Origin of the sequence: Xylophilus sp. ASV27 (assembly GCF_016428875.1) — a bacterium.
Taxonomy (GTDB): Bacteria; Pseudomonadota; Gammaproteobacteria; order Burkholderiales; family Burkholderiaceae_C; genus Xylophilus.
Window position 1 is genome coordinate 1 of record NZ_JAELTO010000026.1, and the last position, 44,612, is coordinate 44,612.

The 44,612-nt window shown below is 63.5% G+C and carries 36 protein-coding genes and 2 tRNA genes; 27 read left to right on the top strand and 11 right to left on the bottom strand.

The window, feature by feature from the left end; all coding sequences use genetic code 11:
* From JHD63_RS07715 to JHD63_RS07795, 17 genes are all read left to right on the top strand, one after another.
* The coding region (locus tag JHD63_RS07715; RefSeq protein ID WP_198970170.1) for an elongation factor Tu at window positions 1-786 on the top strand (786 nt) is incomplete at its 5' end.
* A gap of 18 nt (window positions 787-804) precedes the next feature.
* A tRNA-Trp gene (locus tag JHD63_RS07720) sits at window positions 805-880 on the top strand.
* Window positions 881-968: 88 nt separating this feature from the next.
* Complete coding sequence (gene secE, locus JHD63_RS07725) at window positions 969-1,352, top strand: preprotein translocase subunit SecE (protein ID WP_198970171.1); 384 nt, start codon at window positions 969-971, stop codon at window positions 1,350-1,352.
* Window positions 1,352-1,945 carry a transcription termination/antitermination protein NusG gene (nusG, locus tag JHD63_RS07730; RefSeq protein WP_198970172.1) on the top strand — a complete coding sequence of 198 codons (594 nt, stop codon included), beginning with the start codon at window positions 1,352-1,354 and terminating at the stop codon, window positions 1,943-1,945. The genes secE and nusG overlap by 1 nt, the downstream gene beginning before the upstream one ends.
* A 134-nt stretch (window positions 1,946-2,079) precedes the next feature.
* A complete protein-coding gene (gene rplK / locus JHD63_RS07735; RefSeq protein WP_198970173.1) occupies window positions 2,080-2,511 on the top strand; it encodes a 50S ribosomal protein L11 in 432 nt (143 codons plus the stop codon).
* Window positions 2,512-3,207 (top strand): 50S ribosomal protein L1, encoded by a 696-nt coding sequence (rplA, locus tag JHD63_RS07740; RefSeq protein WP_198970174.1) that lies wholly within the window; start codon window positions 2,512-2,514, stop codon window positions 3,205-3,207.
* A gap of 238 nt (window positions 3,208-3,445) precedes the next feature.
* Window positions 3,446-3,976 carry a 50S ribosomal protein L10 gene (gene rplJ / locus JHD63_RS07745; RefSeq protein ID WP_198970175.1) on the top strand — a complete coding sequence of 177 codons (531 nt, stop codon included), beginning with the start codon at window positions 3,446-3,448 and terminating at the stop codon, window positions 3,974-3,976.
* A gap of 27 nt (window positions 3,977-4,003) precedes the next feature.
* Complete coding sequence (rplL, locus tag JHD63_RS07750; RefSeq protein WP_198970176.1) at window positions 4,004-4,378, top strand: 50S ribosomal protein L7/L12; 375 nt, start codon at window positions 4,004-4,006, stop codon at window positions 4,376-4,378.
* Window positions 4,379-4,664: 286 nt separating this feature from the next.
* Window positions 4,665-8,777 carry a DNA-directed RNA polymerase subunit beta gene (rpoB, locus tag JHD63_RS07755; RefSeq protein ID WP_198970177.1) on the top strand — a complete coding sequence of 1,371 codons (4,113 nt, stop codon included), beginning with the start codon at window positions 4,665-4,667 and terminating at the stop codon, window positions 8,775-8,777.
* A 20-nt stretch (window positions 8,778-8,797) separates the two neighbouring features.
* A complete protein-coding gene (gene rpoC / locus JHD63_RS07760) occupies window positions 8,798-13,039 on the top strand; it encodes a DNA-directed RNA polymerase subunit beta' (protein WP_198970178.1) in 4,242 nt (1,413 codons plus the stop codon).
* Window positions 13,040-13,150: 111 nt separating this feature from the next.
* Entirely contained in the window at window positions 13,151-13,723 is a 573-nt protein-coding gene (locus tag JHD63_RS07765; protein WP_198970179.1) for a LemA family protein, read from the top strand.
* Window positions 13,720-15,123, top strand: coding sequence for a 16S rRNA (cytosine(967)-C(5))-methyltransferase RsmB (gene rsmB, locus JHD63_RS07770; RefSeq protein ID WP_198970180.1), 1,404 nt, complete (start codon window positions 13,720-13,722; stop codon window positions 15,121-15,123). The genes JHD63_RS07765 and rsmB overlap by 4 nt, the downstream gene beginning before the upstream one ends.
* Window position 15,124: 1 nt before the next feature.
* Entirely contained in the window at window positions 15,125-15,733 is a 609-nt protein-coding gene (locus JHD63_RS07775) for a DUF4390 domain-containing protein (protein ID WP_370590423.1), read from the top strand.
* Complete coding sequence (locus JHD63_RS07780; RefSeq protein ID WP_370590424.1) at window positions 15,730-17,994, top strand: sensor histidine kinase; 2,265 nt, start codon at window positions 15,730-15,732, stop codon at window positions 17,992-17,994. The genes JHD63_RS07775 and JHD63_RS07780 overlap by 4 nt, the downstream gene beginning before the upstream one ends.
* 58 nt (window positions 17,995-18,052) lie before the next feature.
* Window positions 18,053-18,739, top strand: coding sequence for a response regulator (locus JHD63_RS07785; protein WP_198970182.1), 687 nt, complete (start codon window positions 18,053-18,055; stop codon window positions 18,737-18,739).
* 47 nt (window positions 18,740-18,786) lie between these two features.
* A tRNA-Phe gene (locus JHD63_RS07790) sits at window positions 18,787-18,862 on the top strand.
* 171 nt (window positions 18,863-19,033) lie between these two features.
* A complete protein-coding gene (locus JHD63_RS07795) occupies window positions 19,034-20,389 on the top strand; it encodes a tyrosine-type recombinase/integrase (RefSeq protein ID WP_198970183.1) in 1,356 nt (451 codons plus the stop codon).
* On the opposite strand, the gene JHD63_RS07800 is transcribed toward JHD63_RS07795, so the two are convergent.
* A complete protein-coding gene (locus tag JHD63_RS07800) occupies window positions 20,373-20,615 on the bottom strand; it encodes a helix-turn-helix transcriptional regulator (RefSeq protein WP_198970184.1) in 243 nt (80 codons plus the stop codon). The two genes, JHD63_RS07795 and JHD63_RS07800, sit on opposite strands and share 17 nt — an antisense overlap.
* 298 nt (window positions 20,616-20,913) lie before the next feature.
* On the opposite strand from JHD63_RS07800, the gene JHD63_RS07805 reads away from it, so the two are divergent.
* The 4 genes from JHD63_RS07805 to JHD63_RS07820 all read left to right on the top strand — a co-directional run bounded on the left by JHD63_RS07805 (window position 20,914) and on the right by JHD63_RS07820 (window position 26,242).
* The gene (locus tag JHD63_RS07805) at window positions 20,914-21,303 is read left to right on the top strand and encodes a helix-turn-helix domain-containing protein (protein WP_370590425.1); all 390 of its coding nucleotides are present in this window, start codon (window positions 20,914-20,916) and stop codon (window positions 21,301-21,303) included.
* Between the two features lie 48 nt (window positions 21,304-21,351).
* Window positions 21,352-22,323 (top strand): AAA family ATPase, encoded by a 972-nt coding sequence (locus tag JHD63_RS07810; protein ID WP_198970185.1) that lies wholly within the window; start codon window positions 21,352-21,354, stop codon window positions 22,321-22,323.
* Between the two features lie 165 nt (window positions 22,324-22,488).
* A complete protein-coding gene (locus JHD63_RS07815; protein WP_198970186.1) occupies window positions 22,489-24,945 on the top strand; it encodes a S8 family peptidase in 2,457 nt (818 codons plus the stop codon).
* A gap of 79 nt (window positions 24,946-25,024) precedes the next feature.
* On the top strand, window positions 25,025-26,242 hold the full coding sequence (locus JHD63_RS07820; RefSeq protein ID WP_198970187.1) for a toll/interleukin-1 receptor domain-containing protein: 1,218 nt from the start codon (window positions 25,025-25,027) through the stop codon (window positions 26,240-26,242).
* A 54-nt stretch (window positions 26,243-26,296) separates the two neighbouring features.
* Here JHD63_RS07820 and JHD63_RS07825 read toward each other — a convergent pair whose 3' ends face one another.
* The 4 genes from JHD63_RS07825 to JHD63_RS07840 form a co-directional block, all read right to left on the bottom strand.
* The gene (locus JHD63_RS07825; RefSeq protein WP_198970188.1) at window positions 26,297-26,830 is read right to left on the bottom strand and encodes an ATP-binding protein; all 534 of its coding nucleotides are present in this window, start codon (window positions 26,828-26,830) and stop codon (window positions 26,297-26,299) included.
* Entirely contained in the window at window positions 26,827-27,294 is a 468-nt protein-coding gene (locus JHD63_RS24550; protein WP_198970189.1) for an ASCH domain-containing protein, read from the bottom strand. The genes JHD63_RS07825 and JHD63_RS24550 overlap by 4 nt, the downstream gene beginning before the upstream one ends.
* Window positions 27,254-28,726 carry a GNAT family N-acetyltransferase gene (locus JHD63_RS07835; protein ID WP_198970190.1) on the bottom strand — a complete coding sequence of 491 codons (1,473 nt, stop codon included), beginning with the start codon at window positions 28,724-28,726 and terminating at the stop codon, window positions 27,254-27,256. The genes JHD63_RS24550 and JHD63_RS07835 overlap by 41 nt, the downstream gene beginning before the upstream one ends.
* A 94-nt stretch (window positions 28,727-28,820) precedes the next feature.
* Window positions 28,821-29,540, bottom strand: a complete 720-nt coding sequence (locus tag JHD63_RS07840) for a DUF6088 family protein (protein ID WP_233167774.1) — start codon at window positions 29,538-29,540, stop codon at window positions 28,821-28,823.
* A gap of 658 nt (window positions 29,541-30,198) precedes the next feature.
* Between JHD63_RS07840 and radC the strand changes: the two genes are divergently transcribed.
* Entirely contained in the window at window positions 30,199-30,735 is a 537-nt protein-coding gene (radC, locus tag JHD63_RS07845) for a RadC family protein (protein ID WP_198970191.1), read from the top strand.
* 475 nt (window positions 30,736-31,210) lie between these two features.
* On the opposite strand, the gene JHD63_RS07850 is transcribed toward radC, so the two are convergent.
* Both JHD63_RS07850 and JHD63_RS07855 read right to left on the bottom strand, forming a co-directional pair.
* Window positions 31,211-32,254 carry an MDR family NADP-dependent oxidoreductase gene (locus tag JHD63_RS07850; RefSeq protein WP_198970192.1) on the bottom strand — a complete coding sequence of 348 codons (1,044 nt, stop codon included), beginning with the start codon at window positions 32,252-32,254 and terminating at the stop codon, window positions 31,211-31,213.
* 66 nt (window positions 32,255-32,320) lie between these two features.
* Complete coding sequence (locus tag JHD63_RS07855; RefSeq protein ID WP_198970193.1) at window positions 32,321-32,830, bottom strand: DinB family protein; 510 nt, start codon at window positions 32,828-32,830, stop codon at window positions 32,321-32,323.
* A 100-nt stretch (window positions 32,831-32,930) separates the two neighbouring features.
* On the opposite strand from JHD63_RS07855, the gene JHD63_RS07860 reads away from it, so the two are divergent.
* Both JHD63_RS07860 and JHD63_RS07865 read left to right on the top strand, forming a co-directional pair.
* Window positions 32,931-33,524, top strand: a complete 594-nt coding sequence (locus JHD63_RS07860; protein ID WP_198970194.1) for a TetR/AcrR family transcriptional regulator — start codon at window positions 32,931-32,933, stop codon at window positions 33,522-33,524.
* 772 nt (window positions 33,525-34,296) lie between these two features.
* The gene (locus JHD63_RS07865) at window positions 34,297-36,342 is read left to right on the top strand and encodes a ParB/RepB/Spo0J family partition protein (RefSeq protein WP_198970195.1); all 2,046 of its coding nucleotides are present in this window, start codon (window positions 34,297-34,299) and stop codon (window positions 36,340-36,342) included.
* Between the two features lie 149 nt (window positions 36,343-36,491).
* Here the strand turns inward: JHD63_RS07865 and JHD63_RS07870 are convergent, their stop codons facing one another.
* The 3 genes from JHD63_RS07870 to JHD63_RS07880 are packed head-to-tail and all read right to left on the bottom strand — an operon-like array spanning window position 36,492 to window position 40,807.
* Window positions 36,492-37,712 (bottom strand): MFS transporter, encoded by a 1,221-nt coding sequence (locus JHD63_RS07870; RefSeq protein ID WP_233167776.1) that lies wholly within the window; start codon window positions 37,710-37,712, stop codon window positions 36,492-36,494.
* Between the two features lie 10 nt (window positions 37,713-37,722).
* Window positions 37,723-38,823 (bottom strand): class I SAM-dependent methyltransferase, encoded by a 1,101-nt coding sequence (locus tag JHD63_RS07875; RefSeq protein ID WP_198970197.1) that lies wholly within the window; start codon window positions 38,821-38,823, stop codon window positions 37,723-37,725.
* A 13-nt stretch (window positions 38,824-38,836) separates the two neighbouring features.
* Window positions 38,837-40,807 (bottom strand): TonB-dependent receptor, encoded by a 1,971-nt coding sequence (locus JHD63_RS07880; protein ID WP_370590426.1) that lies wholly within the window; start codon window positions 40,805-40,807, stop codon window positions 38,837-38,839.
* Window positions 40,808-41,000: 193 nt separating this feature from the next.
* Here JHD63_RS07880 and JHD63_RS07885 point away from each other — a divergent pair, with 193 nt between their 5' ends.
* The 3 genes from JHD63_RS07885 to JHD63_RS07895 all read left to right on the top strand — a co-directional run bounded on the left by JHD63_RS07885 (window position 41,001) and on the right by JHD63_RS07895 (window position 43,823).
* On the top strand, window positions 41,001-41,957 hold the full coding sequence (locus tag JHD63_RS07885; protein WP_198970198.1) for a helix-turn-helix transcriptional regulator: 957 nt from the start codon (window positions 41,001-41,003) through the stop codon (window positions 41,955-41,957).
* A 672-nt stretch (window positions 41,958-42,629) separates the two neighbouring features.
* Window positions 42,630-42,938 (top strand): DUF736 domain-containing protein, encoded by a 309-nt coding sequence (locus JHD63_RS07890; RefSeq protein ID WP_198970199.1) that lies wholly within the window; start codon window positions 42,630-42,632, stop codon window positions 42,936-42,938.
* A gap of 537 nt (window positions 42,939-43,475) precedes the next feature.
* A complete protein-coding gene (locus JHD63_RS07895; protein WP_198970200.1) occupies window positions 43,476-43,823 on the top strand; it encodes a DUF2958 domain-containing protein in 348 nt (115 codons plus the stop codon).
* 33 nt (window positions 43,824-43,856) lie between these two features.
* Here JHD63_RS07895 and JHD63_RS07900 read toward each other — a convergent pair whose 3' ends face one another.
* Window positions 43,857-44,165, bottom strand: a complete 309-nt coding sequence (locus tag JHD63_RS07900) for a helix-turn-helix domain-containing protein (RefSeq protein WP_198970201.1) — start codon at window positions 44,163-44,165, stop codon at window positions 43,857-43,859.
* Window positions 44,166-44,612: the final 447 nt, after the last annotated feature.

Below are 44,612 nucleotides of genomic sequence, written 5' to 3' on the forward strand. Positions count from 1 at the left end.
AACAAGTGCGACATGGTCGACGACGCCGAACTGCTCGAACTCGTCGAAATGGAAGTCCGCGAACTCCTCGACAAGTACGAATTCCCCGGCGACGACACCCCCATCATCCACGGCTCGGCCAAGATGGCCCTCGAAGGCGACACCGGCAAGCTCGGCGAAGAAGCCATCATGAAGCTCGCCGACGCCCTCGACAGCTACATCCCCACCCCGGAGCGCGCCATCGACGGCGCCTTCCTCATGCCCGTCGAAGACGTCTTCTCCATCTCCGGCCGCGGCACCGTCGTCACCGGCCGTATCGAGCGCGGCGTCATCAAGGTCGGCGAGGAAATCGAAATCGTCGGCATCCGCGACACGCAAAAGACCACCTGCACCGGCGTCGAAATGTTTCGCAAGCTGCTCGACCAGGGCCAGGCCGGTGACAACGTCGGCCTGCTGCTGCGCGGCACCAAGCGCGAAGACGTCGAACGCGGCCAAGTGCTGTGCAAGCCCGGCTCCATCAAGCCGCACACCCACTTCACCGCAGAAGTCTACGTACTGAGCAAGGACGAAGGCGGCCGCCACACCCCCTTCTTCAACAACTACCGCCCGCAGTTCTACTTCCGCACCACCGACGTCACCGGCGCCATCGAACTGCCGGCCGACAAGGAAATGGTCATGCCCGGCGACAACGTGTCGATCACCGTCAAGCTGATCGCCCCCATCGCCATGGAAGAAGGCCTGCGCTTCGCCATCCGTGAAGGCGGCCGTACCGTCGGCGCCGGCGTCGTGGCCAAGATCCTGGCGTAACAGCCCACAGTTTTGCGAAGGGGTATAGCTCAATTGGCAGAGCGTCGGTCTCCAAAACCGAAGGTTGTAGGTTCGATTCCTACTGCCCCTGCCACCTGAGGTGGCGTACCAAGCCCGTCATGTCCTGACGGGCTTCCGTGTCTTCTAGGGACGCGTTTTCTATCACGAGGAATTCAGGCTGCATGGCTACGTCGCAAGTTGAAACCGTCAGCACCGCTGCGGACAAGGCCAAACTGGGCTTGGCCATCGCGCTCGTGCTCGCTGCGCTAGCGGGCTTCTATCTCCTGACGCGCCAGGGTGCGCTCGTCCAGTGGGCGACGCTGCTCGTGGGCCTGGCGGCGGCTGCCGGTGTTTTTCTGTTCTCCGAACATGGCCGGCAACTGATCGCTTTCAGCCGTGATGCCGTGCGCGAAGTCAAGAAGGTCGTCTGGCCCACACGCAAGGAAGCGATCCAGATCACCGCCTATGTCTTCGCGTTCGTGCTGGTCATGGCCTTGTTCCTGTGGCTGACCGACAAGACGCTCGAATGGGTCTTCTACGACCTCATTCTGGGCTGGAGGAAATGATGACGGACGCCGTTGACAATCCCGCAGGCGAAGAGGCTTTCGTCGCTGCGTCTTCGAATCCCGATATGCGCTGGTATATCGTGCATGCCTACTCCGGCATGGAGAAGGCGGTGGAGCGCAACATCGTCGAGCGCATCAACCGCGCCGGCATGGAAGCCAAGTTCGGCCGCATCCTCGTGCCGACCGAAGAAGTCGTCGAGATGAAGAACGGCCAGCGCAAGACCACCGAGCGGCGTCTTTTCCCGGGCTACGTGTTCGTCGAGATGGTTATGGACGACGAGTCATGGCACCTGGTCAAGCACACCAACAAGGTCACCGGCTTCGTGGGCGGTGCCAAGAACCGGCCGGCACCGATCTCCGAGGACGAAGTCCAGAAGATCGTGAGCCAGATGCAGGAAGGCACGGACAAGCCCCGCCACAAGATCGAGTTCATGGTCGGCGAGCTGGTGCGCGTCAAGGAAGGCCCGTTCACCGATTTCAACGGGTCGGTGGAAGAGGTCAACTACGAGAAGAGCCGTGTGCGCGTGTCGGTCACGATCTTCGGCCGGGCCACCCCGGTGGAACTGGAATTCGGGCAGGTCGAGAAAACCTGATCCCTCCGTCTGTTTGTGTATTTCGCGCTTTCCGGCTCGGCGCGAATGTTCTCTCAAGAGCCCTCAACCCCGGGGAGCCGGGTGCTTGCAATTGAAGCATCCACCTGGCGTCATCACCCGCAAGGAGTAAAACCATGGCGAAGAAAATCGTCGGTTTTGTCAAGCTGCAAGTTCCAGCTGGCAAGGCCAATCCGTCGCCCCCGATCGGCCCTGCGCTCGGTCAACGTGGCCTCAACATCATGGAGTTCTGCAAGGCGTTCAACGCGCAGACCCAGGGTGTCGAGCCGGGCCTGCCGCTGCCGGTGGTCATCACCGCGTTCGCGGACAAGAGCTTCACCTTCATCATCAAGACGCCGCCTGCGACGACGCTGATCAAGAAGGCCATCAAGCTCGACAAGGGTTCGGCCAAGCCGCACACCGACAAGGTCGGCAAGATCACGCGCGCACAGCTCGAAGAGATCGCCAAGACCAAGATGAAGGACATGAACGCCGCGAGCGTGGACGCCGCCGTTCGCACGCTGGCCGGCTCGGCCCGTTCCATGGGCGTGAACGTGGAGGGTCTGTAAATGAGCAAGCTCACCAAGAAGCAAAAGGCCCTGCAGGGCAAGGTCGAGTCGACCAAGCTGTACGCTCTGGCCGATGCCCTGGCCATCGTCAAGGAGGCTGCTACCGCCAAGTTCGATGAGTCCATCGACGTGGCCGTGCAGCTCGGCATCGATGCGAAGAAGTCCGACCAGGTCGTGCGTGGCGCCGTCGTGCTGCCCAACGGCACCGGCAAGACCAAGCGCGTCGCCGTGTTCGCCCAGGGCGCCAAGGCCGAAGAAGCCAAGGCCGCTGGTGCCGACGTGGTCGGCATGGACGACCTGGCCGCCCAGGTGAAGGCGGGCGACATGCCCTTCGACATCGTGATCGCGGCCCCCGACGCCATGCGCGTGGTCGGTACCCTGGGCCAGATCCTGGGTCCGCGCGGCCTGATGCCCAACCCCAAGGTCGGCACTGTCACGCCCGACGTTGCCACGGCCGTGAGGAACGCCAAGGCCGGTCAGGTGCAGTTCCGCGTCGACAAGGCCGGTATCGTTCACAGCACCATCGGCCGCCGCTCGTTCGACTCCGACAAGCTGCAGGGCAACCTGGCAGCGCTGATCGAAGCGCTGAACAAGTCCAAGCCCGCCACCAGCAAGGGCGTCTACCTGCGCAAGGTTGCGGTGTCCTCGACGATGGGTGTGGGCGTGCGCGTCGATACCCAGACCATCTCGGCGTGATGGCATGAAATTCGGGCGGCCGCAGGGCTGCCCGGTGGTGGGTCGGAGCCAGGCGCAAGCCTTGGCTCCGAGCCATCCAAGACCGCTGGTGTGCAGGAAGGCTGCACTTAATCGCCAAGGCGGCCAGCGCAGATGGCGATCCCGCTGCAGATGGAAGTTCTTTCCCGAAACAGTTGGTCGCTGCAACGAGAGCGTGCCGGAGGGCGCAAGCCCGAAGGCACATTTTAAGGAGTAGACCTTGAGTCTTAATCGCAGTGAGAAAGAAGCGGTCATCAGTGATGTGACCAGCCTCGCCGCTAAAGCTCAAACGCTCGTGATCGCGGAGTACCGTGGCATCACGGTTGCCGACATGACGAAACTGCGCAACGAAGCGCGCAGCAAGGGTGTGAGCCTGAGTGTTCTGAAGAACACGCTGGCCCGCCGTGCTGTCGCCGGCAGCGCATTCGACGTGGTGGCGGACCAGATGACCGGTCCTCTGATCTACGGCTTCTCCGAAGACGCTGTGGCCGCCGCCAAGGTGGTGGCCGATTTCGCGAAGACCAACGACAAGCTGGTCATTCGCGGTGGCGCATTCGGTGGCAAGGCCCTGGACGTGAACGGCGTGAAGCAACTGGCCAACATCCCTTCCAAGGAAGTGCTGCTGGCCCAGCTGCTGGGCTTGATGCAATCCCCGATCTCGCGTACGGCCCGTGTGCTGGCCGCGCTGGCGGAAAAACGTGGCGAAGGCCAGGCTGCACCTGCAGTCGAGCCCGAAGTCGCCGCGGCGTGAACCAAACTTGTTTTAGGAAATCAAAAAATGGCATTCGATAAAGACGCATTCCTGACCGCGCTCGACAGCATGACGGTCCTCGAACTCAACGACCTGGTCAAGGCTATCGAAGAGAAGTTCGGCGTGTCCGCAGCCGCCATGGCAGCTCCCGCTACAGGCGGCGGCGCTGCTGCCCCGGCTGCTGAGGAAAAGACCGAATTCAACGTGGTTCTGACCGAAGCCGGCGCCAACAAGGTGTCCGTCATCAAGGCCGTGCGCGAAATCACCGGCCTGGGCCTCAAGGAGGCCAAGGACCTGGTCGACGGCGCTCCCAAGGCTGTCAAGGAAGGCATCTCCAAGGCCGACGCAGATGCGGCCAAGAAGAAGCTCGAAGACGCAGGCGCCAAGGTCGAACTCAAGTAATTCGACGCTTGTGCCGAGGCTGGGGTGTCCGCAAGGCCCCCAGCCTTTTGCCGCTTCTAGGGAAGCGGCACAGAGCGCACCAGAAAGCTGCATCGATGCAGCTTTCTAGTGTCTTCTGGACCCCCCGACAACAGAAGACGCCTTGGTTCGGGCGATGTGCAACGCATCGCCGTCCGCCATGGTTGGTAGTGGCCAACCGCCAAGCCTGTCGCGTGCGCCGCGCAGCAGGTCCGGAGGGCGCAAGCCCTCAGTCGTCGAAGGACTCATGTCTTTGCCCGGAGATCTCATGGCCTATTCTTACACCGAACGCAAGCGCATCCGCAAAAGCTTCGGCAGCCGCGACAGCGTGCTGGAAGTTCCCTACCTGCTGCAGATGCAGAAGGACGCGTACACCGCCTTCCTGCAGGCCGACGTTGCCCCCCGCAAGCGCACCGTCGAAGGCTTGCAAGCTGCGTTCGACGCCGCTTTCCCGATCGTGTCCCACAACGGCTTCGTGGAGATGAAGTTCGTTGAGTACAACCTTGCCAAGCCCGCATTCGACGTGCGCGAGTGCCAGACGCGCGGCCTGACCTTTGCCTCGGCCGTGCGGGCCAAGGTGCAGCTGATCATTTATGACCGTGAATCCTCCACCTCGCAGTCGAAGGTGGTCAAGGAAGTGAAGGAGCAAGAGGTCTACATGGGCGAAGTGCCGCTCATGACGGACAAGGGTTCGTTCATCATCAACGGCACCGAGCGCGTGATCGTCTCGCAGCTGCACCGTTCGCCGGGCGTGTTCTTCGAGCACGACAAGGGCAAGACCCACAGCTCGGGCAAGCTGCTGTTCTCCGCGCGCGTGATTCCCTATCGCGGCTCCTGGCTCGACTTCGAGTTCGACCCGAAGGACATCCTGTACTTCCGCGTCGACCGCCGCCGCAAGATGCCGGTCACGATCCTGCTCAAGGCCATCGGCCTGAATCCGGAATCGATCCTGGCGAACTTCTTCGTCAACGACAACTTCCGCCTGATGGACAGCGGCGCGCAGATGGAGTTCGTGCCCGAGCGCCTGCGCGGCGAAGTGGCGCGCTTCGACATCACCGACAAGTCCGGCAAGGTCATCGTCGCCAAGGACAAGCGCGTCACCGCGCGCCATACCCGTGAACTGGAGCAGAGCGGCACCACGCACGTCAGCGTGCCGGAAGACTTCCTGATCGGCCGCGTGGTGGCGAGGAACATCGTCGACGGCGACACCGGCGAGATCATCGCCAAGGCCAACGACGAACTGACCGAAGTGCTGCTGAAGAAGCTGCGCAGCGCCGGGGTGCAGGATCTGCAGGTCATCTACACGAACGAGCTCGACCAGGGCGCGTACATCTCGCAGACCCTGCGCATCGACGAAACGGTGGACGAGTTCGCCGCGCGCGTGGCCATCTATCGCATGATGCGCCCCGGCGAGCCGCCGACGGAAGACGCGGTGCAGGCCCTGTTCCAGCGCCTTTTCTACAACCCGGACACCTACGACCTGTCGCGCGTGGGCCGCATGAAGTTCAACGCCAAGATCGGCCGCGACGAATCCACCGGCCCGATGGTGCTGACCAACGAGGACATTCTGGCCGTGGTCAAGATCCTCGTGGACCTGCGCAACGGCAACGGCGAAGTCGATGACATCGACCACCTGGGCAACCGCCGCGTGCGCTGCGTCGGCGAACTGGCCGAGAACCAGTACCGCACTGGCCTGGCACGTATCGAGAAGGCCGTGAAGGAGCGCCTGGGCCAGGCCGAACAAGAGCCTCTGATGCCGCACGACCTGATCAACTCCAAGCCGATCTCTGCGGCGCTCAAGGAGTTCTTCGGTGCGTCGCAGCTCTCGCAGTTCATGGACCAGACCAACCCGCTGGCCGAAATCACCCACAAGCGCCGCGTGTCGGCCCTGGGCCCAGGTGGCTTGACCCGCGAGCGTGCCGGCTTCGAAGTGCGCGACGTGCACGTGACCCACTATGGCCGCGTCTGCCCGATCGAGACGCCCGAAGGGCCGAACATCGGCCTGATCAATTCGCTGGCCCTTTACGCCCGCCTCAACGAATACGGCTTCATCGAGACGCCCTACCGCCGTGTGGTGGACGGCAAGGTGACCGACCAGATCGACTATCTGTCGGCCATCGAGGAAGGCAAGTACGTGATCGCGCAGGCCAACGCCGTGCTCGACAAGGAAGGCCGCCTGACCGGTGAGCTGGTGTCGGCGCGCGAAAGCGGCGAATCGGTGCTGGTCGGCGCGGACCGCATTCAGTACATGGACGTGTCGCCCGCGCAGATCGTCTCCGTGGCGGCCTCGCTGGTGCCGTTCCTCGAGCACGATGACGCGAACCGCGCGCTGATGGGCGCCAACATGTCGCGCCAGGCCGTGCCTGTGCTGCGTCCCGAGAAGCCCATGGTCGGCACCGGCATCGAGCGCGTCGCCGCGGTCGACTCCGGCACGGTCGTGACCGCCAACCGCGGCGGCGTGGTGGACTATGTCGATGCCACCCGCATCGTGATCCGCGTCAACGATGCGGAGGCGGTTGCTGGTGAAGTCGGCGTGGACATCTACAACCTGATCAAGTACCAGCGTTCCAACCAGAACACCAACATCCACCAGCGTCCCATCGTGCAGAAGGGCGACAAGCTGGAAAAGGGTGACGTGATCGCCGACGGCGCTTCGACCGACCTGGGCGAGATCGCCATCGGCCAGAACATGCTGATCGCGTTCATGCCCTGGAACGGCTACAACTTCGAGGACTCGATCCTGATCTCCGAACGCGTCGTGGCTGAAGACCGCTATACCTCGATCCACATCGAGGAACTGGTGGTGATGGCGCGCGACACCAAGCTCGGTGCCGAAGAAATCACACGCGACATCCCGAACCTCTCGGAGCAGCAGCTCAATCGCCTGGACGAGTCCGGCATCATCTACGTGGGCGCGGAAGTCATGCCGGGCGACACGCTGGTGGGCAAGGTCACGCCCAAGGGCGAGACCACGCTGACGCCGGAAGAAAAGCTGCTGCGCGCCATCTTTGGCGAGAAGGCGTCCGACGTGAAGGACACCTCGCTGCGCGTGGATCAGGGCTCGCAAGGCACCGTGATCGACGTGCAGGTGTTCACCCGCGAAGGCATCACCCGCGACAAGCGCGCCCAGCAGATCATCGACGATGAACTCAAGCGCTTCCGCCTCGACCTGAACGACCAGCTGCGCATCGTCGAGGCCGACGCCTTCGACCGTATCGAGAAGCTCCTCACCGGCAAGCTGGCCAACGGCGGCCCCAACAGGCTGGCCAAGGGCACCAGGCTGGACAAGTCCTACCTGTCCTCGGTCGAGAAGTTCCACTGGTTCGACATCCGCCCGGCGGAAGACGAAGTGGCCTCGCAGCTCGAGTCGATCAAGAACTCGCTGGAGCAGACGCGCCACAGCTTCGACCTCGCGTTCGAAGAGAAGCGCAAGAAGCTCACGCAGGGCGACGAACTGCCGGCCGGCGTGCTGAAGATGGTCAAGGTCTACCTGGCCGTCAAGCGCCGCCTGCAGCCTGGCGACAAGATGGCCGGCCGCCATGGCAACAAGGGCGTGGTGTCCAAGATCGTTCCGGTCGAAGACATGCCCTACATGGCCGACGGCACGCCGTGCGATATCTGCCTGAACCCGCTGGGCGTGCCTTCGCGGATGAACGTGGGCCAGGTGCTCGAAGTGCATCTGGGCTGGGCCGGCAAGGGCATTGGCCAGCGCATCGGCGACATGCTGCAGCGTGAGGCCAAGGTGGCCGAACTGCGCAAGTTCCTGGAGCAGCTCTACAACACCTCGGGCCGTTCGGAAGACCTGTCCAAGCTCAGCGACGACGAGGTGCTGACCATGGCGGGCAACCTGACCAAGGGTGCGACCTTCGCCACGCCGGTGTTCGATGGTGCTTCGGAAGAGGACATCCGAACCATGCTCAAGCTGGCCTATCCGGATGAGATCGCCCAGGCCAAGGGCCTGACCGACACGCGCACCCAGGCCTACCTGATCGACGGACGCACCGGCGAGCGGTTCGACCGTCCGACCACCATCGGCTACATGCACTTCCTGAAGCTGCACCACTTGGTGGACGACAAGATGCACGCCCGCTCGACCGGCCCTTACTCGCTCGTCACCCAGCAGCCGCTGGGCGGCAAGGCGCAGTTCGGTGGCCAGCGTTTCGGGGAGATGGAAGTGTGGGCGCTCGAGGCCTACGGCGCCGCCTACGTGCTGCAGGAAATGCTCACCGTGAAGTCCGACGACGTGCAAGGCCGCACCAAGGTGTACGAAAGCATCGTCAAGGGCGAACACGCGATCGAGGCCGGCATGCCGGAGTCGTTCAATGTGCTGGTCAAGGAAATCCGTTCCCTGGGCCTGGACATCGAACTGGAACGTTCTTAAGTTGAAAGGGAAAGAGTCACATGAAATCGCTACTCGACCTGTTCAAGCAATTCACCCCGGATGAGCATTTCGATGCTATCCGGATCGGCATGGCATCGCCCGAGAAGATCCGTTCGTGGTCCTTCGGTGAAGTCAAGAAGCCGGAGACCATCAACTACCGTACTTTCAAGCCTGAACGCGACGGCTTGTTCTGCGCCAAGATCTTCGGCCCGATCAAGGACTACGAGTGCCTGTGCGGCAAGTACAAGCGCCTCAAGCACCGCGGCGTGATCTGCGAGAAGTGCGGCGTCGAAGTCACGCAGACCAAGGTGCGCCGCGAGCGCATGGGCCACATCGACCTGGCCGCGCCCTGCGCCCACATCTGGTTCCTGAAGTCGCTGCCCTCGCGCCTGGGCCTGGTGCTCGACATGACGCTGCGCGACATCGAGCGCGTGCTGTACTTCGAAGCCTACGTGGTGACCGACCCCGGCATGACGCCGCTGAAGAAGTTCAGCATCATGTCCGAGGACGACTACGACGCCAAGCGCAAGGAATACGGCGACGAATTCATCGCCAAGATGGGCGCCGAAGGCATCAAGGACCTGCTGGAAGCCATCGACATCGACCAGTCGATCGAGCGCCTGCGCGGCGACCTCACCGGCTCCGAAGTCAAGGTCAAGAAGAACGCCAAGCGCCTGAAAGTGCTGGAAGCCTTCAAGAAGTCCGGCATCAAGCCCGAGTGGATGGTGCTCGAAGTGCTGCCCGTGCTGCCGCCGGACCTGCGTCCGCTGGTGCCGCTGGACGGTGGCCGCTTCGCGACCTCCGACCTGAACGACCTGTACCGCCGCGTCATCAACCGCAATAGCCGTCTGCGACGCCTGCTGGAGCTGAAGGCTCCGGAAATCATCGCGCGCAACGAAAAGCGGATGCTGCAGGAGGCTGTGGACTCGCTGCTGGACAACGGCCGCCGCGGCAAGGCCATGACCGGCGCCAACAAGCGCGCCCTCAAGTCCCTGGCCGACATGATCAAGGGCAAGTCGGGCCGCTTCCGCCAAAACCTGCTGGGCAAGCGCGTCGACTACTCCGGCCGTTCGGTGATCACGGTGGGCCCGACGCTCAAGCTGCACCAGTGCGGCCTGCCGAAGCTGATGGCGCTGGAACTGTTCAAGCCCTTCATCTTCTCGCGCCTCGAAGCCATGGGCATCGCGACGACGATCAAGGCGGCCAAGAAGGAAGTCGAGTCGGGCACGCCGGTGGTCTGGGACATCCTGGAAGAGGTCATCAAGGAGCATCCGGTCATGCTGAACCGGGCTCCCACGTTGCACCGCCTAGGCATTCAGGCCTTCGAGCCGATCCTGATCGAAGGCAAGGCCATCCAACTGCACCCGCTGGTCTGCGCCGCCTTCAACGCCGACTTCGACGGCGACCAGATGGCAGTGCACGTGCCGCTGTCGGTGGAGGCGCAGATGGAAGCCCGCACGCTGATGCTGGCCTCCAACAACGTGCTGTTCCCGGCCTCGGGCGAGCCGTCGATCGTGCCTTCGCAGGACGTGGTGCTGGGTCTGTACTACACGACCCGCGACCGCATCAACGGCAAGGGCGAAGGCCTGGTCTTCGCGGACACCGGCGAGGTACAGCGCGCGTTCGACGCGGGCGAGGTCGAGCTGACCTCCAAGATCAGCGTGCGCCTGACCGAGTGGACCAAGGACAAGGCCACGGGCGAGTTCGTGCCGGAAACCAAGCTCGTGGACACCACGGCGGGCCGAGCACTGCTGTCCGAGATCCTGCCCAAGGGTCTGCCGTTCTCGAACATCAACAAGGCGCTGAAGAAGAAGGAAATCTCCAAGCTCATCAACGTGAGCTTCCGCAAGTGCGGCCTGAAGGAGACGGTGGTGTTCGCCGACAAGCTGTTGCAAAACGGCTTCCGCCTGGCGACCAAGGCGGGCATCTCCATCGCCATCGACGACATGCTGGTGCCGCCCGAGAAGGCCAGCATCATCGAGCGTGCCGAGAACGAGGTGAAGGAAATCGCGCAGCAATACGCCTCCGGTCTCGTGACCGCGGGCGAGCGCTACAACAAGGTGGTGGATATCTGGGGCAAGGCCGGCGACGAAGTGTCCAAGGTCATGATGGCCAAGCTGTCCAAGCAGAAGGTCATCGACCGCCACGGCAAGGAAGTCGAGCAGGAGTCGTTCAACTCGATCTACATGATGGCCGACTCGGGCGCGCGGGGTTCCGCCGCCCAGATCCGCCAGGTGGCCGGCATGCGGGGCCTGATGGCCAAGCCTGACGGCTCCATCATCGAGACGCCGATTACCGCGAACTTCCGCGAAGGCCTGAACGTGCTGGAGTACTTCATCTCCACCCACGGCGCCCGCAAGGGCCTGGCCGACACGGCCCTGAAGACGGCCAACTCGGGTTACCTGACCCGCCGTCTGGTGGACGTGACGCAGGATCTGGTGGTGACCGAGGACGACTGCGGTACGCACCAGGGTTCCGTGATGCGCGCCATCGTAGAGGGCGGCGAGGTCATCGAATCGCTGCGCGACCGCATCCTGGGCCGTACCGCGGCCGACGACGTGCTGCACCCCGAGAACCGCTCGGTGCTCGCCGCGGCCGGCACGCTGCTGGAAGAAGACCTGATCGAGGAGCTGGAGGCGGCTGGCGTCGACGAGGTCAAGGTCCGCACCGCGCTGACCTGCGAGACCCGCTACGGCATCTGCGCCAAGTGCTATGGCCGCGACCTGGGCCGCGGCGGCCTGATCAACCTCGGCGAAGCGGTGGGCGTGATCGCGGCGCAGTCGATCGGCGAGCCCGGCACGCAGCTCACCATGCGCACCTTCCACATCGGGGGCGCGGCATCGCGTGCGGCGGTGGCGTCGAGCGTGGAGGCCAAGTCCAACGGCATCATCGGCTTCAACGCCACGATGCGCTACGTGAGCAACACCAAGGGCGACCTGGTGGTGATCGCCCGTTCCGGCGAGATCATCATCCACGACGAACATGGCCGCGAGCGCGAGCGCCACAAGGTGCCGTACGGCGCCACGCTAGCGGTCAAGGCCGACCAGCAGATCAAGGCCGGCGCCATCCTCGCCACCTGGGACCCGCTGACCCGCCCGATCATCACGGAATTCGCCGGCCAGGTGAAGTTCGAGAACGTCGAGGAAGGCCTCACGGTTGCCAAGCAGGTCGACGAAGTGACCGGCCTGTCCACGCTGGTCGTGATCGATCCGAAGCGCCGTGGCGCAGCCAAGGTGGTGCGTCCGCAGGTCAAGCTGATCGACGCGCAGGGCCAGGAGGTCAAGATCCCCGGCACCGACCACTCGGTGACGATCGGCTTCCAGGTCGGCGCGCTGATCCAGGTGCGCGACGGACAGGACGTGGGCCCCGGCGAAGTGCTGGCCCGCATCCCGGTCGAAGGCCAGAAGACCCGCGACATCACCGGCGGTCTGCCGCGTGTGGCCGAGCTGTTCGAAGCCCGCTCGCCCAAGGACAAGGGCATGCTCGCCGAAATGACCGGTACCGTCTCCTTCGGCAAGGAAACCAAGGGCAAGGTGCGGCTGCAGATCACCGATCCGGACGGCAAGGTCTGGGATGAACTGATCCCCAAGGAGAAGAACATCCTGGTGCACGAAGGCCAGGTCGTGAACAAGGGCGAATCGGTGGTGGACGGCCCGGCCGATCCGCAGGACATCCTGCGCCTGCTGGGCATCGAGGAGCTGTCGCGCTACATCGTCGACGAAGTGCAGGACGTCTACCGCCTGCAAGGCGTGAAGATCAACGACAAGCACATCGAGGTGATCGTGCGCCAGATGCTGCGCCGTGTCGTGGTCGAGGCGCCGGGCGATTCCGGCTACATCGGCGGCGAGCAGGTCGAGCGTTCGGAAATGCTCAACACCAACGACCGGCTGCGTGGCGAGGGCAAGATTCCTGCGACCTACAGCAACCTGCTGCTGGGGATCACCAAGGCCTCGCTGTCGACCGATTCGTTCATCTCCGCGGCTTCCTTCCAGGAAACCACGCGCGTGTTGACCGAGGCGGCCATCATGGGCAAGCGAGACGAACTGCGTGGCCTGAAGGAGAACGTCATCGTCGGCCGCCTGATCCCGGCCGGCACCGGCCTGGCCTACCACCAGGCACGCAAGGCCAAGGACCAGATGGACGAGGCCGAGCGCCGCGCCATCGCCGAGGCCGAGGAGGCCGAGTTGGCCGCCGCGCATGCCGGCGACGGCGCTGCGGCCGACACGGTCGAAACCAGCGCAGGAACCGCAGCGGCCGAATAAGCCCGGGTTCCTCGTCCAGCCCGCGCGGCTGTGACCACGCCCCATGTCCGCCCCAGCGGGCCTGGGGCGTTTTCGTTGTTTCTGGGGGCACCTTTTGGCGATACTCTGCGCATGTTTCCAAGTCTGTGGTGGTGGATGGTTCCGGCAGTCCTGCTGTCCTGGGCCGTGGGGGCGCACAACCGGCTGGTGCGACTGCGCGGCGCGGTGTTGCAGGCCTTCGCCACGCTCGACACGCAGATGCAGCGCTGGATCGCGCTCGCGGAGTCGCCTTCCGTGCCCCTGCCCACCGCCGACCACTCGGCGGCTGAGGCTGCAGCCGGCCAGGCCGTGCCTGCCACTGCCCAGGCGCTCTGGGCCGGCGTGCATGCGGCTGCGCTGCAACTCGGGGCCTCACTCGCCGCCACCCGCGCGCGGCCGCTGGACCAGGGGGGGCTGGCGGCCCTGAGCGCCGCGCGTGAGGTGCTGCGCTCGGCCTGGCGCCGCCTGCTGCAGGACTCGCCGGCCTTTGCCGGCAGCGTCCAGGCCGGCGGCATCCATGTGCTCTGGGACCAGCAGGACACGCAGGTCCAACTGGCATGCGATCAATTCAACCTTGCCGTGGAACGCTACAACGCAGCCCTCGGCGCATTTCCCGCCGTGCTGCTGGCGTGGATCTTCCGCTTCATACCAGCGCGACCCCTATGACGTCTTCCTCCGAGCGCGACCCTGTGCGCGCCCCTGCCTCCGCCAAGACCTCCCCCGCCACCCATGGGGATATTGCACTCTGGCAACAGCTTCAGTCGGCGGCGCAGACGCTGGCGGCCATTCGTGCCGGCCAGTCGGCGACGGCGGCCCTGCTGCAGGTGCCGGATGAACTGCGCCCCGGCGTTCGGGCGCTGGTGTTCCATGTGATGCGCTGGCTCGGCCAGGCCGAGGCCCTGCGCCGCAAACTGGCGCCGCGCACCCCGCCGCCGCTGCCCGATGCCTTGCTGTGTACTGCGCTGGCCCTGGCCTGGCGCGAGTCGGACGCTCCCTACGAGTCCTTCACCCTGGTGGATCAGGCCGTCGAAGCCGCCAAGCGCTCGCCGGGCATGCGAGCGCAGTCGGGCTTCATCAATGCCTGCCTGCGGCGCTTCCTGCGTGAACGCGATGCGCTGGTGGCTGCCACGGCCCAGGAGCCGCTGGCCATGTGGAACCATCCGCGCTGGTGGGTGGACCGCCTCAAGCGCGACCACCCGCGCCAGTGGCAGGACATTCTGCGCACCAACAACTCCCACGCACCGATGGTGCTGCGGGTCAATAGGCAAAAAACAACGGTAGCCCAGGTACTGCGTGCATTTGATGCTATTGATTTGGAAGCGGAGGCCGTGGGCGAGTGCGGCGTGATGCTGCAGCGTGCGCTGCCGGTGGAGCAGATACCGGGCTTCGCCCAGGGGCTGGTGTCGGTGCAGGATGCCGGGGCGCAGCTCGCCGCGCCGCTGCTGCTGCGGGGTCTGGACCTGTCGCGTACGCTGCGCGTGCTCGACGCCTGCGCCGCGCCCGGAGGCAAGACGGCTCACCTGCGGGAGTTCGCCGGGGTGGACTCGCCCATGGTGCTGACCGCGCTCGACATCGATGCCCGGCGCTGCGAACGCATCCATGAGAACCTGCAGCGTCTGGACCTGCAGGCCCAGGTGCTGGTGGCCGATGCGCAGGAGCCGGCGCAATGGTGGCCCCGGCACTGCGGCAGCCAGCCCTTCGATGCCATCCTGCTGGACGCGCCCTGCACCGCCTCGGGCATCGTGCGCCGCCATCCCGACGTGCGCTGGCTGCGCCGCGAGAGTGACGTGGAGCAGCTTGCCATCGTCCAGGCCGGCCTGCTGACCACGCTCTGGCGGCTGCTGGCCGCTGGCGGGCGTTTGCTGTATTGCACCTGTTCGGTGTTCCGGGCGGAGGGCGAGCATCAGATAGAAGCGTTTCTTGCACACAACAGGGATGCGGTTTTGCTGCCATCTCCCGGCCATTTGCTGCCCCGCAATGGGGCGCAGCTGCATCGTGTCCCGGACAATCTTCCGTGTGACCACGACGGCTTCTTCTACGCTCTGCTGCAAAAGCGCGCCTCCTGACGTGCGTGTCTGGCCTGCGCGCCTGCTGTGCGCGATGCTGCTGGCGCTGTGCGGATTTTTCTCCTCGATGGCGCCGGCCGATGCGCACGGCGTGGACGTTCCGCAATTGCGGCTGGAGCGTGACGAAGACGGCCTGTACCTGTCGGCCACGCTGGGCTTCGAGCTGCCGCCATTGGTGGAAGACGCGCTCTACCGGGGCATTCCGCTGTTCTTCGTGGTCGAGGCCCATGTCATGCGCGATCGCTGGTACTGGCGCGACGAGCGCATGGCCCACGCGGAGCGCTACATACGGCTGGCCTACCAGCCCTTGACGCGGCGCTGGCGGCTCATCGTGTCGCCCAGCCCCATCGGCAACGCGGGCCTCGGGGTGGCCCTGAGCCAGAATTTCGACGAACTGGCCGACGCCATGGCCTCGATACGGCGCATTGCGCGATGGCGCATTGCCGATCTGAGCGATGTCGAGGGCGGTGGCCGCTACAGCGTGGAGTTCCGCTTCCGGCTCGACACCTCGCAGCTCCCGCGGCCCTTGCAGATGGGCGTGATCGGGCAGTCCGACTGGAGCCTGTCGGCCGAGCGCAAGCTGCGCCTCGACCAGGACGGCGTGCGGTGACCGCGCCACGGGATCGCTACTCGCTGCTGCGCTCGCGCGCCGTTCGCTGGGCCGTGGGCATTGGCGCGGCCACCATGGTGTCCATCGGACTGGTGCTGATGTTCCTGCTCACCCAGGCCACCAACAACCGCGCGCTGTACGAGCGCAACTACGGCCGGCTGTTCGGCGTGAACGTGGTGGTCGCGGTGCTGCTGCTCGCCGTCATCGCCTGGATCGCGGTGCGCCTGTACGGGCGCCTGCGGCGCGGGCGCTTCGGCAGCCGGCTCCTGATGAAGCTGGCCATCATCTTCGCCGTGCTGGGCTTTCTGCCGGGCATGCTGATCTACACCGTGTCCTACCAGTTCGTCTCGCGCTCCATCGAAAGCTGGTTCGACGTCAAGGTCGAGGGCGCCCTGGACGCGGGCCTGAGCCTGGGCCGCACCACGCTGGACGCCCTGGCCAATGACCTGGCCTCGAAGACGCGCGCGGCCGGTGCGCAGATTGCCAGCCTGCCGGACGCCGCGGCGGGCCTGGCGCTGGAGCGCATCCGCGACCAGCTCGGCGCCAGCGACGTGGTGCTGTGGAACGCGCAGGGACACCTGATCGCCAGTGCCGGCCAGTCGCGCTTCCAGCTCAATCCCGAGCGGCCCAGCACCCAGCTGCTGCGCAACGCGCGCAGCCAGCGCGCCGTGGCCCAGATCGAAGGCCTGGACGATCTTTCGCCCAACGCCGACGTCTCGCGCGCCCGGGTGCGCGCCATGGTGCTGGTGTCCGGCAGCGGCATGGAACTGGCCACCGATACCCGCTATCTGCAGGCCACGCAGCCGCTGCCGCCCGCCCTGGTTGCCAATGCCATAGCGGTGCAGGAGGCCTATCGCGAATACCAGGAGCGCGCGTTGGCCCGCGAGGGCCTGCGGCGCATGTACATCGGCACGCTGACCCTGAGCCTGTTCCTGGCGGTCTTCGGCGCGGTGCTGCTGGCCATCCTGCTCGGCAACCAGCTCGCGCGGCCGCTGCTGGTGCTGGCCGAAGGCGTGCGCGAGGTCGCCGCCGGCGACCTGAGCCCGAAGGCGGTGCTGCAGGGCAGGGACGAACTCGGCGGCCTGACCCGCGCCTTTGCCGACATGACGCAGCAACTGGCCGATGCGCGCTCCGCTGTCGACAAGAGCATGCTGCAGGTCAGCACCGCGCGCGCCAATCTGCAGACCATCCTCGACAATCTGACGGCCGGCGTCATCGTCCTCGACGGCAACGGCCGCATCATGTCGTCCAACCCCGGGGCCACCCGGGTGTTGCGTGCCCCGCTGGCGGCGTCGGAGGGGCAGCGGCTGGCCGACATCGCAGGCCTGGAAGAGTTCGGCCGCGGCGTGCAGGCGCAGTTCGACGCCTTCCTGAGCGAACGGGAACAACATGGCGTGGACCACTGGCAACATTCGTTCGAGCTGCACGCGGGAGCCTCCGGCCCGCAGCAGGACGTGACCACCGTCGTCGCGCGCGGTGCCGAACTGCCGGGTGCCGCGCGCCTGCTGGTGTTCGACGACATCTCTGAAATCGTCTCTGCTCAGCGCGCCCGGGCCTGGGGCGAGGTGGCCCGCCGCCTTGCGCACGAGATCAAGAACCCGCTCACGCCGATCCAGCTCTCGGCCGAGCGCTTGCAGATGAAGCTCGACGGCAAGCTCGCCGCCCCGGAGCAGGCGCTGCTGGACAAATCGGTGCGGACCATCGTCGAGCAGGTCGACGCCATGAAGCGCCTGGTCAACGAGTTCCGCGACTATGCGCGCCTGCCCGCGGCCGAACTCAATCCCGTGGACCTCAATGCGCTGGTGGCCGACGTGCTGCACCTTTATGAGCACGAGCATGCCGGCAGCGTTGCGGTGCGGGGCGAATTCGATCCACGCTGCCCGCCGGTACGCGGCGACGCCCAGCAATTGCGGCAGATCGTGCACAACCTGGTGCAGAACGCCCAAGACGCAACCGAGGCCGCTCGGCGCGATCCGGTGCCGCCGGTCCTGATCCGCACCCGGTACAGCGAGGCCTCGGGCCGCGTGCGGCTGACCGTCATCGACGGAGGTACCGGTTTCGCCGAGAGCATCCTCAAGCGCGCCTTCGAGCCTTACGTCACCACCAAGTCCAAAGGCACCGGACTCGGTCTGGCCGTGGTGCGCAAGATTGCCGACGAGCACGGCGCACGCATCGACATCGCCAATCGTGTGGAAAATGGCGAGACCTTGGGGGCGCAAGTGTCGCTATCATTGCCCCTCGCCTCGTCTGCCGCCGGCTAGCCGGCTGGCGGGCGTTTACTTACGAAGCATCGCTGGCACGGTCCACGCGCATTCCGCTATGGCAAACATCTTGGTGGTCGACGACGAGCTGGGCATCCGCGATTTGCTCTCGGAAATCCTCAACGACGAAGGCCACACCGTCGAACTCGCCGAGAACGCGGCGCAGGCACGCGCGGCCCGCACCCGCGGTGCCTACGACCTGGTGCTGCTGGACATCTGGATGCCCGACACCGACGGCGTCTCCCTGCTGAAGGAGTGGGCCGCTGCGGGCACCCTCTCCATGCCGGTCATCATGATGAGCGGGCACGCCACCATCGACACCGCCGTCGAGGCCACGCGCATCGGCGCGCACGCCTTCCTCGAGAAGCCCATCACTCTGCAGAAGCTGCTCAAGGCGGTAGAGCAGGGCCTGTCGCGCGGCGAGAGCCGCAAGGCCGCCGCAGCCGCGCCGGCCGCACCTTCACCAGTCGTGGTCCAGGCGATGCCCGCCGCCAACGCCATCGCCGCCGACGGCGCCCAGGCACTGGAATCCGTCGCACGCAACCGCCAGACCTTCGACCTGGATCGCCCTCTGCGCGAGGCCCGCGACGGTTTCGAGAAGGCGTATTTCGAGTTCCACCTGGCGCAGGAGGGCGGCTCCATGACGCGCGTGGCCGAAAAGACCGGCCTGGAACGTACACACCTGTACCGCAAGCTGCGTCAATTGGGCGTGGACCTGTCCCGCAGCAGACGTTCGGCGGGTTGATCCGGGGGGCAGAACGCTGCAAAGTTCGTGCTATAATTGCAGGCTTAGGCCCGGTAGCTCAGTTGGTAGAGCAGCGGATTGAAAATCCGCGTGTCGGTGGTTCGATTCCGCCCCAGGCCACCATCTTTCTTTCTCAGTAGATCCCAAGTCAGCTCAGAAGTCCTTGCAAATCAAGGACTTAGCCCGAAAGGGCGGCTCAAGCGGTATCTCTGAATCCCATAACGTCCCGTTCTTGCGTGTACCCAACGGTGTACCCCAGACTGCTTTTCAACCGCAGTCATTTTTGGGTACACCATGGGTCAACTCAACGAGCTTCAGATCAAGGCGGCAGCGCCGCGTGACAAGGAATATTTGCTGGCGGATGGCGAGGGTCTTTACCTTCGCGTGCGTCCGACCGGCAAAGTGTGGGTCTATCGCTACAAGCAACTCGGCAAAGAAGCCAAGCTGAGCCTCGGGCACTACCCGGTGGTGACGCTTGCGGCCGCACGCAAGAAGTCACGTGCAGAGGCAGAGAAGCGCGCCGATGGCGTCGATCCCAGGGAGGCACGACGCGTGGAAGAGGAACGTGGCCGCGTGGCTCGCCTCAACACGTTTGAACTGACCGCCCGCGCTTGGCACGCCCAGGCGCACAAGGATCGCGAGTGGTCGGCCAGCTACGCCGAGAAGGTGATGCGCCATCTGGAGCTGCACATCTTTCCTTGGATCGGTGCTCTGGCCATGGACACCATCGCGCCCACGGAAATCGTACGTTGCCTGCACCGTATCAAGGAGCGTGGTCACCTGGAGACGGCGCAACGCGTGCGCGAGGCCGTACAGCATGTCTACCAGTACTCGGTCGATGTGGGGACACTGGAGCCGACCCGGAATTTCGTGAGTAATCGCACTGGCGGTCTGCCGGCGCCGAGAGCCCGGCACTACGCTGCCATAACCGATCCGCAAAAACTTGGGCAGTTGTTGCGTGACATCCGCGCCTACAAAGGCAATGTCATCACGCGCGCGGCCTTGCAGCTGTCGCCACTACTCTTCCAACGGCCTGGTCAGCTGCGGCTGGCCCATTGGGAAGACGTTGACCTTGATGAGGCGCTGTGGCGTTGCCCGCCCGAGAAGATGAAGCTGCGTGAATGGAAGAAACGCGATCTCCGCACGCCCGCGCACCTTGTACCGCTGCCGACGCAGGCCGTTGAGATCCTGCGCGACATCCTTCCGCTGACGGGGCCTACAGGGCCGATCTTCCGAAGCATGGCGAAGCGCTCGGAAAAGACGCGCTACATGAGCGACAACACGGTCAACAGCGCGCTACGCACGCTTGGCTACGACACCAAGGAGCAGATCACAGGGCACGGTTTCAGAGCCACGGCGCGTACGCTGATCCGGGAACTGCTGGGATGGGATCGGGAGGTCATCGAGCGGCATCTCGCCCATGTATCCGATGAGGAGTTGGGCGGCAGCTATGACCGCACCACGCATTTCGACCAGCGCTGTCGAATGATTCAACTGTGGGCTGATCTACTGGACGATCTGGCTGCTGGCAAAGTTGTCGCGTCGGCGAATGACATGCGACGTTCGGGTGCCATGCCGCCGCAGTCATGGACGGGCGGCAGCCCCGTCGCAAGTGTCGGCAGCGAAGAGGGATTCATGGTTGCGGCATAGCCCTACGGTAGCCCTCCGGATCGTCGATCCAGGCCTGAAGCGCAGCGCTCGGCCAAGCAGAGGCTCTGCCTCCCAAGCGGACAGGCTCTGGAAAGCGACCTTCCGCAATGCGCCGGTAAACGGTTGAACGGCTAAGTGCGGTAATGCGCAGCACGTCGCGCAACCGATAGAACGCAGGCGGTGCCTTGGATGGATTTGGCTTGGGCAGAGACTGGTAGAAGAGCATGCAGTTCCTTTTGAGCAACGTCGAAAGGATGCGTCTTAAGGTGTCCCAAGCAAACCCAGAAGGGCGTAAGCCAGCGTTCCGGATAGATGCCCAACGCGGCTAGCGTCGGTATCGAGTGCTGATGGGCGCACGTGGAACGCATGGGTTGTTCACGGATGCCCAGGTGCCGGGGGCGGGGCATTTGGTGGGCAACCGACGCGCCGCCGATCCATTGCGGCATGTGGTCAGGTGAGTGCGTTTGATACCTATATGGATATACTCTTCTGATTGCCGTACTGCCACGAAAGCCGCGATATCAATGAGCCGTCATCTGCAAGCAAAGGAAAGCCAAGATGTGGTGGGCACGCACCGGAAGGTCGTGGCCGGTTCGATGCTGCGGGACGTCGAAGCGGCCCGTCAAGTCTCAACCGGGCGCGTTGCACCTGACGTGATGCATGACGGTTCAGCAAAGGCTACGTTGGCGTGCAAGCTCAACGAGTTGCTCGATGCGAACGGGCTGAGTCAGAGCGCCGCGTCACAGCTTTTGGGCATGCCTCAACCAAAGGTGTCGGCGATTCGGAACTACAAGCTCCGCGGCATTTCACTGGAGCGTTTGATGCAAGCTCTGCTCGCGTTGAACCAGCAGGTCGAGATCATCGTCAAACCTGGCCGCAAGGCTGGCAGTGGATCGATCCGAGTTGCGGGCTGAGAAGATGTTGGAAGCACACATGGATTTGATGTTGCGAGAGGGGAAGATATGTCACGAGCAGACCTCATAGTCAGTCTCGTCAAGGCGGGGAGCCAGGGTGATCAGCAGTTGCTTCGAACCACGGTGGAGGCGATGGCGGCGGAAGAGCGCGCCAAGCATCATCATCAGCTCGCGGACAAGCTCGAAGAAAACCTGCGAGCCAATGGGCGGACGCGTTCAGCAGAAGTGGTTCGCTCCTTTGATGGCGGCCACGGCGGCTTGCTGTATGAGATCGAGCCGCGTCGCGCGCTCGATGCGTTGTTCCTGGACGCCACATCGCTGGCCGCATGCCGTGAGTTGGTTGAAGAGCAGCATCGCAAGGACATCCTTCGCTCTTATGGACTCGAACCCAGGAACCGAGTCCTGCTGTCCGGTCCGCCGGGCAACGGCAAGACTTCGCTTGCCGAAGCCATCGCTGCGCAGTTGTTGGTCCCTCTGTTTGTCGTGCGCTATGAGGCCGTCATCGGCAGCTTTTTGGGCGAGACCAGCGGCCGTCTGAAGAAGTTGTTCGACTTCGTTCGCACACATCAGTGCGTGCTGTTTTTTGACGAGTTCGACACGCTTGGCAAAGAACGTGGCGACGTGCATGAAACCGGTGAGATCAAGCGCGTTGTCAGCTCGCTGCTGCTACAGATCGATGCTCTGCCCAGTCATGTCGTGGTCGTGACTGCGACCAACCATGCCGAACTGTTGGACCGTGCTGTTTGGCGCCGGTTTCAGTTGCGCCTTTCGCTTCCTGCGCCGACGCTCGCACAGAAAGAGGAGTGGTTCACGCGATTCCAGGCCCGCCTGGAGGGGCCGCTGGGCTTCTCACCGAAGACGCTGGCCACCAAGATTCAAGCCACCAGCTTTTCGGACCTTGAGCAGTTTTGCGAGGACGTTCAGCGGCGCTATGTGCTGTCGCTCCCCGACGCGAATCTGAAGCGTATCGTGGCTGAAAGGCTCAAACAGTGGCAGGCTCGATTCACCATCGGCCAATAAGACAAAACGACGGGAGACGGTCAACGGATGGCAACAGGAAATTTCCCTCTTCTATTTTTCCCCGAACCTACACTTGCTGATCGAAACTCGCTGGGAGGAGGCGGAGGCTCTGTCCGCATTCCGGATATCGCACGTCAACGCGCCCGCATCGCACCGCAACTGACGGTGCTGCAGCAAGCCTTCGAAGCCCAGCGCCTGAAGCTGCAGCAGACAGCACCGATGGAGAACCCTGAACTGATTCTGGTTCTTGAGGTGGCTGGCACCGTTGAAGACTTTGCCAAAGCGGTCGTCAAGGTACCTGGACTGGAATGGCTTGTTGAATGGGCCGAGGATCAGATTGCGCCCGATGAAGATTTCTTTATCCAGGGTAAGGCCGACAAGGCGTTGCAGGGTCGTCTGTTCTTGCTGGCCAGCAACCAGGAGGCACTCACCCAATTGTTGGCACTTTGGAACCGCTACCAGAACGATCCCGCTGCGCAATTCGATCGTGGACTGAACAAGTTCCGCAATCTGTTCGGGCAGTTGCGCAACATCCGTCACTGGAGCGTCGCTGACCGCATCGATACCGACGTTCGCCAGTATTGGCAGAACTGTATCGACGATGGTCTGCAGGCCATCCGGTTCGAGATTGAGGCATGGCACTTTGTCTCACAGCAGAAGAACACGAAGGCCCGTGAAGACATTGAGGCCCTTGTCCAAGGACTTGGCGGGCAGGTCCTTCGCAGTGCACTCATTGGCGAGATCGCCTACCACGGGTTTCTGGTGGAGTTGCCTGCACAGGCCGTTGCTGGCGTGCTGGCCGGACAGACACCCGAACTGGTGCTGTCTGACCGCATCATGTTTTTCCGGCCGAAGGCGCAATCAATCACGGACGGCGTGAACGAGGCCGACGTGCAGCCGCAAGCCACCGCCGCCGGGTCGTCGGATCGACCACCCATCGTTGCGTTGCTCGATGGCCTGCCGTTGCAAAACCATGCCCAGCTCCAGGGCCGTTTGCTAGTGGACGATCCCGATGGCTGGGAAGGCGGCTACGCGGCCAAGGACAGGGTTCACGGCACCGCCATGGCTTCGCTGATCTTGCACGGAGAACTCGATAGTGGGGATGAGCCGTCGCGCCGCCGCTTGTATGTTCGTCCCGTGCTGCGCCCCGATCCCAATGACAACTTCAACACCCGCCGGCGCGAACATACGCCTGACGATGTTTTGCTGATCGACTTGGTCCACCGTGCGGTCAAGCGAATCTGCGAAGGGGAAGGGCAGGAGCCTGCGGCCGCGCCGACGGTGCGTGTCATCAATCTGTCGATCGGAGACGAAGCGCGTCTGTTTGATCGTCAGATGTCGCCGTGGGCGCGCCTTCTGGATTGGCTGGCATTCAGATACTCCATTCTGTTCATCGTGAGCGCGGGCAATGACATGCGCACACTCAGCCTGAACACGCCGAGCCACACGCTGGATGGCTTGACGCCGGCACAACGGTCAGCATTGGCATTCACGGCGATGACCACTGAACACGTCGAGCGGCGCCTCCTCGCTCCAGCGGAGGCACTCAATGTATTGACTGTCGGTGCCTTGCACGCCGACCAGGCCAATGCGCCTGTCGTGCCGGGGCGATACGACCTCTTTGCTGCCGGCGGGCTCAGCCCTTTGTCGCGTATCGGGCATGGTTTCAGACGTGCGATCAAGCCCGACATCCTGATGCCGGGCGGTCGCGTTCTTTATCGCGCAAGGATGCAGCCTGATCCAGCCGTCAGCGTACTGGACGTGGTAACGGCAGGGGTGGCGCCAGGCCATCGTGTGGCGGTGCCGCCGCTGCCGGGGGAAACGCTGGCTGCGACCGCATATACCCGAGGCACAAGCAACGCCGCTGCGCTTGCCAGCCGTGCTGCAGCGCAAGCCTACGACATGGTCGAACTGCTGCGTGCCGACGGGGATGGTGCGCCTGATCCGATCTATGACGCCGTGCTACTCAAGGCACTGTTAGTTCACGGCGCACAGTGGGGCGATTGGCCGGCGCAACTCCTGGCGGAGCACCCTGAAATCGAAGCAATTGTTGGAGCGGCAAAGCACGCAGCGCAGAAGGACCTGGTCACTCGTTGGCTTGGATATGGCCCAGTAGACGTCGAGCGCGCAATCACCTGTGCCTCCGAGCGCGCCACGCTGCTCGGTGTGGGCGAGTTGGGTGCGGATGAAGCGTTTGTGTTTTCGGCGCCACTGCCCCCGACATTGGCCGGCAAGATCGCCTGGCGCCGTTTGACAGTCACGCTGGCCTGGATGGCACCCATCAATTGTGCGCATCAAGGGTACCGCCGCGCCAAGCTCTGGATGACGCCGCCGCAGGATCAACTTCGGATCAAGAGAGCCAATAGCGTGCATGACAAGGCGGCGCTGCGCGGTTCGGTGCAGCACGAGATTCTTGAAGGCGATGACGCAGTCGCCTTCGTCGATGGGAACAGGTTCGAGTGCAAAGTGAACTGCTCTGCAGACGCCGGTGAACTGGTTGGAAAAGTGCGTTTTGCGGTTTGCGTTTCCCTGGAGGTCGCGGTCGGCTCCGGCATTCCGGTGTACCAGGAAATACGCGACAGAATCAGGCCACCAGTCTTCGTTCAGCCGGTTCCCGTCTAACTTCGGCGTGGATCATGTCGCTGCTAATTAAGTCAGAGACTAGTGCTCGTCCGTGATAACTCAAAACTAGTCATTGACCATGATCAAGTTGGAATTCAACGGAAAGCCATTCAATCCTCGAAACTTCGAGGACGCAATCATGAAGGCCGCAATGGACGCGGCTGCAGAACAGCTGCGCGGGAGAATTGGCTCGATCCGCCACCCGGAGACGGGAGAATTTCCGACGATCGTCGTTTCTGGAACATCATTGAGTGACATGAAACTTCGCATCGAAGGATCTCCAGATTTACTGGCGTTGGTTAAGCAGAAGACCGGGCTTGGTGCCGAAGATGCGGGAGGCGATGCCAACACGGATGGAAGTCCGGCGCCGAAAGTCTTCCTTAGCTACGCATGGGAAGACAGAGTGGCAGCGGAGAAGATTGCCAATGCGCTGCAGGCCAATGGCATCGACACTTGGTGGGCCGAGTGGTGCATGTCGGCCGGTGATAGCCTGAGGCAGAAGATTGACGCAGGACTGAGCGATTGCACGCATTTCGTTGTGCTGCTCACGCCTGTGTCTTTGACCAAGCCCTGGGTAAATCAAGAGATGGATGCAGGGCTCATGCTCAAGCTCCAACAGCAAGTCAAGTTCATTCCGCTTCGCCATCGACTTCCAGCGGAGCAACTGCCACCACTGTTGCGGGGTACATTGTCGCCCTCTGTGGAAGATCCTGGCTATGACATTGGGCAACTGATCAATGACATTCATGGTGTGCTGAAGAAGCCACTGCTTGGGAAAGCCCCTGTCTCTGTGCAGGAGGTTGAACGTGCCTCCACTGGATATTCGGCAGCCGCGACAGCGGTAGCCAAGGTGTTCGTCGAGTCGACCAAACACGCCCGCAAATTCGATCCAATGTGCTCGATTGAAGAGTTGGTAACGCAGACTGGTTTGTCTGAAGAGGATGTTGCGGATGCCATTCACGAGATGAGCGGACTGGTTGTTGCCAGTCCGCGCAAGCCGGTCTATCCCGAGGATGAACTCTTCGTCACATTCGACCGCTTCTGGATGGCGTGGGATCCTGCAGATGATGCACTGAAGCTCGCCAGCGACATGTTGAACGATGCCGCTTTTCCCACGGAACCGGCTGAGATCGGAAAGCGTTTCGCTTGGGAGGCTCGACGCTTGAATCCGGCCATGGCTTATTTGGTGAATCGCAAACTGGTGCGATTTCTCAAGGCGATGAATGGGGGGCCTTGGCTTGTCGTGGTGATTCAGAAAACAGATGACACACGACGGTTCGTGAAAAGCCGGTCTTAGGCACCTCGCCGAATCAAGCTGAAGGCCATCACCGAGCCAGACCGGCTGGGTGAATCATTTATCCAAGGCCAGCAGGTGCCGCAGCGTCGAATCGAACTCGTCGTCTGTCGGTGCATTCAAGATGCTCAATGGGATATGTAGTGCACTGGCGACCATTTCTGCATGCTCGTGCTCTGCGTTGGCGAAGTGACCTATTTCGAGTTCACTCCATGACACATCGCCTCTTGCCGAAAGCCGCTTCAGAACGGTGGGTACAGGACATGTGAGCAAAATAATCGCGTTGCAGCCAAGATCTCGAAAAACCACATCTGGCAATCGCTCATGTTCGCCGACGGCTTTTCTAAGAACAAGATGTCCATCCAGCAGCAAGGTTTGTCCGCTGGCATTGATTCTCGCGACTGCCTTTATAAGGGCCGATTGGTTGTCTGCAACTTCATCGACTTTCTTGGCAGCGTCCCAGGATGCATGACCGCGTTCCTCGCGGATCAAGTGACTGGCTGTGGCGTATCTCAGTCCCACACGATCTGCTGCCGGCTTTGCTAGGTAGGTCTTACCGACACCATGGATGCCGGCGATGAAAATCGTCATATCAAGACCTTGTCGGTTGCCGCTTTCTTCTCGATCTTTCCAAGCTCGCCCAGCGTAAGGTATCGGAACGACTGTGGTGGCGCGAAGGCCTTGAACAGCGATTTGGGATCAAGTGGCTTTTGCAGCGTCCGCACGGCACCTAGCAAGATGGCGCACCCTTGTTTCTTGCCGTCAAAGTATTCGAAGAGTTCGCGACGCGTCAGTGCACCACCCCTGCTGGTGCAGTGGGTCCAAAGCGTAGTGGGTGACCCCTGCACTACGTCTTCAATTTCCACGAGAGCAACTATTCTTTGGACAGGAGAGCTTGCATAGATGGCAATGAGGCTCACCTCATCGGCGGCCCATGTTCGCCGGAATTCGACGCGCTTGCTACCGGACAGAATGAGGTCCGCGTATTTGGGTTTGACAGATAGCAGGATTGCTCTACCGCCCGGCGGCAGCGAGCACTCTGGAAAAAGCGACATCAGAAACTTTGCGAATGGATTGAATAGGGCCGGTAACAACGTGCTCACGAGTGAGGCGGTCGTAGGGCACGGAATGCGGTAGGTGTTCCACGAGCCGAAAGAGGATCACCTTGGTTTTTCGCTTGGCCATTTCCTCGATCTGATCGAGTGCGTACACAGTTCTGCGACTGACCAAACTTGCGATCTTCGCTGCGTCTTCCAGAATTTCGAACCTATCTACTACCCCGATCGATGTGACAGCTTTCTCGTCTTCCGTGCGATAGAAGAGAACAATATCGCCGGGATGGATTGCGTTGGTCGGGGCATGACACAGGTATGCGAGCTTGATCGCGTTGCCCACGTTTCCGATTGCACCGAAAAGTCGCTGCTGTTGAGGGCTGTAGTCTGGAAAGAGGGTCTCGTGGAAGGCTGGTTGGATTGGGATCAAGAACTTCTGAATCTGGGCATCCTGCCGAAAATGCGGAAAGAATCGACGGGTGTAGTCAAGGGGCGACGCCGCATTATCCAAGGGCGCTATTTTCGGGTGCGGTTTCACCAGTACGAGATCGCCGGCGTACATGCCGCGCGCTTCAAAGCCAAAGTCTTGGAGAAGTCTGATCAGGTAGTCATGCCGATCAGGATCGGCATGGATGAACACATGTTCACAGGCATTCTCCGTTGCATAACGGAAAGCCGCTTTGAGAAATAGCTCGCCAATTTTTCGCCCTCTGACCGTCTCGCCCACCTTGAAGGTGCACAGCTTCAAGGCTTGACCTGCAAGCTGCTCACCTGAGTCGTTGATCTTTTGATCGGCTTGCGAGGCGTAGATGCATATTGCGGCCAGGGTGTCATTTTCATCCCGGTAGACCCATGCCATGCGGTTCTCTCGTGCTTTGCTTCGAAACCAGGTATCGAAGCCATCGTAGCCTTCGCGAAGACTGTCAAAGAACGCGGATGCCAGCAGGGGTGTCAGGCTATGAAGCGGTACATCATGGATGTTTGGCAGGAAGACTTGCCGAGGTTCGTGCAAACGGCGAAGCCAATCTTCAGCCGTCTGGATTGTGTAGATCCGGTCGCCGAGCCCATGAATGCGTGCTTTGGCGTGGAGGCGCCGATCCTCAGTAACAAGCGCATGCACCGCATCGCATTCGAGCGCATAGAGGATTTCGTTGTCACATGCGTCATTTGCGCTGGTGGCTGATGTATTCCAGGGGCACGGCGCCACGTTTTCTAAGGCCGGATACTGCTTTACGCGCTGCAAACTTCGTTCCCGTCGTTGTGCATCGCCGTCACGTCCGAAATCCGTAATCGTCGCTGGGTGATACAACAACGAGTGGCCGCCGACATTCGCCAGGCGGACGAAGTTCGCGAGGTTTTTCTCCAGGACCTGAAATGAATCCTGGAGCGGTATCAACACATTGGTGTCGAGCAGAAAGCGCAGTCGCTGCGTCAAAACGCACGCCTTTCCGAGCGCACCGCTGCTGCGGTGGGGCGTTCAGTAAGTTCATGGCACGGCCTTGACGCGCGACCGGTCTGGAAATCGGCTTTCAAGCAGTTTCCCCGTTCGAGCTCTTCGAGCGGGGCCGTTTCGCGATCCTGCTGGCCTTGGGTTGTTTCAGGACGATGGCTGTAGCGGTCTTGGGATCGCATCCCGGCAGTTCGCGTACGGAGTTTTGCATCCAGGTCGGCAACGTGCTGAAGCCTTCCAGCAGGTCTTTGCGTATGGCATCGCCGTGCACCGGATCTGCCAGCAGCTTGCTCAGCTTGCTCAGAACTCGTGGCCGGTCCGTGGCCAGGGTGTCTTTCAACCAGTGCAGGGCCTGCACGACACGCATCGCTGGCCGGCCGGCCCAGTACAGGCGGCTGGGCGCCGTCTGCTTGAACTCGATGACGAGGTTGTCCAGCTTTACGGACCGGCGCCTGGCGTCGGTGTGGATCGTGACGCGGGCGGGCACCGCGTCGGTCAGGCCAAGATCGTTCGCCGCGGTCATGCCGTCGACCAGGAGCCGAAGCTGATCCCGACGGGCGATGGCGTCTACGACGGCGCGATAGTCGGGGCTGGTGGGGCGTTTCGTGAGGCTGTTGATCGTCGGCCTGTCGTACAACCCTCTGTCGATGCGCCGCAGTTCGCCGTCACGGACCAAGCGTTGCAGCGTCTTGTCGACGGCGTCGCGGTTACCGAAGGCCGCAAAGTCCGTCGGCACCCAGACGTGGCTGACCCCGTCGGTTTTGACAAGGGACAGGACAGCGGATTTAAGGTCGGACATGGTTGTCCGATGTTTGTAGTTGTTTTGCGGACTTTTCGCAAGTTTTTGTCCGAAATATGCAGTCTATTTCGGACGAATAAGTATTCATTGCATGTGCTGAGGTCCGAAATTTGTAGTTTTTATCGGACTAAGGCGATCCTCAAGGGTACATCTGAGGGGATTGAGTGGCAACGCAATGCAGCGTATTCCAGTGGCCGTGGTGGTAATAAGAGCGCAACAGCCAGCACCGAAACGCCAGCGCTTGCTGCATGAGACCTCTTATTGCCCAAGGGTGGCAGGACTCCGAAGTTTGGGCCGCGGTTTCTGGTTTCGGCAGGGGCCATGGGGCGCGCAACTGCGATGTGCATCTCCCGGTGAACCGGGCCGCGCTGTGCGTGCTGCGCATCGAGCCGCCTGCGTCGCCTCACCCCTTCGGCTCCCATCGCTGATGCCTTCGCGGCGGTGCCGCTGCGCGCTGCGCTTGCCAGTGCGATGCGGGCGCGCTGTGGGTGGGGGCTGGCTTGCTGTTCCCTTCATCCTTGCACACCGTTCTCGCGGTCAAGGTCTTCGCGTGCTGCGCACGCTGGCGTCCTGTCGGCCGTCTTCGAACCTGTGACAGCTGCGCTGCGGTGTGCCGGTTCCGGTCTCGGGCAATCCCGCCCGATCACTGGAGTTCGCCATGTCGCAAGGTCTGTTCTCTTCCCTCGATTCCTTCGTTGCAGTTTCCTCTGCCGCTTCTTCACTGCTCGTTCGCGATGTCGGCGGCGAGTACCGTCCTGCCGATGCTGACGAGGTGCTGCAGGCCGCGCAACGGGTGCTAGCGGCGCGGGTGCGTGGGACCGATGTGCTGACGTCGCCGGCCGTGGTCAAGGACTTCCTGCGGGCACGGCTGGGGAATCTGCCGCATGAAATCTTCGCTGTGGTGCACCTGGATGCGCAGCACCGGGTGCTCGACTACGTGGAGATGTTCCGGGGCACGGTGAGCCAGACGTCGGTGTATCCGCGGGAAGTGGTCAAGGATGCGCTGGGCCGGAATTCAAGCGCTCTTCTGCTCGTGCACAACCATCCGAGCGGATCGCCGGAGCCGTCGCGGGCGGACGAACTTCTGACGCAGACATTGAAGTCGGCTGCCGCGCTGGTCGACGTGCGGGTGCTGGACCACCTGATCGTGGCTGGCAACGAGCTGATGAGTTTTGCCGAGCGTGGGCTTCTATGAAGCAAAGGGCTGACGGCCCTTTGCTTTTCTTTCTGGTCGCGCACGCCGTGTGCGAACACTGTGGTCCTCGCGACCTATACCCGCCACGCCACGCATCGCTGTGACGTATCACGGTGCGTGACCTTGGCACCACGATGCGCCAAGCAAGATCACTCCCAGCGTCAGCAGAAGACATCCGGCCAGGCGCCACCGCCCCAACGGTTCGTGCAGCACCACAATCCCCAGCAAGGCGCTGATCCATCATCGACATCTCGCGGGCAGGCGCGACCAGGCTCAGTGGCGCGCCGCTGCTCAACGCCCGGAGCACGAGCATGTACGACGGCGACGCCAGCGCGCCAACAGCCAGGGCGAGATGCCAGCGGCCTCGCATTACGCGCATCGCCTGCGCGCGGCCGGGAAGCATCCTGGGCCGCAGCATGCCGAGCCGCACGCAAAATGCAGGTGCGGGCGTCGCCCTGTGACGTACTCTCGCTGATCAGCATGACTCCAGTTCGGCCATCACGACCCCTTTGAGGTGGCCGGCACAGGCCTGCTCCAAGGCAAGCGGCGCTGCACCGAGACCTTTGCACATGGTTCGGGACAAATGAATACGCCCCTCTCGCTGCCATGTTGCTGCCTGGCCAATCCACGCATCAAACAATTCCGGCGCATGCTCGTCGGCGCTGAAGCCGCGAATCGTGACACCGCGCAGAATGAGCTGGAACGTGTCCAGTTCAACCGGCGCTCTCAAGGTAGCGTTGCTCGGATTCAATTCCGCGGAAACGGCGCCCAGCAGCACGCATCGCGCGCCATGCCGGCTGATTTCGAGTGCCGCAGCCAGTTGATCACCACCGACCATGTCCACGATGACGTCAATGCCATCGGGGGCTGCCTCGGTCAGTTGCTCACAGATCGGCGCGCCGTCACGGGTCACGACCGCGTCATAACCCAGTTCCTGTTGCATCCAGCGCGCCTTCTCCGCACTGCTGGTGCTGCCGATGATCCGTGTTGCCCCCAGCAGTCGTGCGATCTGCCCGGCCATCGAGCCGATGGCACCCGCTCCGCTGGAGACGAATACCGTATCGCCCGAACGCACCTGAATCCCGCCGACCAATGCGGCATAGGCAGTCCAGCCATGGCCGAGCCACGCAGCAGGGTCAACATTCGGTCCTTCAATGAGCTTGCACTGTGTCGCCGGTACCAGCGCATATTCACGCCAGCCCAACGGATGCAGCACCAGGTTGCCCACCTCTAGACTGGTACCGGGCCCAACCTGCACCACTTCGCCGATCGCACCGTCAGCGAGGGTATCGCCGGGCTTGAGTGGGGGGAACGGAATGCCCTTGACCGTCACAGCACCCGCCTCGGCCATCAAGCGTGTAGAAATGGAGATGCGAAACCAGCGGTTACGCACCAGCACCTGGCCAAGCCCAGGGGATGGCACGGGGGTCTCAATGACTTCGAAGTGCTCGGCCTTCAACGGCCCTGATTGGTAGCCAAGCAGTCTCACTTCTCTAGCAGTGAGTGGGATGTCTGTCATGGTCGTACTCCTGGAAGACGTTTGATCTGATCCGCACTTCGGCGGACGAATGGCAACGCAGGGGTGCTACGCAATGAATCGGCGTGATGGCTCGGTTTGGTGCAGGTAAACCGCAAACGTATCCCACGCCAAGCTGAGAGAGCGCCGCGACATGATGCGTCCGACTTCGCCGCGGTGGTAACCGCTGTGAACGATGAGATGGGTCAGCATCTCCTCTCTCGACATACACCCCTTGTCGCCATCCGTGAACACGAACGGCACGTGCGCCGCCAACTCTTCCGGTGTCACCGTTTCCAGGTAGTCCCGGTACCACTGATCGGATGTCGTCAACGCGCCGCGCAACGCCTCCAAGGACGGCGTCTCGGCCGTGTTGTCCGAAGTGAATTCGTGTGCGGCGCCGACAAGGTGCGCTGCGAAGATCCGATCGACGACGTGGGTGTGATTCAACAACCGCAGAGCGGCCTCTCTATCCTGGGCGTGCAGTTCGGTGTCGAAGCCCTTCATCTTCTCCAGGAGTTCGGCGTTGGCCCAGGCGCGGTAACCGAACAGGGTGCGCAGCAGTGCAAGGGAGCTCATCTTCCGAAGTCCTTTTCTGTTCAAGAATGTGAGTACGATGTACATATTCTTGTGAGGACGGTTCCACGTGTCTACTCGCGTTCCAGTGCCCCGCCCATCGATGCGCAAAGAGCCGCGCCAGGCGCGTTCCCGGGCGACCGTCGAGGTCATCGTTCGCGCCGGGGCTCGCGTTCTGGGCGACCGGGGCTGGGCTGGTTTCACGACCAATGAGGTCGCCGAGGTCGCGGGCGTGAGCATCGGGTCTGTCTACCAATACTTCCCCGACAAGCTGGCGCTGGTCGACGCGATTCGTCGGCGCCACCTCGACGACGTGCTGACCGTCATGCGAGGCCTTGGCCATGAGGGCCAAACGCAGAACCAACTCGTCGATGAGCTGGTTCACGGGATGATCGCGGCTCACAGCATTCAACCTGCTCTTCATCGCGTGCTGCTCGACGAGGTGCCGGCCGATGCAGGAACACGGTCGGCGCATCGTGCGTTCGAGGCCGAGTATCTGGAGCGGTATCGCGCAGTCGTTGCGGTATCGGATCGCCGAGACGATCCGGCCGTGGAGATGGTGGTGCAGGTGCTTTCCGCGGCGGTGGAAGGCGTGATCCACAAGGCCGCCCGGAGCAGGACATTGAAATCGCCAGAACTGAGGCAGGAACTCGTGGCGATGATTCACTCGTACCTGCTTCGAGCTCGTTGCGGGTGAAACGGGATGAATGGCCCCTTGGGGCGCCGGACCGGGATCTATGGCAGTTCGTCGCGCCCTCGAGTCCATGCCGCTGAACAGGGCGTCACCGGCGGAGCCGATCGCGCTGTCGTGCTCACGCATCGAGCCTGGCTGTACCAGTCTCGCCCCCTGCGGGCTTCCATCGTTCCCTCCCTGCGGTCGGCTGACGCCTGCGCGCTGCGCTTGCCCTCCAGGGGATCGGCTGGTCAGCCCATCCCCGTCGCACTGCGTTTGGCGCCCCTGCCATGCCGCCGAACAGGCTGCGCCTGATCGGCTGAAACCCATCTGATCAGGCGTGCATTAGCACGCAGGGGCGCTCGCCGCGCAGCGTGGGTCTCGGCGCATTCCCTGGCCCGTCGGCCGCTGATCGTCTTCCCCCAAGTCCATCGCTTTCTCCCGCGACCGTAGCCCGCGATGCCTGGCCGTCAAGGCGCGCAGGGCCGTGTCCTCGCCTTCGGCTGCGGGCCGCACCACTCCCTGCGCTTCTTCCTTGACGGCCCGTCCCCGCGGTCCCGGTTCCTCGCGGGCGATGAACTCGGGAAAGACGGCGGCGAACAGGCACCGGCCCGGGTCTCTGCGTCGAACCAACGAAAGCCACAACGGGCTCCGAATCTGGGAATCCGGTGAGCTTTCAAACATCACAGGAGCGTGCCTATGCGAAGACCCAAGCCATGAACCGACAGCGGAGATTTTCTTTCTTCCCTTTTCTTCATTGTTTTGAGCGTCCCCGAGCGGGACAAGGAGTTTCACCATGAACACCGTTACCCATTCCGAAGTCCATGCCCTGCGTGCCGTGGCTGCTGCTGCAGCTGTCGCCGCTGGCGGCACCAGTGCCGCAGACGAAACGATCACCGTTGCGGCGATTGTTCCCTACGAACTACACCTGATCGCGCTGTCAAAGCTGCGGCCGTCGAATCGCAACGTGCGCAAGAGCGGCGGCACCGCCATTCCCGAACTGGCAGCTTCCATCGTTCGGGTCGGCCTGCTGCAGAACCTCACCGTGATCGTATCGCCGGATGGCGAGCATTTCGAGGTGGTCGCGGGCAAGCGGCGGCTCGCTGCATTGAAGCTGCTGGCGAAGCGCCGCAAGCTGGACAAGAATCATCCTGTGCCCTGCCTGCTGGTACCCGATGCGTCGGCACGCACCGTGAGCCTGACCGAGAACGTGCACCGGGAAACCATGTCGCCGGTCGATGAACTGTTTGCCTGGAAGGCGCTTGCGGCCGAGGGTCGTTCGCTCGAAGACATTGCGGCCGATTTCGGGGTGACGCCACTGGTGGTCAAGCGCCGGCTGAAACTCGCCAATGTCTCGCCCCGGTTGCTGGCTGACTACCAAGCCGATTCCGTCTCGCTGGAGCAGTTGATGGCGCTGGCCATCACCGACGACCACGCGGCGCAGGAGGCCGCATGGTACGAATCCCCGCAGTGGCAGCGCAGCCCGGAGTCGCTGCGCGATCACCTGACGCACGAAGAAATCGACGCCAGCCGCGATGCGGTGGCGCGCTTCGTCGGGGTGGAGGCCTACGAGGCAGCGGGCGGTGGTATCCGGCGCGATCTGTTTTCGGACGAGCAAAGCGGGGTATTCCTCACCGATGCGGGATTGCTGGACGCGCTGGCGCGCGACAAGCTCACCGCCGCTGCTGAATCGGCGCAGTTGGAAGGCTGGGGCTGGGTGGAAGTTGCCCCACGTGCCACGGCATCCGAACTGCATGTATTCCAGCGGGCACGTCGCACGCGCCGGGAACCAAACAGGACCGAGGCCAAACGCATCGCCAAGCTGGGGGCCGAGCAAGCCAAACTTCAGGACATGCTGGACGACGAAGATGCCGACCTGACCGATGACGGCATGCAGGCCCTGCATGAAGAACTCGACCGGCTCGGCAACGAGCTGGAAGCCATCGAACAGACCTTGATGGTCTACGCGCCGGGCGTGATGCCGATGGCCGGGGCCGTGGTGTCGGTCGATCACATGGGCGGTGTGGTCGTGCATCGCGGGCTGCTGCGGAAGGAACAGGCCAAGGCCCTCCGGGCGCAGGAGCGGCAGGAGGCCGGGGAAGCAACCAGCAGCGGCGCGGATACCGAGGATGCCGAACCGGCCAAGCCCGGTATCTCGGAGAAATTGGCGAAGCGCCTGAGCGCGCATCGCACTGCGGCGTTGCAGGCAGAGGTCGCCCGGCACCCGCATGTGGCGCTGGTGGCCGTGGTGCATCAACTGGCGCACCGGGTCATCCTCGACGGCTATGGCAGCACGCCTCTCAACATCACGGCGTTCCCGCAGGACAGGCTGACGCACCATGCGCCGGACGTGGATGAGGCCCCAGCTACCGTGGGCATGCGCGAGGTGCGGGAGGCCTGGGCGGCACGCCTGCCCAGTGACGCGGACGCGCTGTTCGCCGAACTGCTGGCGATGCCGCAATCCGAATTGCTGTCGCTGCTGGCGGTGTGCGTGGGCTACACCGTCTCGGCCATCGCATCGCAGGAGAGCGAGATTCCCGCTGCCGCGCTCGCGCAGGCCGTGGGCCTGGACATGCATGACTGGTGGACGCCGACCGCTGCAGGCTACTTCGATCACGTGTCCAAGGCCAAGACGCTGGAAGCGGTGCAGGTGTTCGCGCCGGGTGACGTGAACCGGCTGGCGAAGCTCAAGAAAGCGCAGATCGCCAGCGAAGCCGAGCGGCTGGCGGTGGGAACGGGGTGGATACCTGCGATGCTCCTGCACCAAGGTGTTGGCAGTGTGGTACCCCAGAAAGTCTTGCAGACTGCCGATGAGTGTGTTGCAAGCGCACAAGCAGAGTGAACGGGCTCGCCCAGCATCCTCGGCACACCCGGACGCTGGGCGAGGCGAATGCAGCAACTGCACCCGGCTCCTGATGTTGAGGCCTCTCATTGCCTCGATGGGCCTCACCGCTGTCCGAGTTCAGGTGGCGGTGGGGCAGGCTGGGCGCTTCAGGGACGGACAGTCGTGGCAGGCAGATCCTTCGCCTGCCATAGACACAACATGCACACACCCAGCATCGCGACGGCAAGAGTGGTCAGCAGTCCGGCATGGCCTATCTGGTCCAGCAGCACGCCGCCCAGCGCGGGCACGAGCAGTCGGCTGAGCGAAAACAGACTCGATTGCAGGCCGTAGTCCGTTGCTGCCGAACGCTGCCGCGCGAAATGCATGGTCAGCCCGAATGCCAGTGCAGCGATGTAGCCCATGGCTACGGCGACACTCGCGGCGGCAGCCAGGATGGCGGTGGTAGGCAATCGAAAGGCAGCAACGAGCGCCAGGGCGCTCAAGGCAGCGAACCCCAGCCAGGCGCCCGCTGGCACTGCGCGCCGCAGGCCAATGCGGCGGGCCAGAGATGCGGCGGCGATGCTGGAAACCGCTGCGATCGCACCACCGCCCAGGCCAATGATCTGTGCGACGCGCGAGGCTTCGAAACCCAGGTCCAGCATCAGCGGCTTGAGGTAGAACCACGCAGTTCCTACGAACGGGAAGTACAGCATCAGCAGCAGGGTCCACGTCCGGGCACCTGGTTGCGCCAGGTAGTTCTGGAAGTCCTCCAGCAGAGACGTGGAGGCGCGCACCGAGGCGGGCGGGGCCGCCGATGTGGGCTCGTCGCCTGTGTGCACCAGCACCAGCAGTGCCAGAGCGCCGAACGTGAGCAAGCCGGCCAGCACCCAGAACGGCGCATGCCAGCCCCAGCGCAGTTGCACCATGAGCATCGCCCCCCCGCCCACGATGGCCCCCAGCGACAGCGCCGCCGAACGCAGCCCACCGGCCCGAAGTTGTTCGCCGGCTGGCAGGTAGCGGATTGCCAGGGCATTGACGGGTATGTCGGCCCAGGTGGCCAGCCAGGCGGCGGCAAATGCCAACGCGAACAGGCTTATCGGGCTGCCGAGAAGGTCGCTCCAGCCCAGCAGCAGCAGGCTGCCCGCCAGCGCCAGGCACAGGGCCACGGCCCAGACCCGGTAGCGCCGCAGCGGCAGCCGGGCGCTCTCCATGGGCCGGGCCAGCAGGAACTTGAAGACTGCCGGCAGCCCGGCGAGTTGGAACAGACCGATGTCCACGCCTGACCAGCCGTGCTGGCGCATCAGCAGCGGCAGGCCCAGCCACAGGTAGACGCTGGGCGCGGTCAGTGCGAGGTTCATCCAGGCAAACAGGGCCTGCAGGCCGGCCATGCGTGCGCGCTCAGTCATGCGCAGCCATCGGATCGCCCGGAGCCTTGGGCTTGCGGGCGACCGCCACTCGCACCGGCGACATCGGGAAGCGGCCCGAGCCGAACTGCAGGATCTCCACGAAGCCGGCTTCTGCCAGCGCTGCGGCCGTACCGCCTTCGGGCAGCACGTGGCGCCCCACCATGCGCATGGGCAGGTAGAAAGGCATCACCTGCGCTGCCTCCTCGGCCGTGGCTGGCAGCTCCGCATGCACGCAGACGAACAGTCCGCCCGGCGCCATCGCCGCCATGACCTTGGCGAGCACGGCGGCGATGTCGGGCACGAAATGCAGCACCGATGAGCACCACACCAGGTCGAAGCCTTCTCCTGCTCCCTTACCTTCTCCATCAACCAGCGCATCCGAGGCGACGTCGCCGCCCTGCGCGCGCAGGCGTTCGGCAAGGCCGGAGGCCTCGATGTTCTCCTGCGCCACCGCTGCCGTCTCCGGCCAATCGAACACCACGCCCCGCAGACCCGGGAACCGCCGGGCCAGTTCAATGGCGATCCAGCCGGGACCGCCGCCCAGGTCCAGCAGGCGCCTGGCCTGCTGGACCTGGGGCAGCCGGTCCATGATGTCCAGGGCCGCCGCTGCACTGACGGCACGTTGTTCCTGCCCGATCTGCGCGCGTGCCGCCGCGGCCCAGCCAGCGCCGGTGGCCGACTGGAAGGTGTTCTCGGGCAGTTGAGGTCCTTGTTCGACATGGGCGCGAAGCCGGCCCGCGAGGCCACGCAGTGAGGTCAGCCGGTAGCGCCACGCATCGCCGCAAAAGCCTGGCGCATTCCGCACCAGGCATTCGCGGGCCACGGGGGCGAGTGCGTACCGGTCTGGCACCTGCTCGGTGGCCTGCTCGGTGCGTTCCCGCTGCAGCAGCCCCAGGGTCCAGAGCAGTTCCAGCAGGTGAGCGGTGTTGGCCGCATGCAGGCCTTGGCTGTGGGCCAGCTCGGCGGCCGTCATCGGTTCCACCAAGGCATCGAACAGGTTCAGTGCCAAGGCCGTGTCCAGGGCTTCGGCGCGGATGGCAGAGGCTGCCAGGTCCCAGCAGCCGTGCAAGGGATGAAGAGGAAGGGTGTTCATGCTGATGCCTTCCTCACATCCGCCAGGTCAGCCGGACGCCGACTTCGCGCGGCGGGCTGTAGACAGTGACGATGCCGTTCTGAAAACCCACGGCGTCGTAGCTCTTGTTGGCCGCGTTGCGCACGTAGGCGCTCAGCTCGAAGGCGCCGAAGCTGCGTCCCGCCTGAAGGTTGATCAGTCCGTAGCCATTGCGGCTGTAGCGGTTGGCTGCGTCCAGATAGACCTTACCCGCACCGTACACCTGGGCTTGGGCATGCCAGCCGGCGGGGGCGTCGTAGCGAAGGCTCACGTGGCCCGACACATCGGGCGCGAAGGGGTTGCGGTGACCGTCGTAGGTGTTGGCGCCATCCTGGAAGCGGTCGAAACGCGTGCGGTTGAGCGCCAGGCCGGATTGCAGCTGCCAGCCCTGGCCCAGCAGCCAGTCCAGCTCGAATTCAGCACCCGTTGAATGGCCGGACGCGGCGTTGGTGATGTAGACCATGCCCGGCACGGGCATCTGCTGCACCTGCATGTCGCGCATCTGCATGCGGTAGAGCGCGGCTGAGTAGCGCAACCGCTCGCCGGCCAGCGTGCCCTTGATGCCGATCTCCAGGGAGCGCAGCTTCTCGGGCGTGTAGGCCGCGTAGTTGGCCGCAGGCACGAAGACGTTGAAGCCTCCGGCTCGCATGCCCTGGCTCACGCTGGCATAGGCCTGGGCAGAGGGGTCGAGCTGGTATTGCAGCGCGAGCTTGGGCGAGACGTTCGTGTCGCTGGCGGACTGCGTGGCACGTCCTGCCGGCGTGAAATCGACTTGATTGCGTTCAATCCGCGCACCGGCCTCCAGCGTCCAACGCGGGGCCAGGGGGACGGTCCAGTTCGTGAATAGCGCGACGTTGTTGCCTCCCAGCGCAGCGGCCGATTGGCTTTGCGTTGCCGGCAGCTTCTGCGTGTTTAGCAGGTCGTGGTCGTCGCGGTCGGCGTACAGCCCGACGAGCCATCGGGATGCACCAGCCTGGCCTTCGAGCCGCAGCTCCTGCGACAGGTTGCGGAAGCGGTGGTCGCGGGCAATATGCAGCAGGTCTGCTGGCTGGAAGTCTGTGTCCTGCTGAATCCGGTCGCGGTAGGTGTTGTAGGCCGTGATGGAGCGCAGCTTGAGGCCGCTGCCGAAGTCATGGGCCACGTCCAGCGACGCGGTGTCGCCCGCGGAGCGGTTCCAACTGGGCGTGCCCGAGCGCACGGTGGCGCGTGGCGCGGAAGGCGATCCCCACAGCGCCGCGCCGTCGTCAAAATCCTGCTGCGCATAACGCAGCGTGGCATCGGTGCGAGCATCGGGTGTCCAGCGCAGCGCCAGCTTCAGGTTGCGGCGTTCGCGGTCGTCCTCGCGCCGGCCCGTGGCCAGATTGGAAATGAAGCCGTCCTGGCGGCTCCAGTCGCCAGCGATGCTGGCGTACAGCGTGTCCTCCACCAGGGGACGACTCAGCTCGAAGCGCAGCGCGCGACCGGAACGGCTGGACAACGCCGTGGACACGGCGGTGCGCGGCGTGTTGTCTGGCTTGCGGGTGTGGATGCTGATCACCCCGGCCTCAGCGTTGCGGCCATAGAGCGTGGACTGCGGTCCGCGCAGCACTTCCACGCGGTCGATGCCGAGCAGTCCGTCGTCGAAGCCCTGGGCCATCAGCGTCGGCACGCCATCCACCAGCAGCAGCGTGGACGAGGAGAACGAGAAGAACTGCGCCGAGATGCCGCGCATGACAGGCGAATGAACGCCCGCCTGGCCAAAGGACTGGAATGACAGGCCCGGGGTGACCTGCTCCAGCGATTCCAGCCGGGTGACGCCAGCGGCTTCCAGCAGTTCGCCGTCATGCACCGCCACGCTGGCCGCAACGGCGTCCAGCCGCTGCGCCTGTTTGTTGACCGTCACCGTGACGGTGGGCAAGGTCTGCGGCGACTGCTCCTGCGCTGGCGTCTGATCCTGCGCTTGGGCCAAGGGACCGAAGCCGGCCATCGCCAGCGCCCCGAGAGCGCTGGGAAGGCTGGGGGGGAGCCGAAGTCGTGTCATGAGCGGGTTCTTTCTTGCGATGCAATGTCTGGTGTCTTGGAAGTCCTCCTAGTTTGAGCTTCATGAGAATGGTTATCATTTGATTCCATTTGCCATCGGACCGATTTCGTTTGCATTCGGTCCACCATCCTTGTTTCTCATGCGCAACCGTTCCTCGCTCGCTGCGTTGACCCAGGGTCAGCCGGATTCGGCCGGTGCTGGATGGGTGCGCCTGCCGGCAGACGGGGCGATAGCGGGCAGCACGGTGGAACGGCTCGCGATCGAGCCCGGCCTGTCGGTGGTGCGCTCCTGCTTCCTGCCGCGTAGTGATGTGCGGGAAGCGAATGCGAATCCGCCGGAGCGCGGCACGCTGGTGCTGACTTTCGGGCTGGATGGGCGGTCGATCTACCAGAGCGCGCAGGGCGAGCACCTGGGATTTGCCGCGGGCTTCACCACGGCCGCTGCATTCATGGGCAGTGCTGGCGAGCGGCGTTACGCCGCAGGGGAGCGGGTGGTGCAGTTGCGCCTGCTGATCGAAGAACACGCGGTGCTGCAGTGGCTGGGGCGAGACGTCTCCATGCGGCTCATGCCCGTGCGCGGTGTGCGCGCGCTGGCGTCGGCGAGGACTTCTGCCGCGAGCGCCAGCCATGTGCAGGCGCTCTACCGCAGTTCCGATGCCACGGGCCTGGCGGCCCTGGATTGCCGGATCCATGCGCTCACCCTGTTGGCCGAGCAGGTCCGCGCGCTCGGACTGTCGCCGCAGGCGTCTGTGCAAGCTTCACCTCGTCGGGACCATGATCGGCTCGCCCGAGCACGGGACTTGATGCACGCCCAGATGGACCGGCCGTTGACGGTGGCCTATCTCAGTGCCGAGGTTGGCATGAGCGAAACCCGCTTCAAGGCTGGTTTCCGCGACGCCTTCGGCACCTCCCCGGGGCAGATGCTGCTGGAGATCCGCATGGAGCGGGCCAAGTCTCTGCTTGATTCTGGCAGTCAGGTGGCCCAGACCGCCTGGCAAGTGGGCTATGCCCATCCCGGGAACTTCAGTACCGCGTTCGCACGGTATTTCGGCCGTGCGCCGAAGCAGCGGGCGGATGCCCGTCCATCGCAGCATTGATACCCGTAAATCGGCAACCCCGGCCTGCGCTCTATTCGGCGCTCTGAATCCGTCAGAAAACGACCTGCGCCCAGAAGGCCCACGGCCGTACGATCAGATGCACCAAGGTGCTCTTGTCTGCACCTCTAGGGTCGCCACGGCGGTGACAGCGGCCAGCTGGCACCGTGCAGGAGATCTCTCACAGCATCCGCTTCCGTAGCGCGTTGCTCATCGCAGACCTCCATCGTTGCGCCGTTCCTGCCGGACTGACCGACGCTGTACGGGCCATGTTCGTTCGGCCTTGTCGTCGATAGGTTTGGCATTCGGCGCTGCCGAATCCATGCCGGAACGCTGTTGCTGCGGTGGCCGTGCCTGAGCCATGCGATCCGTCCGTCGAGGACAGATCCGCTCCCTCGGCCTTGTATTTGCCGTGAATCCTGGCGCGGGCACGGCGCACGCTTTCTGCGTTCGGTGCGCCTCGGGCTTGTTCGCCGCAACCGGCCTGCCCAAGAGATTTCCCCTCCGCTGCGCGGATTCCTCGCGAGCCAAATCTCCCGGGCCTGCCGGTCCTCCACTCGCGTTGCGGCCCTTTATTGCATTGCGGGTGCGGCGCACCCGGCACCGCGCCGTCCGGTTCACGCCAAGGCCGCGATGGGCGCGGACTTGGAACCAACCTCGAAGGACTTTTCAATCATGGCTCACATCGGCACTTTCACCGCACAGAACGACGGCTTCACCGGCACGGTTCGCACCCTCACGCTGAACGTGAAGGTCAAGATCGTGCCCAACGACAAGGGCAGCGAGAACGCACCGGACTACCGCATCGTCGCAGCCGGTGGATTCGATATAGGCGCGGGCTGGAAAAAGCTCAGCCGTGCAGACCGTCCGTACGTCTCCGTGACACTGGATGACCCGTCGTTCCCGGCGACGATTTACGCCCGCCTGGTCGAAGGCGAGGACGGTGCGCACAACCTGATCTGGTCGCGCAGCCGGGGCGACTGAACGTCGCCTCTGGCCGGCCCCGCCTCTAGGCGGGGCTTTTGCCTGTTCACTGTCGTCGTCGACCGCATCGGCCCGCGCCGGTGTGAGCCACGCCCCGTTCGGTCTGTTCTGTTCATCCGAGCTTCGTCGTAAAGCCGCTTTCGTTCTTCTGTGCTTCCACGGATCGGCGTAAAGGAACAAAAGGGGCTTTGTGCTTCGTCGGTTTCGAGCAGAAGCGCATTTCAAGTTCCACGGGAATACGGGCGTCTCCGGCAAAGCCGGACCGCGCTCTTGTGCTGCGCATCGAGCCACCCACGGTGTCTCGCCCCTTCGGGCGCCGATCACTGATGCCTGCGCGCTGCGCTTGCCAAGGCAGGTGGTGTGTAGGGCTGGCTTGCTGTGACCTTCATCGTGTCACGGCGTTCTCGCCGTCGAGGTCTGCGCGTGCTCCGCACGCTGGCGTCCTGGCGGCCGTCTTTGAACCTGGACTGCTGCGCTGCGCCATGCCTCTTTGCGGTCTCGGGCAATCCCGCCCTGATTCCGTTCAAGGAGAACGACATGACGAAGCTCATCACTGACGAACAACGTGCACAGCTGCTGACCAACGGCCGGCAATCCATCGAGAACCCGGACTTCGATCCGTATCCGGTGGTCAAGCTGTTCACGCCCGACGCCGGAGCGACCTGGCTGATCTCAAGCATCGATCCGCATGACGACGATCATGCGTTCGGACTCGCCGATTTGAATCTGGGGTTTCCTGAGCTGGGTTGGGTGAGCCTGGCGGAGTTGAGCGCTCTGCGCGGGTCGCTGCGTCTGCCGGTGGAGCGCGACCTGTACTTCAAGGCGGACAAATCCATCAGCACCTATGCGCGTGAAGCCCGGATGGCCGGGCGCATCGTCGCGTAGCCTTCTGGGAGGACTGCGTGTCTGAGCCGTCGGCTATCGTGCTGGCGGCTCGCGCCATTCCTTCGGAAGGCGCGCCTCCGCCTCCAGCACCAGTTCGCCCGCGCTGCGCTGCAGTGCGCGGGCGATCTTGAACACCAGAGCGAGCGTGGGCATGTGCTCGCCGCGCTCGATCTTGCCCATGTGAGAGCGTTCGATGCCGGCAAGATGGGCGAGGGCTTCCTGGGCGATGCCGTCCTCGGTGCGAATCGCGCGCACGGCGGCGCCGAAGGCGAGCGCCGGCACGGCATCGAATGTCGTGGCACCGGCAGGCCTTCCTCGCTGGATCGCACGCTTGGCTTGCATGGCCCAAGCGTCGTCTTGCATGGCTATTAAAACCACGTTAAAGATAACTCTATGCTTGGCGCGCAGCAGAGGTGCGGCCTAGATGTCGTTTTCCGCTAAAGGCTGGACTGTTCCCGTTAAAGCTGGACTCGCCCGCTAATTCCCGGACTCGGCATGGTCAAGAAGTGACGTAGAGGTTCTCACTTTGGGGAGAAGGCTTTGAGCTGCACTCACCGAGATGTTCAGATCAAACCGCCGCGCGATCTCGCCGCGCACATGGTCTGCACGCCAACCCGTTCGAGGCGACAGGAGCCAGGTCGCCGAGGCCAGCCATTGCCTAATTGTTGATTTCCATGCAACCGCAACCCACCATTTCCATCTCGATCTGACCCACCCTGGTTCGTGAACTTCACGCTCACGTTGTGGATAAGTTCTTGGTCGCCTTCTCCTTCTTGGTGGTCTGTGGTG

What these genes read in the sequence shown, in the direction of transcription:
- secE (WP_198970171.1), top strand. Translation starts at nt 969, where the DNA reads ATGGCTACGTCGCAAGTTGAAACCGTCAGCACCGCTGCGGACAAGGCC.
- JHD63_RS07860 (WP_198970194.1), top strand. Translation starts at nt 32,931, where the DNA reads ATGCGCAAAGAGCCGCGCCAGGCGCGTTCCCGGGCGACCGTCGAGGTC.
- JHD63_RS07810 (WP_198970185.1), top strand. Translation starts at nt 21,352, where the DNA reads ATGTCACGAGCAGACCTCATAGTCAGTCTCGTCAAGGCGGGGAGCCAG.
- JHD63_RS07850 (WP_198970192.1), bottom strand. Translation starts at nt 32,254, where the DNA reads ATGACAGACATCCCACTCACTGCTAGAGAAGTGAGACTGCTTGGCTAC.
- JHD63_RS07785 (WP_198970182.1), top strand. Translation starts at nt 18,053, where the DNA reads ATGGCAAACATCTTGGTGGTCGACGACGAGCTGGGCATCCGCGATTTG.
- rsmB (WP_198970180.1), top strand. Translation starts at nt 13,720, where the DNA reads ATGACGTCTTCCTCCGAGCGCGACCCTGTGCGCGCCCCTGCCTCCGCC.
- JHD63_RS07880 (WP_370590426.1), bottom strand. Translation starts at nt 40,807, where the DNA reads ATGGCCGGCTTCGGTCCCTTGGCCCAAGCGCAGGATCAGACGCCAGCG.
- radC (WP_198970191.1), top strand. Translation starts at nt 30,199, where the DNA reads ATGTCGCAAGGTCTGTTCTCTTCCCTCGATTCCTTCGTTGCAGTTTCC.
- JHD63_RS07870 (WP_233167776.1), bottom strand. Translation starts at nt 37,712, where the DNA reads ATGGCCGGCCTGCAGGCCCTGTTTGCCTGGATGAACCTCGCACTGACC.
- JHD63_RS07865 (WP_198970195.1), top strand. Translation starts at nt 34,297, where the DNA reads ATGAACACCGTTACCCATTCCGAAGTCCATGCCCTGCGTGCCGTGGCT.
- rplL (WP_198970176.1), top strand. Translation starts at nt 4,004, where the DNA reads ATGGCATTCGATAAAGACGCATTCCTGACCGCGCTCGACAGCATGACG.
- JHD63_RS07820 (WP_198970187.1), top strand. Translation starts at nt 25,025, where the DNA reads ATGATCAAGTTGGAATTCAACGGAAAGCCATTCAATCCTCGAAACTTC.
- JHD63_RS07840 (WP_233167774.1), bottom strand. Translation starts at nt 29,540, where the DNA reads ATGTCCGACCTTAAATCCGCTGTCCTGTCCCTTGTCAAAACCGACGGG.
- rplA (WP_198970174.1), top strand. Translation starts at nt 2,512, where the DNA reads ATGAGCAAGCTCACCAAGAAGCAAAAGGCCCTGCAGGGCAAGGTCGAG.
- JHD63_RS24550 (WP_198970189.1), bottom strand. Translation starts at nt 27,294, where the DNA reads ATGTCGCTTTTTCCAGAGTGCTCGCTGCCGCCGGGCGGTAGAGCAATC.
- JHD63_RS07805 (WP_370590425.1), top strand. Translation starts at nt 20,914, where the DNA reads ATGAGCCGTCATCTGCAAGCAAAGGAAAGCCAAGATGTGGTGGGCACG.
- JHD63_RS07895 (WP_198970200.1), top strand. Translation starts at nt 43,476, where the DNA reads ATGACGAAGCTCATCACTGACGAACAACGTGCACAGCTGCTGACCAAC.
- nusG (WP_198970172.1), top strand. Translation starts at nt 1,352, where the DNA reads ATGACGGACGCCGTTGACAATCCCGCAGGCGAAGAGGCTTTCGTCGCT.
- JHD63_RS07900 (WP_198970201.1), bottom strand. Translation starts at nt 44,165, where the DNA reads ATGCAAGCCAAGCGTGCGATCCAGCGAGGAAGGCCTGCCGGTGCCACG.
- rplK (WP_198970173.1), top strand. Translation starts at nt 2,080, where the DNA reads ATGGCGAAGAAAATCGTCGGTTTTGTCAAGCTGCAAGTTCCAGCTGGC.
- JHD63_RS07875 (WP_198970197.1), bottom strand. Translation starts at nt 38,823, where the DNA reads ATGAACACCCTTCCTCTTCATCCCTTGCACGGCTGCTGGGACCTGGCA.
- JHD63_RS07855 (WP_198970193.1), bottom strand. Translation starts at nt 32,830, where the DNA reads ATGAGCTCCCTTGCACTGCTGCGCACCCTGTTCGGTTACCGCGCCTGG.
- JHD63_RS07890 (WP_198970199.1), top strand. Translation starts at nt 42,630, where the DNA reads ATGGCTCACATCGGCACTTTCACCGCACAGAACGACGGCTTCACCGGC.
- JHD63_RS07765 (WP_198970179.1), top strand. Translation starts at nt 13,151, where the DNA reads ATGTTTCCAAGTCTGTGGTGGTGGATGGTTCCGGCAGTCCTGCTGTCC.
- rpoB (WP_198970177.1), top strand. Translation starts at nt 4,665, where the DNA reads ATGGCCTATTCTTACACCGAACGCAAGCGCATCCGCAAAAGCTTCGGC.
- JHD63_RS07885 (WP_198970198.1), top strand. Translation starts at nt 41,001, where the DNA reads ATGCGCAACCGTTCCTCGCTCGCTGCGTTGACCCAGGGTCAGCCGGAT.
- JHD63_RS07800 (WP_198970184.1), bottom strand. Translation starts at nt 20,615, where the DNA reads ATGCTCTTCTACCAGTCTCTGCCCAAGCCAAATCCATCCAAGGCACCG.
- JHD63_RS07825 (WP_198970188.1), bottom strand. Translation starts at nt 26,830, where the DNA reads ATGACGATTTTCATCGCCGGCATCCATGGTGTCGGTAAGACCTACCTA.
- rpoC (WP_198970178.1), top strand. Translation starts at nt 8,798, where the DNA reads ATGAAATCGCTACTCGACCTGTTCAAGCAATTCACCCCGGATGAGCAT.
- JHD63_RS07795 (WP_198970183.1), top strand. Translation starts at nt 19,034, where the DNA reads ATGGGTCAACTCAACGAGCTTCAGATCAAGGCGGCAGCGCCGCGTGAC.